Annotated in this window: 52 protein-coding genes and 1 tRNA gene (2 of these 53 cut by a window edge); 23 read left to right on the top strand and 30 right to left on the bottom strand. The window is 68.2% G+C overall.

What is annotated here, in order from left to right; translation table 11 throughout:
- On the bottom strand, positions 1-823 hold the 5' portion of the coding sequence (locus tag OG984_RS26080; protein WP_328529012.1) for a sensor histidine kinase. Its footprint begins 170 nt before the window's first position; 823 of the gene's 993 nt are visible here — the first part of the coding sequence; the start codon lies at positions 821-823; its stop codon lies beyond the left edge, outside the window.
- A 369-nt stretch (positions 824-1192) separates the two neighbouring features.
- On the opposite strand from OG984_RS26080, the gene OG984_RS26075 reads away from it, so the two are divergent.
- Entirely contained in the window at positions 1193-1852 is a 660-nt protein-coding gene (locus OG984_RS26075; RefSeq protein ID WP_328529011.1) for a helix-turn-helix transcriptional regulator, read from the top strand.
- Positions 1853-1854: 2 nt separating this feature from the next.
- Here the strand turns inward: OG984_RS26075 and pth are convergent, their stop codons facing one another.
- On the bottom strand, positions 1855-2451 hold the full coding sequence (gene pth / locus OG984_RS26070; protein ID WP_328529010.1) for an aminoacyl-tRNA hydrolase: 597 nt from the start codon (positions 2449-2451) through the stop codon (positions 1855-1857).
- A gap of 11 nt (positions 2452-2462) precedes the next feature.
- The gene (locus tag OG984_RS26065; RefSeq protein WP_328529009.1) at positions 2463-3086 is read right to left on the bottom strand and encodes a 50S ribosomal protein L25/general stress protein Ctc; all 624 of its coding nucleotides are present in this window, start codon (positions 3084-3086) and stop codon (positions 2463-2465) included.
- A gap of 223 nt (positions 3087-3309) precedes the next feature.
- Here OG984_RS26065 and pepN point away from each other — a divergent pair, with 223 nt between their 5' ends.
- The 3 genes from pepN to OG984_RS26050 all read left to right on the top strand — a co-directional run bounded on the left by pepN (position 3310) and on the right by OG984_RS26050 (position 7497).
- Positions 3310-5730 (top strand): aminopeptidase N, encoded by a 2421-nt coding sequence (gene pepN / locus OG984_RS26060; RefSeq protein ID WP_328529008.1) that lies wholly within the window; start codon positions 3310-3312, stop codon positions 5728-5730.
- Positions 5731-5778: 48 nt separating this feature from the next.
- A complete protein-coding gene (locus OG984_RS26055) occupies positions 5779-6792 on the top strand; it encodes an LCP family protein (protein WP_328529007.1) in 1014 nt (337 codons plus the stop codon).
- Between the two features lie 234 nt (positions 6793-7026).
- The gene (locus OG984_RS26050; RefSeq protein ID WP_328529006.1) at positions 7027-7497 is read left to right on the top strand and encodes an NUDIX hydrolase; all 471 of its coding nucleotides are present in this window, start codon (positions 7027-7029) and stop codon (positions 7495-7497) included.
- 10 nt (positions 7498-7507) lie between these two features.
- Here OG984_RS26050 and OG984_RS26045 read toward each other — a convergent pair whose 3' ends face one another.
- The 3 genes from OG984_RS26045 to glmU form a co-directional block, all read right to left on the bottom strand.
- Positions 7508-8038 (bottom strand): putative immunity protein, encoded by a 531-nt coding sequence (locus OG984_RS26045; protein ID WP_328529005.1) that lies wholly within the window; start codon positions 8036-8038, stop codon positions 7508-7510.
- Positions 8039-8051: 13 nt separating this feature from the next.
- Positions 8052-9026 (bottom strand): ribose-phosphate diphosphokinase, encoded by a 975-nt coding sequence (locus OG984_RS26040; protein WP_328529004.1) that lies wholly within the window; start codon positions 9024-9026, stop codon positions 8052-8054.
- Between the two features lie 74 nt (positions 9027-9100).
- Complete coding sequence (gene glmU, locus OG984_RS26035; RefSeq protein WP_328529003.1) at positions 9101-10555, bottom strand: bifunctional UDP-N-acetylglucosamine diphosphorylase/glucosamine-1-phosphate N-acetyltransferase GlmU; 1455 nt, start codon at positions 10553-10555, stop codon at positions 9101-9103.
- A gap of 108 nt (positions 10556-10663) precedes the next feature.
- Between glmU and OG984_RS26030 the strand changes: the two genes are divergently transcribed.
- The gene (locus OG984_RS26030; protein ID WP_328529002.1) at positions 10664-11506 is read left to right on the top strand and encodes a helix-turn-helix transcriptional regulator; all 843 of its coding nucleotides are present in this window, start codon (positions 10664-10666) and stop codon (positions 11504-11506) included.
- Here the strand turns inward: OG984_RS26030 and OG984_RS26025 are convergent.
- Complete coding sequence (locus OG984_RS26025) at positions 11503-13632, bottom strand: SpoIIE family protein phosphatase (RefSeq protein ID WP_328529001.1); 2130 nt, start codon at positions 13630-13632, stop codon at positions 11503-11505. The two genes, OG984_RS26030 and OG984_RS26025, sit on opposite strands and share 4 nt — an antisense overlap.
- Before the next feature lie 177 nt (positions 13633-13809).
- On the opposite strand from OG984_RS26025, the gene OG984_RS26020 reads away from it, so the two are divergent.
- Together OG984_RS26020 and OG984_RS26015 are read left to right on the top strand one after the other, a co-directional pair.
- Complete coding sequence (locus OG984_RS26020) at positions 13810-19173, top strand: HAMP domain-containing protein (protein WP_328529000.1); 5364 nt, start codon at positions 13810-13812, stop codon at positions 19171-19173.
- A complete protein-coding gene (locus tag OG984_RS26015; RefSeq protein ID WP_328528999.1) occupies positions 19170-19829 on the top strand; it encodes a response regulator in 660 nt (219 codons plus the stop codon). The genes OG984_RS26020 and OG984_RS26015 overlap by 4 nt, the downstream gene beginning before the upstream one ends.
- 10 nt (positions 19830-19839) lie before the next feature.
- Here OG984_RS26015 and OG984_RS26010 read toward each other — a convergent pair whose 3' ends face one another.
- From OG984_RS26010 to OG984_RS26000, 3 genes are read right to left on the bottom strand one after another with little or no spacing between them, the layout of a single operon-like run.
- Entirely contained in the window at positions 19840-20076 is a 237-nt protein-coding gene (locus OG984_RS26010; protein ID WP_328528998.1) for a DUF6752 domain-containing protein, read from the bottom strand.
- Between the two features lies 1 nt (position 20077).
- Positions 20078-21673, bottom strand: coding sequence for a class I SAM-dependent methyltransferase (locus OG984_RS26005; protein ID WP_328528997.1), 1596 nt, complete (start codon positions 21671-21673; stop codon positions 20078-20080).
- A complete protein-coding gene (locus tag OG984_RS26000) occupies positions 21670-22101 on the bottom strand; it encodes an adenylyltransferase/cytidyltransferase family protein (protein ID WP_045550834.1) in 432 nt (143 codons plus the stop codon). The genes OG984_RS26005 and OG984_RS26000 overlap by 4 nt, the downstream gene beginning before the upstream one ends.
- A 234-nt stretch (positions 22102-22335) precedes the next feature.
- Here OG984_RS26000 and OG984_RS25995 point away from each other — a divergent pair, with 234 nt between their 5' ends.
- Entirely contained in the window at positions 22336-23118 is a 783-nt protein-coding gene (locus OG984_RS25995; RefSeq protein ID WP_328528996.1) for an alpha/beta fold hydrolase, read from the top strand.
- Between the two features lie 148 nt (positions 23119-23266).
- On the opposite strand, the gene OG984_RS25990 is transcribed toward OG984_RS25995, so the two are convergent.
- Positions 23267-23647 carry a nuclear transport factor 2 family protein gene (locus OG984_RS25990; protein WP_328528995.1) on the bottom strand — a complete coding sequence of 127 codons (381 nt, stop codon included), beginning with the start codon at positions 23645-23647 and terminating at the stop codon, positions 23267-23269.
- 178 nt (positions 23648-23825) lie between these two features.
- A tRNA-Gln gene (locus tag OG984_RS25985) sits at positions 23826-23904 on the bottom strand.
- A 178-nt stretch (positions 23905-24082) separates the two neighbouring features.
- Between OG984_RS25985 and OG984_RS25980 the strand changes: the two genes are divergently transcribed.
- On the top strand, positions 24083-24670 hold the full coding sequence (locus OG984_RS25980) for a GNAT family N-acetyltransferase (RefSeq protein ID WP_328528994.1): 588 nt from the start codon (positions 24083-24085) through the stop codon (positions 24668-24670).
- A 175-nt stretch (positions 24671-24845) separates the two neighbouring features.
- A complete protein-coding gene (locus OG984_RS25975; protein ID WP_328528993.1) occupies positions 24846-26456 on the top strand; it encodes a recombinase family protein in 1611 nt (536 codons plus the stop codon).
- Positions 26457-26872: 416 nt separating this feature from the next.
- Here OG984_RS25975 and OG984_RS25970 read toward each other — a convergent pair whose 3' ends face one another.
- Positions 26873-27502 carry a class I SAM-dependent methyltransferase gene (locus OG984_RS25970; RefSeq protein WP_141779359.1) on the bottom strand — a complete coding sequence of 210 codons (630 nt, stop codon included), beginning with the start codon at positions 27500-27502 and terminating at the stop codon, positions 26873-26875.
- A 50-nt stretch (positions 27503-27552) separates the two neighbouring features.
- On the opposite strand from OG984_RS25970, the gene OG984_RS25965 reads away from it, so the two are divergent.
- The 3 genes from OG984_RS25965 to lspA are packed head-to-tail and all read left to right on the top strand — an operon-like array spanning position 27553 to position 29143.
- Positions 27553-27942, top strand: a complete 390-nt coding sequence (locus OG984_RS25965) for an ArsR/SmtB family transcription factor (protein WP_141779358.1) — start codon at positions 27553-27555, stop codon at positions 27940-27942.
- Positions 27939-28649 (top strand): cation diffusion facilitator family transporter, encoded by a 711-nt coding sequence (locus tag OG984_RS25960; protein ID WP_141779357.1) that lies wholly within the window; start codon positions 27939-27941, stop codon positions 28647-28649. The genes OG984_RS25965 and OG984_RS25960 overlap by 4 nt, the downstream gene beginning before the upstream one ends.
- A complete protein-coding gene (gene lspA, locus OG984_RS25955) occupies positions 28628-29143 on the top strand; it encodes a signal peptidase II (protein WP_211352327.1) in 516 nt (171 codons plus the stop codon). The genes OG984_RS25960 and lspA overlap by 22 nt, the downstream gene beginning before the upstream one ends.
- Positions 29144-29337: 194 nt before the next feature.
- Here the strand turns inward: lspA and OG984_RS25950 are convergent, their stop codons facing one another.
- From OG984_RS25950 to OG984_RS25935, 4 genes are all read right to left on the bottom strand, one after another.
- A complete protein-coding gene (locus tag OG984_RS25950; protein ID WP_141779356.1) occupies positions 29338-30186 on the bottom strand; it encodes a F510_1955 family glycosylhydrolase in 849 nt (282 codons plus the stop codon).
- A 23-nt stretch (positions 30187-30209) separates the two neighbouring features.
- Positions 30210-30563 (bottom strand): DUF2752 domain-containing protein, encoded by a 354-nt coding sequence (locus tag OG984_RS25945; RefSeq protein ID WP_170225060.1) that lies wholly within the window; start codon positions 30561-30563, stop codon positions 30210-30212.
- Between the two features lie 246 nt (positions 30564-30809).
- Positions 30810-31082 carry a heavy-metal-associated domain-containing protein gene (locus OG984_RS25940; RefSeq protein ID WP_328528992.1) on the bottom strand — a complete coding sequence of 91 codons (273 nt, stop codon included), beginning with the start codon at positions 31080-31082 and terminating at the stop codon, positions 30810-30812.
- A 6-nt stretch (positions 31083-31088) separates the two neighbouring features.
- Positions 31089-32147: an urease accessory protein UreH domain-containing protein gene (locus OG984_RS25935; RefSeq protein ID WP_141779353.1), complete on the bottom strand. Its 1059-nt coding sequence runs from the start codon at positions 32145-32147 to the stop codon at positions 31089-31091.
- A 62-nt stretch (positions 32148-32209) separates the two neighbouring features.
- Here OG984_RS25935 and OG984_RS25930 point away from each other — a divergent pair, with 62 nt between their 5' ends.
- Together OG984_RS25930 and OG984_RS25925 are read left to right on the top strand one after the other, a co-directional pair.
- Positions 32210-34474, top strand: coding sequence for a heavy metal translocating P-type ATPase (locus OG984_RS25930; protein ID WP_141779352.1), 2265 nt, complete (start codon positions 32210-32212; stop codon positions 34472-34474).
- Positions 34471-36372: a copper resistance CopC/CopD family protein gene (locus OG984_RS25925; protein WP_328528991.1), complete on the top strand. Its 1902-nt coding sequence runs from the start codon at positions 34471-34473 to the stop codon at positions 36370-36372. The genes OG984_RS25930 and OG984_RS25925 overlap by 4 nt, the downstream gene beginning before the upstream one ends.
- A gap of 26 nt (positions 36373-36398) precedes the next feature.
- On the opposite strand, the gene OG984_RS25920 is transcribed toward OG984_RS25925, so the two are convergent.
- The 7 genes from OG984_RS25920 to OG984_RS25890 form a co-directional block, all read right to left on the bottom strand.
- Positions 36399-37340, bottom strand: a complete 942-nt coding sequence (locus OG984_RS25920) for a M56 family metallopeptidase (protein WP_141779350.1) — start codon at positions 37338-37340, stop codon at positions 36399-36401.
- Positions 37337-37690 carry a BlaI/MecI/CopY family transcriptional regulator gene (locus OG984_RS25915; RefSeq protein WP_141779349.1) on the bottom strand — a complete coding sequence of 118 codons (354 nt, stop codon included), beginning with the start codon at positions 37688-37690 and terminating at the stop codon, positions 37337-37339. Before OG984_RS25915 ends, OG984_RS25920 begins: the two co-directional genes overlap by 4 nt.
- 125 nt (positions 37691-37815) lie before the next feature.
- A complete protein-coding gene (locus OG984_RS25910; RefSeq protein ID WP_141779348.1) occupies positions 37816-38466 on the bottom strand; it encodes a vitamin K epoxide reductase family protein in 651 nt (216 codons plus the stop codon).
- Entirely contained in the window at positions 38466-39134 is a 669-nt protein-coding gene (locus OG984_RS25905) for a DsbA family protein (RefSeq protein WP_246087974.1), read from the bottom strand. Before OG984_RS25905 ends, OG984_RS25910 begins: the two co-directional genes overlap by 1 nt.
- Positions 39135-39297: 163 nt before the next feature.
- Positions 39298-40200, bottom strand: coding sequence for a c-type cytochrome biogenesis protein CcsB (ccsB, locus tag OG984_RS25900; protein ID WP_141779347.1), 903 nt, complete (start codon positions 40198-40200; stop codon positions 39298-39300).
- A complete protein-coding gene (gene resB / locus OG984_RS25895; RefSeq protein ID WP_246087973.1) occupies positions 40197-41681 on the bottom strand; it encodes a cytochrome c biogenesis protein ResB in 1485 nt (494 codons plus the stop codon). The genes ccsB and resB overlap by 4 nt, the downstream gene beginning before the upstream one ends.
- Positions 41682-41785: 104 nt before the next feature.
- Entirely contained in the window at positions 41786-42409 is a 624-nt protein-coding gene (locus OG984_RS25890) for a TlpA family protein disulfide reductase (protein WP_141779345.1), read from the bottom strand.
- 561 nt (positions 42410-42970) lie between these two features.
- Between OG984_RS25890 and OG984_RS25885 the strand changes: the two genes are divergently transcribed.
- Positions 42971-43504 carry a M15 family metallopeptidase gene (locus OG984_RS25885; RefSeq protein WP_328528990.1) on the top strand — a complete coding sequence of 178 codons (534 nt, stop codon included), beginning with the start codon at positions 42971-42973 and terminating at the stop codon, positions 43502-43504.
- 107 nt (positions 43505-43611) lie between these two features.
- Here the strand turns inward: OG984_RS25885 and OG984_RS25880 are convergent, their stop codons facing one another.
- The 3 genes from OG984_RS25880 to OG984_RS25870 form a co-directional block, all read right to left on the bottom strand.
- The gene (locus OG984_RS25880; RefSeq protein ID WP_378899904.1) at positions 43612-44466 is read right to left on the bottom strand and encodes a cation diffusion facilitator family transporter; all 855 of its coding nucleotides are present in this window, start codon (positions 44464-44466) and stop codon (positions 43612-43614) included.
- Between the two features lie 65 nt (positions 44467-44531).
- Complete coding sequence (locus tag OG984_RS25875; protein ID WP_141779342.1) at positions 44532-45245, bottom strand: cation diffusion facilitator family transporter; 714 nt, start codon at positions 45243-45245, stop codon at positions 44532-44534.
- Positions 45242-45619, bottom strand: a complete 378-nt coding sequence (locus OG984_RS25870) for an ArsR/SmtB family transcription factor (RefSeq protein WP_141779341.1) — start codon at positions 45617-45619, stop codon at positions 45242-45244. Before OG984_RS25870 ends, OG984_RS25875 begins: the two co-directional genes overlap by 4 nt.
- 197 nt (positions 45620-45816) lie before the next feature.
- Here OG984_RS25870 and OG984_RS25865 point away from each other — a divergent pair, with 197 nt between their 5' ends.
- Entirely contained in the window at positions 45817-46452 is a 636-nt protein-coding gene (locus tag OG984_RS25865) for a copper resistance CopC family protein (protein ID WP_141779340.1), read from the top strand.
- A complete protein-coding gene (locus OG984_RS25860) occupies positions 46449-48443 on the top strand; it encodes a bifunctional copper resistance protein CopD/cytochrome c oxidase assembly protein (protein WP_211352326.1) in 1995 nt (664 codons plus the stop codon). The genes OG984_RS25865 and OG984_RS25860 overlap by 4 nt, the downstream gene beginning before the upstream one ends.
- Here OG984_RS25860 and OG984_RS25855 read toward each other — a convergent pair.
- Together OG984_RS25855 and OG984_RS25850 are read right to left on the bottom strand one after the other, a co-directional pair.
- Complete coding sequence (locus OG984_RS25855) at positions 48423-49409, bottom strand: M56 family metallopeptidase (protein WP_141779339.1); 987 nt, start codon at positions 49407-49409, stop codon at positions 48423-48425. The two genes, OG984_RS25860 and OG984_RS25855, sit on opposite strands and share 21 nt — an antisense overlap.
- The gene (locus OG984_RS25850; protein WP_141779338.1) at positions 49406-49798 is read right to left on the bottom strand and encodes a BlaI/MecI/CopY family transcriptional regulator; all 393 of its coding nucleotides are present in this window, start codon (positions 49796-49798) and stop codon (positions 49406-49408) included. Before OG984_RS25850 ends, OG984_RS25855 begins: the two co-directional genes overlap by 4 nt.
- Positions 49799-50147: 349 nt before the next feature.
- Between OG984_RS25850 and OG984_RS25845 the strand changes: the two genes are divergently transcribed.
- The 3 genes from OG984_RS25845 (at position 50148) to mobF (ending at position 55701) form a co-directional block, all read left to right on the top strand.
- The gene (locus OG984_RS25845) at positions 50148-50591 is read left to right on the top strand and encodes a hypothetical protein (protein WP_141779337.1); all 444 of its coding nucleotides are present in this window, start codon (positions 50148-50150) and stop codon (positions 50589-50591) included.
- Positions 50592-50596: 5 nt separating this feature from the next.
- Complete coding sequence (locus OG984_RS25840; RefSeq protein ID WP_141779336.1) at positions 50597-51919, top strand: hypothetical protein; 1323 nt, start codon at positions 50597-50599, stop codon at positions 51917-51919.
- A gap of 278 nt (positions 51920-52197) precedes the next feature.
- Positions 52198-55701: a MobF family relaxase gene (mobF, locus tag OG984_RS25835; protein WP_328528989.1), complete on the top strand. Its 3504-nt coding sequence runs from the start codon at positions 52198-52200 to the stop codon at positions 55699-55701.
- Between the two features lie 9 nt (positions 55702-55710).
- Here the strand turns inward: mobF and OG984_RS25830 are convergent, their stop codons facing one another.
- The gene (locus OG984_RS25830) at positions 55711-56556 is read right to left on the bottom strand and encodes a hypothetical protein (protein ID WP_328528988.1); all 846 of its coding nucleotides are present in this window, start codon (positions 56554-56556) and stop codon (positions 55711-55713) included.
- Between the two features lie 89 nt (positions 56557-56645).
- On the opposite strand from OG984_RS25830, the gene OG984_RS25825 reads away from it, so the two are divergent.
- Both OG984_RS25825 and OG984_RS25820 read left to right on the top strand, forming a co-directional pair.
- Complete coding sequence (locus OG984_RS25825) at positions 56646-57320, top strand: helix-turn-helix domain-containing protein (protein ID WP_141779333.1); 675 nt, start codon at positions 56646-56648, stop codon at positions 57318-57320.
- Positions 57321-57456: 136 nt separating this feature from the next.
- On the top strand, positions 57457-57671 hold the 5' end (the start) of the coding sequence (locus OG984_RS25820) for an ATP-dependent DNA ligase (protein WP_328528987.1). It continues 901 nt past the right edge of the window; the window shows 215 of its 1116 coding nt (coding positions 1-215); the start codon lies at positions 57457-57459; its stop codon lies off the right edge, out of view.

The following is a 57671-nucleotide window of genomic DNA, read 5'->3' as shown; positions in this document are numbered from 1 at the left end:
CCTGGCCGGCCGAGTCCGGACCACGGACGCCCCACTCGAAGATCCGGTCGCGAACCTCGGGGGCGACTCCGGGGCCGTCGTCGGAGACCTCGACGACGACCATCTGGCCGGACTCGCCCGGCTCGTGCCGGACCACGACCTCGACAGCGCCGGAGCCGTGCTTGGCCGCGTTGTCGAGAAGAATGTTGACGATCTCCGCCGCCGCGTCCGAGCTGCCGGTGGCGAGCGCGTTGCTGGGATGGTGGACGACCGTGGTGCCGCTGGCCTCGTGGGCCAGGGCGAGGTTGTGGATCACCGCGTCGACATCGATCACGCCGTTGTCGACCGGCATCGTGTCGGCGCCGCCGCGGTGGGCCCGGACGAGGCGCTCCAGGCGCCTGAGCTCGCTGCCCATCATGGTCAGCATCGCCACCCGGCGCTCCGGGTCGAGCGTCTCGGAGTTGCACAGCAGCTCGCTGGCCGAGCGGACGCCGGCGAGGGTCGAGGTCACCTCGTGCATCCGGGCCCGCTGGAGACGCTGCGTCTCCCGCGCGCTGAGCAGGTCGAGGTAGATCTCGTCGGCCGCCTTCGCCTCCGCCGCGCACACGCGCCGGTAGATGCGTACGGCACCGTGCACGAGACCCGCGGACGCCGCCAGCGACGTGGCGACGACGATGGTGGTGAGAAGGACCCAGAGGAGTGCTCCGTGGGTGTGGAAGGAGACCCAGGGACCTTGAAGGACGGCGATGAGAAAACTCTGGACGCCGATGAAGACGGCGGTCGTGGTTGCGTACGCGGTGGTTAACCAACCCGAGTTGATCCGCTTGAAAATGGACGTAGACATACTGCTCCCCAGGACGGGTCGGCCAGTGAGGTATGAGTCCCCGGATCGGACCTTGTGCAGGCCCTGCTCCCCCAGCCCGAGTTTGTCGGGCCGTCCCAATATGAATGTTGTGACCGAATCCTTCGCTGAAGGAAACGTAATCAGCACGTTATCGTCGCGCGACCGCATTTCGGGCCAATACCGAGAATTGAGGAGTCATAGATTTTCGGGGGCGTCCGCAATCTACAGTGCGGGAAGCGTTGTCCCAGGTCATCCCCAAACTTGGGGGATCGTAGAACAGGTTCCCGATACGGGCCTCCCGACCACCAGAATGGGTATACCCCCAGGGATATCTGGCAGGGCCCGAGACGACCGAACGGCGCACCGGACATGGCAGGCACGACCGTACGACTCAGGGTGGCTGTCTCCGCGGACGAGACGATGACCCTTGACGCGGTGAGGGTCACGCTCGACGAGCGCGGCATCATCGTGACGGCGACCGCTGCCACCGACGCGGACCCGGCCTCCCTCCTCCTGGGCGACCCCGCGGTCTGGTTGGTCGTCACCGACATCGAGGACTGGGCGCAGCTCGACCGGGTGTGCGCGCTGGTGCGTGGCGTACGTCTGCCGGGGGTCGCGCTCACCACCGCTCCGCGCGGTGGGCTGTGGGGTGCGCTGATCGAGGCCGGGGCGGTCGAGGTGCTGCCTGCCGACGCCGACTCGGACACGATCGAGGGATCGCTGCGCGACGCCGCGGAGGGTCGCGCGGGACACTCCCCCGCAGAGGTCGAGGGTCTGGTCGCGCAGTGGCACCTGATGCGGGACGGGCTGGAGAGGATGCGCCGGCTCGTCAGCTCACTGACCGTGCGCGAGCGCGAGGTGCTCGAGCTGCTGTACGACGGGGCGCCCGTCGCCCAGATCGCGGAACGCTTCGGGGTGGCGCAGACGACGGTGCGGACCCAGGTGAAGTCGATCCTGCGGAAGTTCGGGGTCGGGTCCCAGCTGGCCGCGGTCGCGGCGTACGACCGGTATCTGCGGCCTCGGGGTTGACCCTAGGAGTTGAACTTCTGCTGGGTCTTCTCCAGGCCCTCGGTGATCAGCGTCTCGATGGCGTCGGCGGCCGTGTCGACCACGAACGGCAGCACCTTGCGCTCGGTGGTGGAGAAGTTGGAGAGCACGAAGTCGTGCACCTCCTGGCGACCGGGCGGGCGGCCGATGCCGACGCGCACCCGGTGGAAGTCGCCGGTCCCGAGAGAGGACCGCATCGACTTGAGGCCGTTGTGGCCGTTGTCGCCGCCACCCAGCTTGACCCGCATCGTGTCGAAGGCGATGTCGAGCTCGTCGTGGATGGCGATCACGTGGTCGGGCTGGACCTTGTAGAAGGTCGCGAGCGCCTTGACCGGTCCGCCGGACTCGTTCATGTAGGTCCTCGCACGTGCGAGGACGACGCGTGGGCCGGGCACCCCCGGGGTCGTACCCCGGAGGCGCCCTTCCACGACGTCAGCACGGCCGGACTTGTGGGCACGCCACTTGCTGCCCAGCCGGTTGGCCAGCTCGTCGGTGACGAGGTAGCCGATGTTGTGACGGTGTCCGGCGTACGTCGGCCCGGGGTTGCCCAGGCCGACGACCAGCCAGACGCCGTCGGTCATCGAGTCCGAGGTCACTCGGCGTCGGCGGCCTCAGCCTCGGCGGCCTCAGCGGCCTCGCCCTCGGCGGCCTCGTCGGCGACGGGCTCCTCGATGGTGCGGGCCTCGGTGATGTTGACGACCAGGGTCTCCGGGTCGGTGACCAGGGTGGTGCCCTTCGGGAGGGTGACCGAACCGGCGAGGATCTGGGTGCCGGCCTCGAGGCCCTCGATGTCGATCTCGAGGCTCTCCGGCACGTGGGTGGCCTCGGCCTCGACGGTCAGGGTGTTGGCGTCGGTGACGACCATGGTGCCGGAGGCGGCGTCGCCCACGACGTTGATGACGATGTCGACGGTGACCTTCTCGCCCGCGCGGACGGCGACGAAGTCGACGTGCTCGATGACGCGGCGGACGTCGTCGACCTGGACCTGCTTGGTCAGGGCGAGCTGCGTCTTGCCGTCGATGTCCAGCTCCAGCAGCGCGTTGGCACCGTGGTGCTTGAGCGCCATCATGGTGGCGTGGCCCGGCAGGGTCAGGTGGATCGGGTCGGCGCCGTGGCCGTAGACGACCGCCGGGATCTTGTTCTCACGGCGGATGCGGCGAGCGGCACCCTTGCCGAACTCGGTGCGCTTCTCGGCGACGATCTTCTCGCTGGACATGCGTTGAACTCCTCGATGAGTGGTGCTGACGTCAGTGGCGCCCGGCAGGTCCGACGAAGGCCGTGCGACGAAGGCACGGCGTCCCTTTGAGGAGACGTCCACCTTGTCGATCACGGAGCGCGAGGCGCTCCCTCGCCGAGGCAACTGCCACAGACTATCCCCGGATCACACTCACAGCGAAATGCGCGCGCGTGCTGACCTGCGAGGACGTACGTTGGAGGTCGTGTCCCTCACACTCGACGAGGCCCGCGCACGGGCCGGCGTGATCAGCTCTCTCTCCTATGACCTCGATCTCGACCTCACCGGCCCCGAGACCTTCCGGAGCCACGCTCGCGTCCGGTTCGCGTCCACTGCCGCCGAGACGTTCCTGGATCTGAAGGGCGCGCACTCGGTGTCGCTGGTCGTCAACGGGGAGGCGGTCGAGGCTGCGTACGACGGTGCGCGGGTGAGCCTGACCGCGCTGTCCGAGGAGGCGGTGAACGAGGTGGAGGTGACCGCGACGCTGCCGTACACGACCGACGGCGACGGGATGCACACGTTCACCGACCCGGTCGACGGGTCGCGCTACGTGTCGGCCTACCTGGGCATGGACAACGCCTCGAAGGTCTTCGCCTGCTTCGACCAGAACGATCTCAAGGCGTCGTTCTCGGTCGCGGTCACCGCCGACCCGGCCGACACCGTTCTCGCCAACGGGGCCGTCGTCTCGCAGGAGGCCGGGCAGTGGGGCTTCGCGACCACTCCCCCGATCCCACCGGCGCTGCTGGTGGTCGCGGCCGGTCCGTGGCACTCGGTGCGCTGGTCGGCAGTGCTCGATTCCGGGGAGGGGCTGGACTTCGGCTGGCACGCCCGGCGGTCGCTGGCGACCGAGCTCGACCGGGACGCGGAGGAGCTGCGGCGTACGACCGAGGCGTGCTACGCCCACTACGCCGACCTCATCGACGAGCCCTACCCCTTCGACTCCTACGACCAGGTCTTCGTGCCCGGGCTCAACTGGGGTGCGCAGGAGATGCCCGGGTGCGTGACCTACCGTGACGAGCTGCTGCCGCGCGGCGCGATCACCGATGCCCAGCGCGCGATCCGCGCGGTGATCATCGCCCACGAGATGTCCCACATGTGGTTCGGCGACTCGATGACGATGACCTGGTGGGAGGACACCTGGCTGCAGGAGTCCTTCGCCGACTACATGGGCTATCGGGTCGCGGAGGCGGGTGCCGGGTTCTCGGATCTGCGGGTCGAGGTGGAGATCCGGAGCAAGCCGTGGGGCTACCGCTCCGACGCGCGCCGCTCGACCCATCCGGTGGCCCCGCTGGCCGTCGACGTACCCGATGTGGACACCGCTGCCACCATCTTCGACGGGATCTCCTACGCCAAGGGCGGAGCCTGCCTCGTGCAGCTCGCCTTCTGGCTCGGCGACGAGGAGTTCATGGCCGGGGTCAACCGTCATCTGACCCGCTTCCGCTTCGCCAACGCCACCCTGGCCGACTTCGTCGAGTCGCTCGCGGAGACCTCGTCGAAGGACGTACGCGGCTGGGTGGACGCCTGGCTGCGGCAGCCCGGCTTCGACATCCTGACGGTGCGGCGCGAGGGCGACGTACCGGTCCTGGTGCGCGAGGGGAGCAGGCCGCACGCGTTCACGGTCGCGGCCTACGACTCCTCGCTCCGGCTCGTCGGGCGCAAGCGGGTCGAGCTCGAGGCCGAGCCGGTGCCGCTGCCCGAGTTCGCGGGTCTCGTGGTCGTGCCCAACGCCGGCGGCGAGACCTTCGCCGCCCTCCGGCTCGACCAGGAGTCCCAGAAGGCGCTCTCCGACGGACTGTCCCGGATCGAGGACCCGCTCGTACGCGCCGTGCTCTGGTCCTCCGCCGCTCTCCAGGTGCGCTCGCGCGACCTCTCGGCCGACGACTTCCTCGACCTGGTCGAGACCCATCTGCCTGCGGAGCCCCGCGCGGACATCATCGAGGGCGTGCTCACGGAGGCCAGGTCCGTGGTGATCCCGCAGCGGGTGCCTGCTTCGCGCGCGGCCGGTGCGGTGGCGCGGGTCGCCGCCGCGGCCGCGGCGGGGCTGGCGGCGTCCGGTGACGACGAGCAGCGCGCCCTGGCCTGGGCAGCCGCCCTGGCCGCGACCAGCGCCGACGCCGGGATGCTGCGCGGCTGGCTCGACGCCGACAAGGTCGCCACCGGGATCACGCTGCTGCCGACCACGCGCTGGGAGGCGGTCGCGCGCCTCGCCTCGCTGGGTGAGGCCGACGCGCGCTTCATCGCCGCCGAGCGTGACCGTGACGGCACCGTCGAGGGAGACCTCGGGGCGCTACGCGCTCTCGCCGCGCGCCCGTCGACCGCCGCGAAGGACGCCGCGTGGGAGGCGATGCTCGCCCCCGGCGTCGACAACCGCCGCTTCGATGCGCTGGCGTCGGGGATGTGGATCGCCGAGCAGGCCCACCTGCTCCGCCCCTACGTCGCCGCCTATCTCGCCGAGGCGCCGAAGCTGGCCACCCGTGGTCAGGCGTTCGCCATCGAGGTCGGCCGTGCGTTCCCGAGGATCGCTCTCGACGCCGACCAGATCGATGCGCTGCAGGCCGCCCTGGCCAACGGCGTACCGACCATCCTGCGGCGTTCCTGGGAGGACCACTTCGATGACCGGGAGTAGCGACCACTAGCCTCTAGGCGCCCTCGACCCCCACCTCTGAGGACGGCCATGAAGAAGTCGCGCATCTGGCTCGGCGTCGGGATCGCGTTCGTCGTTCTCGTCGGCGCCGTCACCGGCACCGGCTGGTACCTCGCCCACCGCCTCGACGACCAGGTCCGGACCGTCGACGTCTTCGACGGGCTCGAGGAGCGTCCGGAGCCGGCGAGCGAGGCCGCGGGAGCGATGAACATCCTGCTGCTCGGCACCGACGGGCGCACCGGCGGCGAGGCGACGACCGGCAGCGAGGCCACCGCGTCGTGGACACCCGGTGAGCAGCGGGCCGACACGATGATGCTCCTCCATCTCAGCGCGGACCGCCGCTCGGCCTCGGTCGTCTCCATCCCACGAGACGCGTGGGTGCGGATCCCCGGCCACGGCAAGGCCAAGGTCAACGCCGCCTTCTCCCAGGGCGGTCCGCGACTCAGCGTGCAGACGGTCGAGAAGCTCACCGGCGTACGCATCGACCACGTGGCCTGGGTCGACTGGGCCGGGTTCGAGGAGATCGGCGACCTCCTCGGCGGCGTCGAGGTCTATGTCCCCGAGACCGTCCACGACTCCGCGCGCGACCGCACCTGGACCAAGGGCAAGCACCTGCTCAGCGGGGAGGAGGCCTTGCTCTACGTACGCCAGCGCTACGGCCTCCCCGGCGGCGACCTCGACCGGGTGAAGCGCCAGCAGTACGTCCTGCGCTCCATCCTGCGCGGCCTGCGGCAGAGCGTCGACCCGAAGGACCCCAAGAAGGCCTACGACCTCCTCGACATCATCACCCGCCATCTCACCGTCGACTCCGGCTTCTCCGGCGGCGACCTCCGGGGCCTCGCCCTCGATCTCGCCCGGATGCCTTCTGAGGACCTGACCTTCTTCACCGCCCCGGTCGCCGGGTTGGGACGGGAAGGAAAGCAGAGCGTGGTCCACCTCGATGTCCGCAAGGGGCGCCAACTGTGGACCGCGATGCGCGAGGACGAGATGGAGGCGTGGCTCGATCGGAACCCAGAGGTTCTGACGGGGCGGACGGTCAGCTGAGAGCTGGTGGCCGCGGATCCGTTACGGAGGGTGTTCTCGACGAGTCCCGGAGTCAAAGCGATGTATCGAGCCTGTCGAGATGACAGTCTTCGGCGATCCCTGGCGCCGGGCTCCGCCACCATTGGGACACTTCCCCGCCCAAGAGGTAGGTCCCCCGCTCCGGCGCGTGGGGTCCGACACCGGCGTGGGGAAGACGCCACGCCAGCTCGACCACCATGCAAATACAGTGGCCCCATGCCGATCCCAGACTTCATCGTCGCCCTCCGCCGCAAGATCGGCACGGAGCTGCTCTGGCTCCCCGGCGTGACGGCAGTGGTGCGCAGAGCCGACGAGATCCTCCTGGTGCGGCGAGCCGACAACGGCAGCTGGACGCCGATCACCGGAATCGTCGATCCCGGCGAGCAGCCGGCGACGGCAGCCGCACGAGAGGCGAAGGAGGAGACGGGGGTGGACATCTCGGTCGACCGGCTCGCGTCAGCAGGCGCAACGACTCCGATGGTCTATCCCAACGGCGACCGAGCGGTCTACATGGACCTCACGTTCAGCTGCACGTGGCGCTCCGGTGAGGCGTATGTCGCCGATGACGAGTCCAGCGACGTCGGCTGGTTCCACGTGGACGAACTGCCCGAGATGCACCCCGAGCTCCGGGCGAGGATCGATGCGGCCCTCTCGGGAGAGGTCGCAGCCCGGTTCGCCACCCCCTGAGCGCAAACGGTCAGCGAGACGCCCGAAGACGACGGTCGAGGGAGCTCATCAGCTCGGCGACACGGTTCCTGCCCACCGGCACGGCCGGGTAGCGCGAGAGCACATCGATCAGCACGCGATCAGCCCGCTCGACGGCACGGTCGAGGGACGCCACGGCGGACTCGGGATCACCCGACGCCTCGATCTCCGCGATCCGCGCGACGCTCGCGGCGGCACGCAGGATGTGACCGACCTGAGCGGCATCGGCGAGCGGATGCAGGTAGGCGGCCGCGGCGGCGTCCCCGGCGCTCCGTGCCGCCAGTCGGGCTTCCTCGGACGGCGCCTCGGCCGCGGCGCGGTGCGCGTCCAGGGAGGTGACCCGCTGCAGCTTCGTACGTCTCGCCCCACCGACGAACTCCCAGGCCGCATCGAGCGCGAGACGCGGGCGGGGGTCGCCGGGCACCGCCGCCTCGAAGAGCGGCAGGACCTCGGCGGCGGTCTCCGCGACGTAGCGGGCGACGACCCGGAGCTCGTCGGTCGTCAGCTCGAAGTCGCCGGCCACGGACGAAGCGGGCTCAGGCGTGGCCGTCGAACATCGAGGTCACCGAGCCGTCCTCGAAGACCTCACGGATCGCACGCGCGACCATCGGGGCGATGGAGAGCGTGGTGAGCTTGTCGAACTGCTTCTCCTCCGGCACCGGGAGGGTGTTGGTGATGACGACCTCGATGGCGGTGGAGTTCTTCAGCCGGTCGACGGCCGGGTCGGAGAGGATCGCGTGGGTCGCGCAGATGATCACGCCGGCCGCACCGTCGGCCATCAGCGCGTCGGCGGCCTTCACGATCGTGCCACCGGTGTCGATCATGTCGTCGGTCAGGATGCAGATGCGGTCCTTGACCTCACCGACGACACGGTTGGCGACGGTCTCGTTGGGCCGGTTGATGTCGCGGGTCTTGTGGATGAACGCCAGCGGCGCCCCACCGAGCCGCGCGGCCCATCGCTCGGCGACCTTGATCCGGCCGGCGTCGGGAGAGACGACCGCGAGCGGCTGGTTGCCGTACTTGTCCTTGATGTAGTCGGTCAGCAGCGGCAGCGCCATCAGGTGGTCGACCGGGCCGTCGAAGTAGCCCTGGAGCTGGTCGGCGTGGAGGTCGACGGAGATGATCCGGTCCGCACCCGCGGTCTTGAACATGTCGGCGACCAGACGGGCCGAGATCGGCTCGCGACCGCGGTGCTTCTTGTCCTGGCGGGAGTAGCCCCAGAACGGCATCACGACGGTGATCCGCTTGGCCGAGGCCCGCTTCAGCGCGTCGACCATGATCAGGTGCTCCATGAGCCACTGGTTGATCGGCGCGGTGTGCGACTGGATCACGAACGCGTCCGAGCCGCGCACCGACTCCTCGTAGCGTACGTAGATCTCGGAGTTGGCGAAGTCGTAGGCCGAGGTCGGCGTCAGCTTCGTTCCCAGAAGGTCGGCGACCTCCTCGGCGAGGACCGGGTGAGCCCGGCCGCTGAAGAGCATCAACTGCTTCTCGGTGGTGCGCTTGGTCATGTGCTGGCTCCTACCCCCGGGGTCACTGCACTTGGATTCTCCATCAACTTCGCCGCCGGACCCAACCCCGGGGGTTACTCGCCGGTCGCCGGGGGTTCACCGAGGATGGGTACGCCCGCATCGAGCGCCTCCTCGGCCGCCGCCGCCTGCGGCGTGCCTGCCCTCTTCACCAGTGCCCAGCCCTCGATGTTGCGCTGCTGACCTGCGGAGACGGCCAGCGCACCGGGCGGGACGTCCTCCCGGATCAGGGCCTCGCCACCGGTCGTAGCACCGTCTCCGACGACCACCGGGGCGACAAAGGTCACACCCGATCCCGACTTCACGTGGCGTCCGATCTTGGTCTTGTGCTTGTTGACCCCGTCGTAGTTGGCGAAGATCGTGCCGGCCCCGATGTTGGTGCCCTCACCGATCGTCGCGTCGCCGACGTAGGACAGGTGCGGCACCTTCGCACCCGCGTCGATGCGAGAGTTCTTGACCTCGACGAACCCGCCGATCTTGCCTTCCTCACCGAGGACCGTGCCCGGGCGCAGGTAGGAGAACGGCCCCACGTTGGCACCGGGTCCGACGACGGCGAGCTCTGCCTGCGTACGCACCACCCGGGCGCCGTGGCCGACCTCGGTGTCCTTCAGCGTGCAGTCGGGACCGACCACCGCGTCCTCGTCGATCCGGGTGGCACCGATGAGCTGGGTGCCGGGCAGGATGGTGACGTCGGGGGCGAGCTCGACGTCGGCGTCGATCCAGGTCGTGGCCGGGTCCATCACCGTGACCCCGTCCTTCATCCACCGGGTGACGATCCGCTCGTTGAGGATCTTCCCGAGCGCGGCGAGCTGAGCCCGGTCGTTGGCGCCCTCGGCCTCGGTGACGTCGTCCAGGACGAACGCGTCGACCCCGAGCCCGTCGGAGACCGCCAGCGCGATCGCGTCGGTGAGGTAGAACTCCTTCTTGGCGTTGTCGTTGCCGATCCGGGGCAGTACGCCGGCGAGGAACGCCCCGTCGAAGGCGATGATCCCCGAGTTGATCTCGGTGATCGCCCGCTCCTCGTCGGTCGCGTCCTTCTCCTCGACGATGCCGCTGACCCCGGCGTCACCCCGCAGGATCCGGCCGTAGCCGAAGGGCTCCGGCACGATGCCGCTCAGGATCGTGGCGGCCCGGCCGGCGGCCTCGTGGTCGGCCACCAGTGCGCGCAGGGACTCACCGCGCAGCAGCGGCGTGTCGCCATAGGTGACGAGCACCGTCCCACCGGAGACCGCGCCGGCCTCGACCGCCACCCGCACGGCATGGGCAGTGCCGAGCTGCTCGGTCTGGACCGCGATCACGGCCTCGGGGAGGATCTCGGCGATGTGGGGCTCGACCAGCTCGCGCTGGTGGCCCACCACCGCGACGACGCGGGAGGCCCCGGCCTCCGAGACGGCGGCCAGCACATGGCCCACGAGACTCCGGCCCGCGATCTGGTGGAGCATCTTGGGAGTCTTGGACTTCATCCGGGTGCCGCCACCGGCGGCCAGCACGATCACGGTGAGCTCACTCATGTCGGCCCAGTCTAGGGCGCGTGTTCCCGGAGCCGAGCCGGGGTCAACGAGCTGCCAGGGATCGGCGATCCCTGGCTGAGCAGGAGCGCGCGCCGCATCATGGTTGCCATGGACCGCGCCTCGCTCGCCGACTTCCTCCGCCGCCGCCGTGAGGCCCTTCGCCCGCAGGACGTCGGCCTGGTGACGGGGCCCCGCCGGCGTACGCCAGGCCTGCGCCGCGAGGAGGTCGCCGCGCTGACCGGGATGTCGACCGACTACTACATCCGTCTCGAGCAGCAGCGCGGCCCGCAGCCCTCCGACCAGATGCTGTCGGCGCTCGCCCGGGCGCTGCGCCTGAGCATCGACGAGCGCGACCACCTCTACCGGCTGGCCGGCCACAACGCCCCGCGGCGTACGTTCGACGACGGCCACGTCGCCCCGGCGCTGCTACGTGTGCTGGACCGGCTCGAGGACACCCCGGCGATGATCATGTCCGCGCTCGGCGAGACGCTGGTCGCGAACCGGCTCGCCGTCTCGATCTTCGGCGACCGCCCGGCGCTGACCGGCTGGGACCGGTTCGAGTCCTACCGCTGGTTCACCGACCCTTCGACGCGGGAGGTCTACCCGCCCGAGATCCACGACCGGCACGGCCGCGGTCTGGTGGCGACCCTGCGGGTCGCCTACGGAGCCATGGGCGAGCGATCCCGGGCCGGCGACCTCGTACGCCTCCTGGAGACCCGCTCGGAGGAGTTCCGGGAGCTGTGGGAGCGGCACGAGGTCACCCACCGCATCGAGGACCACAAGACGCTGCTGCATCCGCAGGTCGGCCGCATCGACGTCGACTGCCAGGTGCTGACCACCCAGGACATGGGCCAGGCGCTGCTGGTGCTGACGCCGGTGCCGGGCAGCGAGGCGGAGGAGAAGATCCGGCTGCTCGCCGTGCTCGGCCACGAGGAGTTCAGCGGGACCTAGGGGTGGGAGACGGCGCCCTTGCCCAGGTCGAGGACCAGGACGGCCATGTCGTCCGACGGCGGTGCCGCGGAGAAGTCGGCGACCGCGCGCAGCAGGCGGTCGGCGACGGCCTGAGCCCCGGCGCCGATGCCCGCGGCGAGGACGGCCTCGACCCCGGCCTCCTCGAACATCGGCTCCCCCGCGCGCCGCTCCAGGACGCCGTCGGTGACGACGACGAGCCGGTCGCCGCGCGTCACCGTCAGCTCCTCCTCGATGTAGTCGACGGCGTCGATCACTCCGAGGAGAGCCTGAGGACGGCCCACCCGGCGCGCCGGGACGCCGGGACGGGAGCGGGTGACCAGGAACGGCGGCGGGTGGCCGGCGCAGACGAGCCGCAGCCTGAAGCGGGAGGCGGCAGTGACCTCGATCGTGCCGCAGACCATCGTGATGAACCGGCCTCGCGGGCCCTCGTCGCAGATCGCGGCGTTGAGCCGCTCCAGGGTCGGCGCGATCGGGATGCCGGCCCGCATCAGCGCCCGCACCGTGTGGCGCGACATGCCGGCGACCGTGGCCGCCTCCGGCCCGACCCCGCACACGTCACCGACCATGAAGCCCCAGCGCCCGGAACCGAGCGCGAAGATGTCGTAGAAGTCGCCGCCGGCGTCGTTGAACTCCCCCGTCGGCTCGTAGCCGACCCCGATGTCCACGCCCGGGATCTCCGGCAGCACCGCCGGCAGCAGGCTGCGCTGCAGCGACTGACCGATGTCCTGGAGCTCGGTGTGAGCGCGGGCGTTATCGATGGCCAGCGCCGCCCGCCGGGCCACCGACTCCGCCACCAGCAGTCGCTCGCGGCGCAACGGCTCGCCGACGGGCCGCCCGAGGGTGAGCCAGCCGATGATCCGGTTGCGCGCCTCCAACGGGAGGATCGCGACCTCACCGGGGAAGTCGGGCTCGGCCGGGGCCTCCCGGCCGTCCGGAGCCGCGTCCTCCAGGGCCTTCTGCAGTGAGTCGAGCTGGTGCTCGTCGGCATGCCAGGCGAACTGGAGCCGGGGCTGCTCGCGAGCGTCGTTGAGGTAGATGCCGCACCAGGTCGCCAGCCGCGGCACGACGATCTGCCCGGTCATCGCCGTGGTCGCCTCCAGGTCCAGCGACCCGGCCAGCATCACGCTCGACTCCCCCAGGAACGCCAGCCAGGCCCGCCGCTCGCCGTCCGCCGCCCGGGTGGAGGCACGGTCGACGCTGGGCGCGGCCCAGTCGGCGATCCGCTGCAGCTGCGCGCCGTCATCGGTGGTGAAACCGGCCGGCTCGGCCAACGCGACCGCCAGTGTGCCGATCACGCGTCCGTCGAAGGCCACCGGCGCGGTCGCCAGCGAGCGCAGCTCGAGCCCGCGCAGCAGCTCGACCGGGGTCGCCCGCAGGTCCCCGATCGACAGCGGCCGGAACGATGCCTTGAGGGTCGGCGCACCGGCCTCACCACGCCGCACGCCCCGCCCCTGGATCGGTGCGGCGGACCCGCTCGTGGCGGCCACCACGAACCGGTCCTCCATCTCGTCCTCCAGCAGCAGGTACGCCGCATCCGCACCGAAGCGGTCACGGGTCTGCTCCACCACCAGCTCGAGCATGTCCGCCAGCGGCAGCTGGTTGAGCGCCAGCCCGCTCAGTCCCAGCGGATCCTGGCCTGGCGCGGTGGCGCGGCGGCGTACGCGCTGGTCCTCCGGACCGCCACCGGCGGGTGCCTCGGCGCCGAGGGTCTCCTCGACCAGCGCGAACGCTGCCCAGACCCGCTTGTGGTCCTTGCGGTACTCCACTCCCCAGGCCGTCGACAGCGCCGAGGTGATGAGCAGCCCGCGACCGTGCTCGCCGGTCCCGGGGTAGGCGTTGGCGCCGACCGGGAGCACGCGGGTCGGGTGCTGGTCGAACACGTCGATGCGGAGCCGGTCCTCCTCGCGTACGACCGCGACGGTCATCGGTGTGCCGGCGTGGGTCACGGCGTTGGTGACCAGCTCGCTGGTCAACAGCACGGCGTCGTCGAGAAGGTCGTCGAGACCCCAGTCGGCCAGCACCCTCCGCGCGAAACGGCGCGCCTCGGAGACCGACGTCGGTGCCGGCTCGAACGTGCGCGAGATCGTCTTGACTCCGGTGCTCATAGCCACCGCTGATTGTGCACCCCTTTGCCCCCGCAAGGCACTGATCAGGCCAAGGAAACCGGCAGGTAGGTCAAGGAATGACCAGAATCGATGGGGAACCACCGTTTTTGTCGGTCGAGACCAACCGATGAGTGGGACACTTCAGCAGACGCGCAGTTCAGCGCGAGAGGAGGCGAGATGCCCTCATCGCCGGGCACATCGGCGGACGCAGCGACTGGCACCAGGCTCCCCGAGCAGGTGCCGGTCGATCCGATCGCGTTGCGCCAGCTCAAGGACGCGATGACCGCGATGCGCGACGGCATCTTCACCGGACGTCTCGAGCCCATCGACGGCCCGCTCGGCGACCTCGCCTCCGTCCACAACGAGATCGCCGAACGGCTGAGCCAGCTGAGCGGCGAGCTCGCGCGCGTGCGTCGCGAAGCGGGCCGCGACGGCCACCACGACGAACGGCTGCGGCCGAGCATCGGCGGTGGCGCCTGGGCCGGTGCCGTCGAGGACGCCAACGACCTGGTCGCCGACCTGGCCCGCCCGACCGCCGAGGTCGCCCGGGTCGTCGCCGCCGTCTCGGCGGGCGACCTCACCCAGACGATGGCCGTACGCCACGGCAGTCGCGCCCTCAAGGGTGACCCGCTGCTCGTCGCCAAGAGCGTGAACGGCCTGGTCGCCCAGCTCGCCACGATCACCGAGGAGATCGCCCGGGTCACCCGCGAGGTCGGCACCGAGGGCAAGCTCGGCGGTCGCGCGCGGGTGCGGAACGCCTCCGGCACCTGGCGCGACCTCATCGACGCGGTCAACACCATGTCCTCGCGCCTGACCGCCCAGGTGCGCGACATCGCCGAGGTCACCACCGCCGTCGCCAACGGCGACCTGTCCCGCACGGTCACCATCGAGGTCTCCGGCGAGATGGCGCAGCTCAAGGACACCGTCGACCGGATGGTCGGCCAGCTGTCCTCGTTCGCCGCCGAGGTCACCCGCGTCGCCCGCGAGGTCGGCACCGAGGGGCGGCTCGGCGGCCAGGCTGACGTACGCGGCGTCTCCGGCACCTGGCGCGACCTCACCGACTCCGTCAACACGATGGCCTCCAACCTGACCTCCCAGGTGCGCGGGATCTCCTCGGTCGCCAAGGCCGTCGCCCGTGGCGACCTGTCGCAGCAGATCACGGTCACCGCGCGTGGTGAGGTCGCCGAGCTCGCCGAGACGCTCAACTCGATGACCGCGACCCTGCAGACGTTCGCCGACGAGGTCACCCGCGTCGCCCGCGAGGTCGGCACCGAGGGCATCCTCGGCGGCCAGGCCGAGGTGCCCGGTGTGGCCGGCCGGTGGAAGGACCTCACCGACTCCGTCAACTCGATGGCCTCCAACCTGACCAACCAGGTCCGCGACATCGCCCAGGTCACCACCGCCGTCGCGGGCGGCGACCTGTCGCAGAAGATCACCGTCGACGTACGCGGCGAGCTCGCCGAGCTCAAGACCACCGTCAACACCATGGTCGACCAGCTCTCCGCGTTCGCCGACGAGGTGACGCGTGTGGCCCGCGAGGTCGGCACCGAGGGCATGCTGGGCGGCCAGGCCGAGGTGCCCGGCGTCGGCGGCCGGTGGAAGGACCTCACCGACTCCGTCAACTCGATGGCGACCAACCTGACCAACCAGGTCCGCAACATCGCCCAGGTCACCACCGCCGTGGCCGGCGGCGACCTCTCCCAGAAGATCACCGTCGACGTACGCGGCGAGCTCGCCGAGCTCAAGACCACCGTCAACACCATGGTCGACCAGCTCTCCTCCTTCGCGGACGAGGTCACCCGCGTCGCCCGTGAGGTCGGCGGCGAGGGTCAGCTCGGCGGCCAGGCGGCCGTGCCCGGCGTCTCCGGCACCTGGCGCGACCTCACCGACTCGGTGAACTTCATGGCCGGCACGCTGACCGCCCAGGTCCGCAACATCGCCCAGGTCACCACCGCGGTCGCCCGCGGCGACCTGAGCCGGCAGATCACCGTCGACGCGCGCGGCGAGATCCTCGAGCTCAAGTCGACCATCAACACCATGGTCGACCAGCTCTCCTCCTTCGCCGACGAGGTCACCCGCGTCGCTCGCGAGGTCGGCACCGAGGGCCGCCTCGGTGGCCAGGCCGACGTCCACGACGTCTCGGGCACCTGGAAGGACCTCACCGACTCGGTCAACTCGATGGCCTCCAACCTGACCTCCCAGGTCCGCAACATCGCCCAGGTCACCACCGCCGTCGCCCGCGGCGACCTCACCCAGAAGATCACCGTCGACGCCCGCGGCGAGATCCTCGAGCTCAAGTCGACCATCAACACCATGGTCGACCAGCTCGGCTCCTTCGCCGACGAGGTCACCCGCGTCGCCCGCGAGGTCGGCACCGAGGGCGCTCTCGGTGGCCAGGCCCAGGTGCCCGGCGTCGCCGGCACCTGGCGCGACCTGACGGTCTCGGTGAACTCGATGGCCTCCAACCTGACCAACCAGGTCCGCAGCATCGCCCAGGTCGCGAAGGCGGTCTCCCAGGGTGACCTGTCGCAGAAGATCTCCATCGAGGCCCGCGGCGAGGTCGCCGCCCTGGCCGGCACCCTCAACGCGATGGTCGACACGCTGCGTACGTTCGCCGACGAGGTCACCCGTGTCGCCCGTGAGGTCGGCACCGAGGGATCGCTGGGCGGTCAGGCCCACGTACGCGGCGTGGCCGGCACCTGGAAGGACCTCACCGACTCGGTCAACTCGATGGCCTCCAACCTGACCTCCCAGGTCCGCAACATCGCCCAGGTCACCACCGCCGTCGCCCGCGGCGACCTCACCCAGAAGATCACCGTCGACGCCCGCGGCGAGATCCTCGAGCTGAAGTCCACGGTCAACACGATGGTCGACCAGCTCTCCTCCTTCGCCGACGAGGTCACCCGCGTCGCCCGCGAGGTCGGCACCGAGGGCAAGCTCGGCGGCCAGGCCGAGGTGGCCGACGTCTCCGGCACCTGGCGCGGACTCACGGAGAACGTGAACCAGCTGGCGAGCACGCTGACCACCCAGCTCCGCGCGATCGCCGAGGTCTCCGCCGCGGTGACCCAGGGCGACCTCAGCCGGCAGATCACCGTCGGGGCCGAGGGCGAGGTCGCCGAGCTGAAGGACAACCTCAACGAGATGATCGACTCGCTGCGGGAGACGACCAGGGCCAACGAGGACCAGGACTGGCTCAAGACCAACCTGGCCCGGTTCACCGGCCACATGCAGGGTGGTCGTGACCTGCTCGAGGTCGCCCGGCTGATCGTCTCCGAGCTCACCCCGCTGGTCGGTGCCCAGCACGGCTCGATCTTCCTCACCGACCAGACCCCTGAGCAGAGCGGTCCCAAGGTGCTGCGCCGGATCGCCTCCTACGGCTACCAGCCGAGCCCCGACGTCCCCGACGTCTTCGCCGTCGGCGAAGGACTGGTCGGCCAGGCCGCCTACGACCGCCAGCCGATCATCGTGCGTGACGTTCCGGCCGGCTTCCTGCGGATCTCCTCCGGCCACGGGTCGGCGGCGCCGACCTCGATCGTGGTGCTTCCGGTGGTCTTCGAGGAGAAGGTGATCGGCGTCGTCGAGCTCGCCTCCTTCCGGCCGTTCAGCACCGTCCACATGCAGTTCCTCGAACAGCTTGCCGAGTCGATCGGGGTCTCGCTCAACGCGATCATGGCCAGCTCCCGCACCGAGGAGCTGCTGGTCGAGTCGCAGCGCCTCGCCGCCGAGCTGCAGGACAAGCAGGACGAGGGCGAACGCCAGCAGGTCGAGCTGCAGCAGACCAACGCCGCGCTCGAGGAGAAGGCCCGCCAGCTCGCCGACCAGAACCAGGCGATCGAGATCAAGAACCTCGAGATCGAGGAGGCCCGGCGCGGCCTGGAGGAGCGTGCCGAGCAGCTCGCCCTCTCATCGCGCTACAAGTCCGAGTTCCTGGCCAACATGTCGCACGAGCTGCGTACGCCGCTCAACTCGCTGCTCATCCTGGCCCGGCTGCTCTCCGACAACGTCGACGGCAACCTCAACGCGCGCCAGGTCGAATACTCGCGCACCATCCACGGCGCCGGCACCGACCTCCTCCAGCTGATCAACGACATCCTCGACCTGTCCAAGGTCGAGGCCGGCAAGATGGACGTCCACGTCACGGACGTCGACGTGACCTCGGTCGTCGAGTACGTCGAGGCGACCTTCCGGCCGCTGACCGCCGAGAAGGACCTCGACTTCATCGTCGGCGTCGACCCCGACGTGCCCCGCCTGCTGCGCTCGGACCAGCACCGTCTGCAGCAGGTGCTGCGCAACCTGCTCTCCAACGCGGTGAAGTTCACCGACGGCGGCGGGGTCCGGCTGCTGATCCGCAACGCCTCCGGCGAGCGCTTCTCGACACCCAGCCTGCAGCAGGCGGACGCGGTGCTGGCCTTCTCGGTGATCGACACCGGCATCGGCATCCCACCGGAGAAGCTGAGGGTCATCTTCGAGGCGTTCCAGCAGGCCGACGGCACCATCAGCCGCAAGTTCGGCGGCACCGGTCTCGGCCTCTCCATCAGCCGCGAGGTCGCGCACCTCATCGGCGGCGAGATCCAGGTCAAGAGCGAGCCCGGCCACGGCAGCTCGTTCACGCTGTACGTCCCGAGGATCAGCTCCGACTCGATCGACGCCCAGCCCGCGACCGCACTCGGTGGCGTGCAGGACTCATCGCTTCGGACTCCGCTTCACCAGGAGACTCCTGGGCGCCGGGCCGACCAGCTGCTGCTGGTCCTCAGCGGTGGCAGCGACGAGTCCGGCCCCGGCACCAGCGCCGTCGTCGAGGCCCTGTTCGGGTCGGTCGACGAGGTCGAGACGGTCTTCGGGTCCTCCGCCGAGGAGGCCCAGGCGGTCCTGGCCGACCGCGACGTCGACTGTGTGGTGCTGGACCTTCCCCTGGCCGACGGTGGCTTCGAGGTGCTCCGTTGGATGCGCACCCACAAGCGCACCAAGGACACCCCCGTGGTGCTGAGTAGGGTCGGCGAGGTGACCAAGGCTCAGCAGAACCGGCTGGACAGATACGCCGAGGCGATGACTCTGAAGACCCCGGCGACCACGGAGGAGGCCATCGATGACGTGAGCGTGCTGCTGGGCCGCACCGGGATGCAGCTTCCCCGGACGTACATCGCCGAGCCGACCGACGCGACCGGCCAGTTCGCGGGTCGGCGGATCCTGATCGTCGACGACGACGTACGCAACGTCTTCGCGCTCACCAGCGCGCTCGAGCAGCACGGCATCGACGTCCTCTACGCCGAGTCCGGCGAAGCCGGGATCGAGGCGCTGCAGCGCGAGCCGGGCGTCGACCTCGTCCTGATGGACATCATGATGCCGGGCATGGACGGTCTGACCGCGATGCGGCTGATCCGCGACATCCCGCAGTTCAAGAGCCTGCCGATGATCGCGCTCACCGCCAAGGCGATGACCGGTGACCGCGAGGACAGCCTCGCCGCCGGCGCCTCGGAGTACATCACCAAGCCGGTCGACGTCGCCGACCTGCTCTCGCTGTTCCGGGTGTGGCTGTCATGAACGACACCGCTCTCGCGTCGGTGGGCGCCGCCACCAGCGCCCGGGCCAAGATCCTGCTGGTCGACGACCGGGCGGCCAACCTGGTCGCGCTCGAGGCCATCCTCGGCTCGCTCAACCAGACCCTGGTCCGTGCCGGCTCGGGCGAGGACGCGCTCCGCGCACTGCTCCACGACGACTTCGCGCTGATCCTGCTCGATGCGCAGATGCCCGGGATGGACGGCTTCGAGACCGCCACCCGCATCAAGGCCCGGGAGCGCACCAAGGACGTCCCGATCATCTTCCTGACCGCCAACGACTTCGACACCCATCTCGCCTATCGCGGCTACGCGACCGGTGCCGCCGACTTCCTCGCCAAGCCGTTCGACCCGTGGCTCCTGCGGGCGAAGGTGCAGGTCTTCGTCGACCTGTGGCATGCCAGTCGCAAGCTCAGCACCCAGGCCGACCTGCTGCGCCGGTCCCTGGACGAGCGCCGCTCCTCGGTGCCCGGCCGGGTCGACGTCGATGTCGTCGCCGATCTTCGGTCGCGCCTCGCCGGCGTGGAGGAGGCGGTCGCCGACCTGGACATCGGCGCCGGCATGGGCCCCGGCGGCGACGCCCGTCGTCGGCTCGGCCAGCGGATCGACGACCTCAGGCAGGCCCTCGAAGCGCTGGGATGATCAGCTCGGGTCAGATCTTCGCGCGGTACTCGGCGAGGATCTTCTCCGCCTTCTCCGTGTCGGCGTCCTGCAGCGGGATGAGCAGCTCGGCGATCACGTCGGTGAGCTCGGCGACGCGGCGGTTGAGCTGACGCTGCTCCTGCACCTCGGCCTCGAGCGCCTCGATGCGGCGCACCAGCGACGCACGCGTACGGGCCGCGTCGCGGGCGCCGCGGGCGATGTTCTTGATGCCGGATTCGTCGGACATGTCAGTTTCCTTCTGCAGACTTGAGAGAGGGCCAGGAGGCACGCAGCCGAGCGACCCGCGGCAGCGGGTCGTCGAGCATGTCCCGGCCGTCGACGATCTCGAGGTGCTCGACCACACCGCCGGCGGCCTCGATCTCGGCCTGGACCAGGGCTGGATCGACGCGGCGTACGAGCCCTTCGGGCTTCGGGTCGGGGAGGTTCTCACCGGTGGCCGCGAACTCGAGGAAGAGCTTGCCGCCGCCGGGACGCAGCGCCATCTTCGACAGGATCCAGAGCTGGTGGCGCGCCGCCTTGTCGAGGCAGCCGATCAGGTCGCGGGCGTAGAGGTGGTGCGGGTCGCGGGCCAGTCGCGCACCCAGCGTCAGCGTCGAGCGGAGCTCACCGAGGATGAGCTGGTCGGAGATCAGCGGGAGCTTGTGGCGCTCGGCCCGGCGGCGTACGGCGGCAACCGCTGCGCGGGAGAAGTCCACCGAGCGCACCTGGTGCCCCTTACGGGCGAAGAAGCGACCGTCACGCCCGACCGAGCCGGAGCCGATGTCGACCACCTTGGCGTCCTCGGGCAGCTGCTTGATGACCCACGTCGCGAAGTAGGACTGCTTGGTCTCCAGCTCGCTGCCGTGGGTGTTGTGGAACTCGGTCCAGAACCCCATGTCGGTGCGGAACCCACGCAGCCAGCCGTCCAGGCGACGTACGCCCGCGGGCGGGTCCGCGTACTTGAACGACGGGTCCGGGGTGCGCCACTTCGGGCCGTAGATGAAGGCCAGCATCTCCTCGGGCTCGGCGGGAGCCGGGAAGTCGTAGCCGTGCAGGTTGATCGTCGAGACCGGCACGATCGCCTCGCGGCGCAGCCGTCCGGAGCGGTTGCCGAGCTGGTAGAAGACCGGCTCGCCGTCCTTGTCGGGCACGTAGAAGGCCACGAAGATGTCGATGTGCACCTTGCGGCCGTCGGAGACCTGGTGCAGCACCTTGATGTCGCCGCCGGACATCCGCAGGACGCTCCAGCCGCGCTCGCGCATGGTGCGCTCGATGGCGTACGACTCGGTGATGATGTCGGCCGGAAGGGTGTGCTTGGAGAGGTAGCAGACGTCGGTGTCGGAGTCGTGTCCGAGCATCCGGCCCTCCCGGATCGCGCCGAGGAGCGCGCCGTAGTTGAGGTAGGCCTCCACGCCGATCACGTCGCGGAGGTCGGCGAGGACACGCTGGGTGCCGTCGAGGATCTCTGCGCGAATGCCCTCGTCGGTGGCCTCGAAGGAGCGGGTCAGATGGCCGACCTTGTCGACGCTGAGCGGGTTGCCGCTGCCGTCGACGATCGAGATCGCGCCCTCGCCGGTGCCGAGAGAGATCTTCTCCTCGAAGAGCACCTCACCGTCGTAGTCGGCGATGGTGACCGTCGCCGAGCCGTCGAGGAACCGGGTGAGCACGTTCGGCCACGGCACCAGGACGCCGCCGTCGACCCGGTGGCCGTCGCGGCTGGGCGTCAGCGACCAGACGTACTGGCCGTCGACGGAGAGGATCAGGACCGACGTCGAGGAGCCCCGGACGAGGACTCCCTCGTCGGAGACCTCGAATCCGCCAGGCGTGAGGGCGCTGACGGTCACGAGACCTGGGCACCTTCTCGCGCGATCGCCTTCCGCAGGGCGGTGCTGCTGGTCTGGAGCGTGTAGGGGAAGTAGACGACCTCGACACCGACCGACGCCATCTTCTTCTCGAGCGCGTCGCCCTTCTCGGTGCCCTTCCAGTCATCGCCCTTGAAGAGGTGGGTGAACCCGACCTCGCGCCAGGAGTCGACCTTGTCGGTGGTGCGCTCGGCGTAGACCGCGTCCACGATCCCGATCGCCTCGACGATCTCCAGCCTCTCGACGAGCGGGACGGTGGGGATGATCCCCTTGGTCGTCTCGCAGACCTCGTCGGAGACCACCCCTGCGATCAACGTGTCACAGCGCTCTCGCGCCTGACGCAGCATGTTGAGGTGACCGATGTGGAAGAGATCGAACACGCCAGGTACGTAACCGATGACCGGTCCCATGCCCACGCTTCCTCCAAGTGTTTGTCGATTAGTTTGGGCGACTTTACACCCTGCTCCCCCACGACCCCGATATGAGGCCAGTATCCATACCACCCTGCGCATCTCCGCAATCACCAACGCGACACGCGGGCATGCACAGGAAGCCCGGCGACCTTACACGAAGATGAACAGCGCGTGGCCATTGTTGCCCGATGTGTCAAGCCGAATCGCGGCTGCTGAGCTAGCGTCGGAGTCATGGATGTCGTCGAGATCGACGGGTTGCGCGTCGCCTTCCGACAGGCCGGGACAGGCCCTGCGGTCGTGTTCGTCCACGGCGGCGCCGAGGACGGCCGCACCTGGACACCCCAGCTCGACGCCCTCGCTGACGAGTTCACCGTCATCGCCTGGGACGAGCCCGGCGCCGGCGGCTCCTCCGACGTGCCCGCGGGGTTCCGGCTGAGCGACTACGGCGACTGTCTGGCCGGGCTGATCCGCGCCCTAGACGTCTCCCCGTGCACCGTCGTCGGGCTCTCCTGGGGCGTGACCGTCATCCTCGAGCTCTATCGGCGCCACCCCGGCGTCGTCCACAGCCTCGTCCTCGCGGACGGCTACGCCGGCTGGCGCGGCTCGCTCGGTGCCGAGGAGGCCGACGCCCGTCTCGCCGGCCTGCGCGACCAGCCGGAGGGCTCCTTCGACCCCACCCTCCCCGGCCTCTTCGCCGGCTCACCGCCTGCCGATTTCTTACCCCTGATCAAGGCGATGTCAGCCGACGTACGCCGCCACAGCATGCTCACCGCCCTGACCGCGATGGCCCAGGCCGATCTGACCGACGTGCTCGAGACGATCCGGGTGCCCACCCAGCTCATCTGGGGCGCCCTCGACGCCCGCTCGCCGCTGTCGGTCGCGCACGAATTCAAACGCCTCATCCCGGCCGCGGACCTCGCCGTCATCCCCGGCTGCGGTCACGTCAGCAACCTCGAGGCCCCCGAGGCGTTCAACGACATCCTCCGCTTCTTCCTCCGCCGCCACGGCGCGTGAGCCGCATCGGCGCGGGCGCGGGGCATTTTCCCGCCATGGCGGGATTCCGCGCGCGTGTCGCCGCAGATCGCCGGCCGTTTCCCCGCCATGGCGGGGTTCTGCGGTCAAGACCTCAGCCAGATAGGCCGGTCTGGTGGTCAAGAGCGCGTCATTGCTGATCGCGCCACGTACCGGTCCAGTCATAGAGCGGGGCGGTGGTGGCGTACTCGCGGAGGTAGGCGATGCGATCGCCGTGGATCCTCGCGATGGAGCAACCCTCAAACCTGCCGACCTGGCCTCGCCAAGTGCATTCAAAGCTCCATTCGGCCATCAGGAACTCATCGGCCGCGGCATATGTCGTGATGTCCCACGCGTCGACGCGGCCGCCGGCCGCAAACCACGCGTTCATCCACTGCTCCACGTGGGGCCGGCCACGGTAGACCGGGCCATAGGACTCGATCACCACGCAGTCCTCCGTCAGCGTGGCCAGGACCGCGCCGACGTCGTGGCGCCGCCATGCATCTATGTAGCGATGCAATTGAGTCACCATGCGGCGACCCTAGCGGGTGCAACGCGCCCCTCCCTGGCCTCCGGCCGCGCACCAGCGAGGACGCCGAGCAACTGGGATCGGGGCCGATTCTGGCTCCTTGTGTGCCATCCTGGTGTGCCATCTGGAAGGACGAAGCCCGCCTCCATCTGCCAAAGCGCAGGTCAGGGCGGGCCCTCTGCTCCCCGGGTAGGAGTCGAACCTACGTCGCTAGTCCTGATTCAAAGTCAGGCGGGCCCTGCCGGCAGACCAACCGGGGAACGTACGCCGAAACGCACGGGACAACTGTAGACGGCCGAGGCTGCGCTCACCGCACTGACTCAGGATGATCCCTCACCGGACTGGGCGGAGCGCGCTATCGTCGAGTCACTTCCTGTGTCGCACCCGCCTCCTCGACGCGATCGGGCGGATGCGACACACCCTTTCGAGGAGCTCACGTTGGCTGATGAAGTCACGATCGATGGTTCGACCATCCGTACGGCGCGGGTGCGGCTTCGGCCCTGGCACGAGGACGACGCTCCCGCGGCACTCGAGATCTACGGCAGCACCGAGGTCTCCCGCTGGCTGGCGCCCGCCATGGAACAGGTCACCGACGTCGACTCCATGCGGGCGACGATCAGCAGCTGGCTCGCCACGCCTTCCGGACCCGCCGGCCGGGCGAGCGGCCGATGGGCGGTCGAGGAGATCGAGAGCGGACGTCTCGCGGGATCGGCACAGATCCTGCCGCTTCCTCCGGAGGGAGAGGACCTGGAGGTGGGCTACCAGCTCGCCCCCTGGGCGTGGGGACGAGGACTGGGTTCAGAAGCCGGACACGCCCTCGCCCACTACGCGTTCGCCAACGGCGAGGAGGAGATCTTCGCCGTCGTGCGACCCCAGAACGAGCACGGCATCCACGCCGCACGCCGCATCGGCATGGACTGGGTCGGGGAGACGGAGAAGTACTACGGCCTGAGGCTCCAGGTCTATCGCCTCCGCAACAGCGACCTGGACGTGTCCCTGCTCAACCCGAGTCCTCTCGAACGCTGACCCGATCGGCGCGCCGATCGCCTACGGTGAGCATGTGGACCTTCCTGTGATGCCGCCGATCCTGCCGATGCTCGCGAAGCCCGCGAAGGGCGTGCCGACCGACGGCGGGTATGCGTTCGAGCCGAAGTGGGACGACATCCGTTCTAGTTGTACGTAATCGCGGTACGATGCATCCGTGAACGCACGGCGCCACAACTCCGGGCCGCAGGTGCGGCACGGAGTTGGTTACACGCGCTACTCGACCGACGAGCAGGGTTCGACGGCTGAGCAGCGCGCGATCAACGACGCCGTTGCCGCCGAACACGACATCGTCTTGACGCACTCGTTCGCCGACGAAGGTGTCTCTCGCAGTCTCGCCGACCGCCCGGGCCTCCAAGAGCTCTTCGACTACCTGGAAGCCAACCGCGATGTGCACTACCTGGTAGTCAACGAGCTCGAGCGACTCACCGCAGGTATCGGCCAGCGCCAGCAGATCACCACCCTGTGCAAACGACTCGGCATCACGCTCGTGACAGAGGACATCGGCCTGATCGATCCGCACGACGAGGACGCGATGTACGACGCCGACCTACGCGCCGTGAACGCGAAGGGCGAGGTGCTCAAGGTCAGGCGCCGCACTCGCCGCAATCTTCGCGCCAAGGTTGCGGCCGGCTCCACGATCGCCATGCGCCCCGCGTACGGCGTACGTATGAAGCCGCTCGTGGTCGATGGCGTCGAGCTTCCCAGCGGGATGCCGGCCTTCGTCGGAGGCCGCAAGGTGCGTTCAGGCGAACTCGAACTGCACCCGGACGAATACCCCTGGCTCAAGCAGATCTTCGCATGGGCCGATGAAGGCGTGCCCTCCGACGAAATCGCCCGACGGCTGAATACGGAAGCGGTACCAACCAAGACACGACGGTCCGGGTGGGGCGGAAACACGATCAACGGAATCCTCGACAACCCTCTCTACAAGGGTGAACTGGTGTGGGGCCGGCGGCAGGTTCTTCGCGACGAGAACGGCAGGGCCTACCTGGAAGCCCGCGACGAGGACGACCCTGGACGTGTCGTGAAGGCTTCCCCGCTCGGTCCGCTCGTGGATCCCGACCTCTGGGACCGCGTGCACACTCAGCGCATGGCTCGACGCGGCGAACGCCGCATGAAGAAGCGCGTCGTTCCCGAGCACGTCCTGGATCGGTTCGTCTACTGCGCCCGCTGCGGACACCGCATGTACGCCCGAGTCGATAATCCGGGCAAACCGAACATGAAGATCCGCATCAGGTTCTACTGCCCCGGCACTCGACCCGGAATGGTGGCCAAGGAAGGCTATCCAGGCACCTGCACGCGCGTGAACAGCATGCTGGCCGACCGCATCATCAAGGGTGTCGGTTCGCAGCCGATACGTGGTGGCGCCACGGTCCAGGTCACGGTCAGCCGCGGCGTCTCCAAAGACGAACACGCCCGAAGGCGGACCGCCCTAGAGGCCCGCATCGCGGAGTCTGAAGCCGAGTGGAAGAACGCCAAACGACTGGCGATCAAGGGCCTTCTCGATGACGACGACCTCGTGTCGACGAAGCGCCGCACTGATGAGGCGGTCAGTGCGGCGCGGGCCGACCTGGCTGACCTTGGTGACAGCGCGCAGATCGAGATTCTCCCGTTCGCCGGAGAGATTGCCGAGCGGTTCGCCGAGCTGGCCCAAGCCTTGGAAGACGAATCAGCACCCGTCGCTCTACGGCAGAGACTGCTACGCGACTTCGGCGTTCACCGCATCTACGTCGACAACCCAGACATCCGCGTCGAGCTGCTCTAACGGCACCCCCGCCAAGAACGCATCCCGCTTCGCCTTGAACACGGCCAGCGCTCGCACCGCCCGTGCGTCCTGCTCCGGCGTGAGGATCTTGGCTCGCTCACCGTCACAGAGCCTGTCCTGGTGCACTCGTCCGCTCGAAGCCACCTCGAGAGAACTCGATCGCGCAGGGGGTATCAACGCGTCTGGAGTCGCTTCCCGCCTGGACGCCGCCCTCATGACCGTTGCACCCCCTGATGCAGTCAGCGCGGCATGCCGCGCTCCTACTACCCAGGGTCGAAACCACTCCGCCAGTGGCCACCCTCGCCCTCGAACACCCGCTCACCGTGACATGGCGATTTTCAAGCCGCCACCTGACGTGCGGTGCGGCACGCCCTCTGACCTGCCGAAATCACGTCCCTCGGTGATGGGCATCGTGCTCATTCGCTGCCGAAGTCGAGCTTGCGGGCGGCGCCGAGCAGATAGTCGCCCTGGATGCGGGTGAATGCACCGGTCACAGCCAGGCCGTGATGGGGTAGCTCGGCGAGGAAATCCTGCGCGGTGAATCGGTCGTGCTCGGGGTGGTCGAACAGTCGCCGGTAGGTCGGTCGGGCCAGGGCATGGGCGGTGACTTCGTCGAAGATGAACATTCCGCCGGGTTTCAGCACACGTGCGATCTCAGCGACGCTCGCGCGCCAATCGGGGATGTGATGGATGATCGCGAAGTCGAAGGCCGCGTCATAGGTGGCGTCCGCGGCATCAAACGCCGCCTTCAGGTCGGTGGCGTCCGCTACCTGGAGGCGCACCCGGTCCGGACGGTCCGCTAGGCGGTGCTGGGCCTTGGCCACCATGTCGGGATCGAGGTCAAGTGCATCGACCTGTGCGGCCTGGAAGCGGTCGAGGATCATCCGTGTGCCGTACCCGGAGCCGCAGCCGATCTCCACGGCGCGGCCGCCCTCTGGTAGCGGCCCGCCGGCCAGCCGCAACAGCGCGGGGACCTCGTAGAAGCGTTGCAGGGCCCGGCGGGCGGGACTGTTGACCGCTGCTTTCTCGATTCGGTTCATCAACATGACACGACCCCTTCTAGATAAACATCGACTACGACAGTTATCATCGTTCCATGACGATTGATAGCACGGAGAGCGCACTGTCGGCTACCACCTCATGTGGGGCGCCGACCGCGGCCGTTGCCCTGTTCCGTTCCCTGGGAGACCCGGCACGCCTGGCGATTCTGCGGCGACTTGCAGAGGGCGAGGCCCGCGTCACGGACCTAGTCAGCTGCGTGGGGCTGGCGCAGTCCACAGTCTCCGCGCACCTCGCCTGCCTGCGCGACTGTGGCCTGATCACCTCCCGGCCACAAGGCCGCGCCACCCTGCACTCGCTCGCTAGGCCGGAGCTGCTCGACCTGCTCGCCTCCGCAGAGCAGTTGCTCGCCGCTACCGGCGACGCCGTCGACCTGTGCCCCACCTACGGATCCAACTCCATCGGCCCTGAGGAGTCCACCCGATGAGCAGCACACCGACCACGGCCACCACGCCGGACGTGACCGGCAAGGCTGCCCGCCGCGCTGTCAGGTACGCCCAGTTCACGATCGGCTACAACGTCGTCGAGGGCATCATCGCGATCGCGGCCGGCACGGTCGCCGGGGCGGTCTCGCTGATCGGCTTTGGGGTCGACTCCAGCATCGAGGTCGCTGCCGCGACGGTGGTCCTGGTGCGGCTGCTCGCGGAGATGAAGGGCGGCGAACCAGACGAGGCCAAGGAACGCAGGGCCCTGAAGTTCATCGCCGTCACGTTCTTCGCCCTCGCCGCCTACGTCACCATCGAAGGCATCCGCGACCTCGTCAGCGGCGAGAAACCCGACACCTCCCTGGTCGGCATCGTCTTGACCGGCGTCTCCATCGTCATCATGCCCTGGCTGGCCCACGCCAAGCGCAAGGCCGGTCTGGAGATGAACTCCCGCCTCGTCGTCGCCGACGCCGCCGAAACGAAGCTGTGCGCGTGGCTGTCCGTATCGACCTTCGCGGGACTGGTGGCCTTCGCGCTGTTGGGCTGGACCTGGATCGACCCCGTAGCCGGCTTTGTCATCGCCGCCTTCGCCATCATGGAGGGCAAGGAAGCCTGGGAAGGCGAACTCGTCTGCGACGATGGCTGCGAAGACGACGACAACGAGCCCGGCTCCGGCCAGGCGTCCTCGTGCTCGCAGGACTGCCAGTGACAGCCCCTAGCACCACCGTCGCAGCTCGGTCCCGCGTCCTCAAACGCCGGATCGGGCTGCTCGTCCTGGCCGCCGTCCTTGCCGGAGCCGACCTCGGAATCAAGGCATGGGCCGAACGCGCCCTACCTGCTGCTCCGATCGAAGGCGGCCTTCTCGATCTCCGGCTCACCTTCAACCCCGGCGTCGCATTCTCCTTCGCAGCCGACGCTCCGTCCTGGATCGTCGTCGGGATAACCGCCCTTCTCACGGCAGGGGTAGCAGTGCTGCTATGGCGCACCACGCCAGAAGCAAGCCAGCCCTGGGGCCTCGCGCTCGCCGTCATTCTCGGCGGCGCGCTCGCCAACCTCATCGATCGCACGCCGGACGGGCACGTCACCGATTACCTGCACACCGGCTGGTGGCCCACCTTCAACCTCGCGGACGTTTTCATCGTGACCGGCGGACTCCTGCTCGTTGCGCTGTCTTGGAAGGACCAACCAGCAACTGAGACCTAGGAGGCACGCAAAATTCGCCGACGCGCGTCCGTCGGCGTCACAGCACCAAGGCCGTTTCGGCGCCACCTTTGGGTAACGTCGATCCTGGAGTCCATGTTGGAACATCGGATCGATCCAGCTCGTACTGGAGAAACTGCCGGACAGGACCCGTTCGCGGTGACGCCGCTGTCGGATCAACCGGGGCACTTACGCAGTTACTGTCCGATTTCGACGATCTTGGACCACGTCGCCCCCTGATCCTCGGATGCGTAGATTCCGGTATCGGTTGCGACGTGCCAGACGGTGTCCGTGGCGTCGAGGGCTTCGGGTTGCCCAGTGACCGATCCTGGGTTGATCCAGTCGCCGGTTGCAGAGTCGGCCGTGTAGACCTTGCCGTCAGGTCCGGTGCCGACGAGCACGCCGCGCGGGGTGGCGTCGATCCACACGAGCCGGGGTGCGTCGGCGACTTTCGTGGTCTGGCCGCCGAGGTCCACCCGGACGAGTTCACCCGCTCCGGTGGTGGCGAGGACCTGATCAGTCTTGCCCGACGATGAGGCGAGGTCGATGAACTCGCCCTCCGTCACGCTCTTCCACGTCGTACGGTCGGTGGTGGCGAGGATCTGGCTGCTGTTGGAGTCGTAGCCGAACACCCGGTTGCCGACGACCTCGAGTGCGTGGAAGTCGGCCTCGCCCTGGAGTGACAGGGGTTTCCAGGTCTTGGCTGCATCGGTGGATTCGATCAGACCGAGATGGGGCGGCAGGTCCTCGTTCAGGTCCGGGTGGCCGCTGCCCAGGAAGGTGTGCGGACCGGTGACGGTGAACGCCATGGTGTCTTGCCAGCGGTTGGCGATGCGGGTTGGTGTGCCGTTCTCGATCTTGAAGACCCCGAGGTGTCCTGCTGCATACAGGGCGCCGTCGGCGGGATCGATGCCGAGCCCGTGGATGTGGCCGATCTGTTGATCGTCGCCCGTGGCGGCTGAGCGTTCCGGTTGGTCCGACGCGCAGCCGCCCAGAAGCAGGATCACGGAGGAGGAGATCGCTACAAGAACAGGCAGGCGGTGCATGGTTCGATCCTCAGGGTCAGGGTTCAACGAACAGGGTGGTCGATGAAGGTGAAGGTGCCCTGCATCAGCAGGTCGGCCCGACCCTGTTGCCGGATCTCGAGAAGGATCAGCAAGATCACGGCCGCAGCGATGGCGATCCTGCGTGCGCGGCGGGTCCAGGTGATGTGCGCGGTGAGCCAACGGCCGGTCATGATGCCGGTGGCGCCACGTAGGAGCAGCAGGCTTACGACCAGCACGGTGGCGATGCCGAGTGGGTTGTAGCGCCATGCCTCACCCCACCGACCCATCGCGGTGTAGCGGGCGGCACGAGTGCCGCCGCACAGCGGGTCCATGATCCCGTACCAGTGCAACGGCCCGTGGAGATCGATCGGGGGCAAGCCGAACACCGCCATGCCTCCAGCGATCACTGCCAGGCCCGCCGCCCCGAGACTGATCCACCGGTATCGGTCGCGCCCCTCGAGAGTCACCCGCATCGCCAGATGGGTGTGCGATGGCGCGTTCACAGGCACGTCCGCACCCCGAGCACGGTGAGCGTGAAGCCGATGACGATGAACGCCCCGAACGCATACACGGGCCACAGACTCTTCTGCGCCCATCTCTTTGAGCGGTTGCCCATCAGGACCTCACGACCGTGCCCGGCGAAACCATGCGCGCCGTACGGGTGCAGCCTGAGCGCTCACGGATACAGGGTTGACGTCGTAGCCGGCGATGCGGATCGCCTCGGCGACGTGGGCAGGTTCGCATCGGGTGGGGTCGAGCGTGACAGTAGTGAGCTTCTTCTTGAGCGAAGTGGTCGAAGAAGTCACGCCATCGAGTTCTTCGACGGCCTCGTCGATGAGGATGCTGCAGCTGTTGCAGTGCATGCCGGTCACGGCCCAGGTATAGGTGGTCTGCATGGTGTCCTAGCTGATCGTGATGGTGCCGGAGTACATGCCCATCGAGCACGAGTAGTCGATGCGCCCGGCCTTGGTGATGCCGAGGTCGAACGGGGTGTCGCCGTTCTCGGGCAGAACTGTTTGAGTGTTGAGGGCGGGGACGACGAGCGCTCGTACGCATCCGTAGGCGCCCTGGGAACGGAAGATCACCTTGGTCGGGACGCCTGCCTTGAGTGCGAGGTTTGCTGGCGAGAACCGGCCCGAGGTGACTGTGATGACCGCAGTCTGTGTGCCGTCGGCCATCGTCACCGTAGAGGCGTCCGCGATCGCTGGTTGGTCGATACCGAAGGTCTGTTTGAGATTCTGCGCGGCCAGCGGCGAACCGGCCAGGGTGAGGCCGCCGTTCAGCGTGTAGAACCCGGCGAGAAGCACAACGATGCCGGTGGCGAGCGCGAGCCGGCCCTTCCAGGCAGCCGCCGCCTTGTGAGCGACATATCCGATGAGGGTGAACAACGGCGCGGTGCCGAGAACGAACACAGCCATGGTGAGCGCGCCCCGTACAGGGGATCCTGAGGTGATGGCCAGCGCCATCATCGACAGCGTCACGCCACACGGCAGCAGGATCGAGGCGAACCCGAGGATCGCTGGAGCCAGGGCGCTTGTCGAGTGTGCACGACCACGCACGAGCTTCACCCAGGAGGCGGGCAGAGTGATCGCGAAACTCCTGAAGCCCGGTACGCCGAGCTGAGCCAGACCGAAGGCGATGATCAGAAGGCCCGCCACGATCTGCACGGTCGAGCGGAGATTCGGAGAGAGCTGGACGGCCGAGCCGACTGCGCCGAGCAGCGCGCCGAACAGAGCGTGCGAGGTGATCTTCCCGGCGAGAAAGCCGCCCACCGGAGCCAGGTCACCTCCGAGCTGTGCCTGCCACGTCTGCTTCATCGCCGGCTGTCGCTTCCCGCCCTCAATCCCGGTCGTGCGACCCTTCTGGCGCGCCACCAGACCGGCCAGAAGGCCACCTTGGACGGCGGCACATGAGACGCCGCCAGCCAGTAGGCCGGCAAGGAGGATGGCGCCAAGGTTCATGGGGATGGTCTCCGTTCGTTCGCGACAGTGCTACTACTATGTCAGATAGTAGAAAGGACGCCATGACCGACACCTCGCTGTCCGCAGGGCCCGCCACAGGCGGCACCGTGGACCTCACGATCACCGGGATGACCTGCGCATCCTGCGCGACCCGAATCGAGCGGAAGCTCAACAAGATGCCCGGCGTCCTCGCGACGGTCAACTTCGCCACGGCCTCCGCGCACGTCACGTTCCCAGGCAGCGTGTTGCCCGACGAGCTGGTTGCGACCGTCGCGACCGCCGGATACGGCGCCGCACTCCCGAGACCAGAGCACGGATCTGGTGAGGCGTCGGCAGAGGCGGCCGAGGCGCGGCGCATCCGTTCCCTGCGGGATCGGCTGATCCTGTCTGCCGTGCTGTCCCTACCGGTGGTGGTGCTGTCGATGGTGCCGCCGGCGCAGTTCCAGTTCTGGCAGTGGCTCGCGTTTGCGCTCGCCTCACCGGTCGCCCTGTGGGGTGCATGGCCCTTCCACCGTGCTGCCGCCGTCAACGCTCGGCACGGTGCGGCCACGATGGACACGTTGGTCTCGATCGGTGTGCTGGCCGCTTGGGGGTGGAGTGTCTACGCGCTGTTCTTCGGAGGTGCCGGCGAGTCGGGCATGCACATGGAGTTCTCCCTGATGCCGCGGTCCGGCGAGCTCGGCCGCACTCCGGAGATCTACCTCGAGGTCGCTGCCGCCCTGACGGCGTTCATCCTCGCCGGCCGCTACTTCGAGGCGCGAGCGAGACGCCGCGCCGGCGAGGCGATCCGTGCCCTGCTGGACCTCGGGGCGAAGGACGTCGCAGTCTTGCGAGACGGCGTCGAGGTGCGTATCCCCGTCGACCATCTCACGATCGGCACGGAGTTCGTCGTACGCCCCGGCGAGAAGATCGCCACCGACGGCGAGGTCGTCGACGGCGCCTCCGCGGTGGACGAGTCACTGCTCACCGGCGAGGCGGTCCCAGTCGAAGTCGCCCCGGGCGACACCGTCACAGGAGCTACCGTCAACGCAGGGGGTCGACTCGTCGTACGAGCAACTCGGGTCGGCAGCGACACCAAGTTGGCTCAGATCGCCCGCCTCGTCGAGCAGGCGCAGACCGGCAAGGCCCATGCCCAACGGCTCGCTGACCGGGTGTCAGCAGTCTTCGTACCCGCCGTCCTGGTCATCGCGGCCGGCACCTTCGGGCTCTGGATCGGTCTCGGTCACACTGCCACCGCAGCGATCACGGCGGCTGTCGCCGTCCTCATCATCGCCTGCCCCTGTGCACTGGGCCTGGCCACCCCGACTGCGCTGATGGTCGGCACCGGCCGTGGTGCCCACCTCGGTCTACTGATCCGTGGACCCGAGGTGCTGGAGTCCACCCGACGTGTGGACACCATCGTCCTGGACAAGACCGGTACTGTCACCGAGGGCCGGATGCGGCTTCTCGAGGTCATCACCGACGAGGGGACGGACCGGGAAGAGGCCCTGCAGTTGGCAGGTGCGATCGAGCATGCGAGCGAACATCCCATTGCCCGCGCCATTGCCGAAACACTCAGCGACCCTCGACCTGTCTCGGACTTCCACAACCATGCGGGTCGGGGCGTCAGCGGCGTCGTGGACGGCAACGAGGTGTTCGCCGGTCGGGCAACATGGCTTGCCACGTTGGGTCTGGCGATCCCTGACGCTCTGGTTTCTGCACAGCGCAATGCCGAGGCGGCCGGTCACACGGTCGTGCTCGCTGCCTGGAGCGGACAGGCGCGGGCGGCGCTGGTGGTCGCGGACGCGCTCCGGCCCACCAGCGCGGGCGCCGTCGTCGACTTGAAGAGGCTCGGCCTGACGCCGATCCTCCTCACCGGCGACAACGAGGCGGCCGCACAGCACATCGCTGCCCAGGTCGACATCGCGCATGTCATCGCCGAAGTCCACCCCGAGGACAAGGTCGACGTCATCAAGAAACTCCAAGCCGACGGTAAGGTCGTCGCCATGGTCGGCGATGGCGTCAACGACGCGGCCGCGCTCGCGCAGGCCGACCTCGGCCTCGCCATGGGCACCGGCACCGACGCCGCCATCGCCGCTGCCGACCTGACCCTGGTCAAGGGTGATCTGCGGGGCGCCGTCGACGCCATCAGGCTGGCCCGCAAGACCTTGGGCACCATCAAGGGCAACCTGTTCTGGGCGTTCTTCTACAACGTGGCCGCCCTACCCCTAGCTGCATTCGGTCTGCTCAACCCACTCATCGCCGGCGCCGCCATGGCGAGCTCCTCGGTGTTCGTGGTCAGCAACAGCCTCCGGCTTCGCCGCTTCAAACCCCTCCACGCACGGTGATCCGATCGCTGGTGGTACTGGCCGCCGTCTGCATCGTGCTGCTGAGCCTCCCCTCACCAGCGCAGGCGCACGCGACCCTCCTCTTCACCACACCCACCGCCAACGGTGCAGTCCCCACCTCGCCGCGGCAGATCCAGCTGGTCTTCGATCAGGCCGTCGCCCCCGCAGGCAGCGCGCTCACCATCACAGGCCCGGACGGGGCAGCCCCGGTAGGAGCGGTGAGGCTCAGCCGCGGCGACCGAGTCCTGTCGGTGCCGTTGCTGTCGCGCCTCGAGCCAGGCGAGTACGAGGTGGCCTGGGCAGTCACCGCGCGTGATGGCGACTCGATGGCCGCCGAGTTCCGGTTCGCGGTCGGCTCCAGCGCCGGGCTCACTCTGGGTCCACAGACGCCACAAACACCAGGTGCCACTCCCACAGGGGTGCTCCGATGGCTGCTGTTCGCCGGCCTCGCCCTGCTGCTGGGCGGATTGGTCGGAGAGCACCTGGCGCGGCGTACGAGCGAGCCCGACGACCCCCGCCCGCTGCTCCGCACCGGCGGGGGTCTCGCCCTCCTAGGAGCCGTCGGCCTGGCGCTCGTCCAAGCCGGCGGCGGATCGCTTTCGAGCGGGGTCACCCGGGTCGGCGTGCTGGTCGACTCCGCCCCGGGACGGCTCGCCGCAGGCGAGGTGGCCCTGGCCCTCGTCGTGCTGGCCTCCCGTCGCCGCACGGTGCTGATCGCAGGGACGGTCGGTATCGCGATCCTCGAAGGCCTGCGAGCTCATCCCCAGGCGGAGCTCCCGGGCTGGGGTGCGGTGTTCCTCAGCCTTCACCTACTTGCCGCAGCGGTGTGGCTCGGAGCGCTGGTCCACACCGTCCGGGTTGCTCTACGCCGGGGCGGGCCGGGTGCTCGCGATGCCTTCGTCACCTATGCCCGACCTGCGCTCTGGGTCGTCGTAGCCGTGCTGGTCGCGGGCACGCTCGCGGCCGCGCCGCTCGTCCCTCTGGGCGACATCGTCCCCATGCTCACCGATACCTCGTACGGCCGCTGGCTCGCCGCCAAGCTCGGACTCGTTCTCGTGGCCGTCGCGCTCGCACTCGCAGCCCGCTGGTTCCTACGCCGAGGTGCCCGGCAGCCTTCGGTGGCTGCCCACCTTGAGATCGGGGCCCTCGCGGGCGTGCTCGTGGCCTCCTCAGCACTCACCGCGCTTGCTCCACCGACTCCGGAGGACGCGCCGCTACCGTTTCCTCCCCCACCCTCAGGTGAGGTCGTGGCACTGGGCACCCGGGCCGGCTGGATCGGAATCGGAGCCACAGCAAGCCAAGGCCAACTCGTGATCCGGCTCGTCACGCCGGATACGGCAGCCACTTCCGCGGACACGGGGAGCAATCGCTACACGCTGTCGGGCAACGTCACACCACCACGGCAGGCGCCAGTGAAACTGCGCTTTCGCGAGTGCGGTGAAGGATGCTTCGTCACACCGATCGACTGGAGCCCGGGATCCAGCACCGTCACCCTCTATGTCGACGACGAGGAGTTCGACGGCGGTACCGCCGCGCTCCTCGTCCCCTGGCCGGCTCGACCTGCTCCCGACCTGCTCAAGAAGGCTGTGGCTGCGACGGAGCGCGAACCCCGTGTGGTGGTCCACGAGCAGGTCACCAGCGACACGAGCATCGGCGCTGCCGGGCGATCCGCGATTCCGTTGACCGGTCGGGAGTACCTCGGCACAGGGCCGTTCGGTTCAGGGGTCGCTCCGGTGGTCATCCGCCTCGACGACAACACGCTCGCCCTCGGATATCCGGCAGAAGCAACCTACGTGCAACTCACGCTCGATCACCACGACCGCATCGTGCAGGAAGTGCTCGCCGCACCCAATCACCTCGTCACCCGGACTCTGATCTATCCCGAGCACGGCGACTAACCCAGCGCCAAGACCGTTGGCGCTTGTCAGGGCATCGCGAAGGGGCATGCAGCAGCCGGAGCAAGCGTCCCCACCGCGATCGGGCCGAGCAGTACGGCCAGCGCCACGGCCGTCACGAGAACAACCCGGAACCCTCCCGACCTGGGGTCTGGATCGACCAGGCGACGCACCCGGCGGATGACCGTGCTGCCACCCGCACCGAATGCCGTTGCCGGGGTAGCTGCCTCTGCCAGACACAGCAGGGCGCCCGCCACGACGTGTCGGTCCGTATGGCGAACCGCGGCATCGTCCGCTGCCATCTCAACCAGGCCCGGAACAGCGTTCGCCGCCGCACGGAACAGAGGCACGAACGGAAACGCCGTCCCTAGCACCGTCGCAGCAGAGACCACCAGCGCATGCCGCCCGCGCAGGTGAGCGCGCTCATGCTCGAGCACCGCCGCCAATTCGGCACGCGACAAGACCTCGAGCGCTGCATTGGTGACGTACACGTCACCACGAGCCCAGTGAGGAAGGCAGAACACCGTCGCTGGGCCCTGGTCGATCACTCGGACGTCAGGTTCAGACTCGTGCGGGACCGCCAGCATCGCCAGCCTCAGTCGCTGCGCACGGCGGTCGCGGCCGATCCTCCGAGCGTGCCGGAAGCCGCACCAGAGCACTCGCATCGCGCCAACGAGAAGAACCGTGATCCCCAACAGCCCAGCGAGAGTGACCGGCTCCGCCGTGCGTGCATGGGTCAGCAGCTCCGCGCAACGACCGAGGAGCTCCAGGCCTGATGCACTCGTCCAGATATGGCGGCATAACAGCGCTGCACCCATTCCGAACGACAGCAGCACCGCTGCCGAGGTCGTCTGCCAGGCAAGCACGCCCGACATCGGAGCAGACTCCGGTCGCATGACTCGGTCGATCAGTCGCGGCCCCAGCCCGCCGAGTGCCAAGGCGAGACTGAGCAAGATGATGCTGGCTGTCACGGCTTGTCCGCCAGGAGTGCCCTCAGCTGCGCCAGCTCGTCAGGCGTGATCTTCTCGACGAAATGCAACAACGTCGCGCTCCTGTCAGCACTTCCGGCCAGCACCTCCTCCATCAGCTCCGCCTCGTGCTCCTCTCGTGGTCGCGCAGCCTGGTAGACGTAGGCCCGACCTGCACGCCCGCGCGTCAAGAAGCCCTTCGAATGGAGATTGTCCATCACGGTCATCACCGTCGTATACGCAATCTCGCGGCTCTGCTGCAGTCTCTCCACCACCGCGCGCACCGTGACAGGCTCTCTGACCTCCCACATCACGCCCATGACGGTGGCCTCAAGTTGCCCTAGTCCACGCATGTCCGTCCTCGATCCGCGAGCGTCTCCCATGAAATCCTATCGCTCATAGTAGATGCGTCGTCCGGCGATGATCCGGCGGTGGCGAACCAGGGCTTACGACGCCGTCTGCAATGTGACCGGCGGGCTTACGCCAAGGTCGACCAGTAGTACCAGAACCGATGTGCGATCAACGTCAGCACCAGCACGGCCGCCGTGGTCACCACCACGAGATGCCAGCGTGCAGACCATCGCACCACGGCACTACGGCCGACCCTGGCGCCGAACATCCCCGCGCCGGCGTTTCGGAGAGTGACATACCAGAACACGGCCCCCATCACGGCCCACACCACCATGCAGTACGGGCACAACGCGCCGATCCGGTAGAGACTCTGGAAGATGAGCCATCCCACGAAGGCCATGCCGAACGTTGCGCCGACTTGAAGGCCGATCCAATACCAACGCTTGAGTTCGGCACCAGCAAGGAGCGCAGCGCCTGTCATTGCGACGACAGGGAAGGCGGCCACCCCGATGAGTGGGTTGGGGAACCCGAACGCCTCGGCCTGATCGGCAGACATCACCGATCCGCAGCTGAGCACCGGGTTGATGCTGCAGGTGGGCAGGTAGTCCGGGTTGCGTAGCAGCGTGAACTTCTCTACCGCCAGCACGAATGCTGCAGCTAGGCCGACCAGGCCGGCGATGAGCAGCAGCCACGCAAGGGCCTTGTCAGAGATCGGCAGCGAAGTGACAGGAACGCCATCACGGGCCCTATCGCTGCCGGACGCTCGCGTGGTGGCCATCACTTGCCCAGTGCAGCGTCGAGAGCCGTGTTGAAGTCCTCCGCAGCGGCTGGCTCGAACAGCTCGCCGTCAAGGTAGAACGTCGGGGTTCCCTGGACCCCGAGCTCGGTGCCGTCGTCGACATCGCGTTGAACGCGATCAGCGACATCCTTGGACGAGTAGTCGGCGTCGAACCGCTTCATGTCCAGCCCGAGCTCCGCAGCGTACTTGCGAAACAGCGCATCCATCGGTTTCTGCTGCTCACCCCACGCAGACTGGGTCTCGAACATCCGCTGGTACATCTGCTCGTACTTGCCCTGTCTCGCTGCCGACTCCACGGCCCGCGCGGCGCGGGTGGAGTTGAAGTGCCCAGGTAGCGGGTAGTACCGGGTCACGAAGGTCACCTCGCCGGCGTACTCCTCGCGAAGCTCCTCGACGATCGGATAGGCGGCACGACAGGCCTCGCACTCGAAGTCCAAGAACTCGACCAGCACCACGTCACTGGTTCCCCGTTCCCCGAGAACGTGGCTGTCGGGACGTACGAGGCGTGGATCAGGCGCACCGTTCGCGGTCTTCGATGAGTCGCCCGTTGCAGGTTCGTCGTCACGGCCTGTCGAGAACAGGAGGCCTCCGATGCCGATCACGAAGGCTGCGGCGATCAGCATCGCGACTTTCAACTGGATGGTCACAGGCACAACTCTCGTCTCAGTGGAATCTACGATGATGGATCGTAGTAAATGGCCGGTAGTCGATTCGCCCTCGGGCTGGACGCGACCGCGGACAGCACCCAGTTCACGGCGTCTCGACCAGGGGCACCATCAGATCGTCAGACGTTGCCAGCGCCGCGAACCTCTACACGCCTGCGTAGGAATGGAGACCGGTGATCCACAGGTTCACGCCGAACAGGTTGAACAGGAGCGCCAGGTAGCCGGCGATCGCGAACCAGGAGGCTCGGGCTCCGCGCCAGCCGACGGTTGACTGGGCGTGCAGGTAGGCAGCGTAGAGCACCCAGGTGATGAATGCCCAGGTCTCCTTCGGGTCCCATCCCCAGTAGCGTCCCCAGGAGTTCTCCGCCCAGATCGCGCCCGCAATCACCGCGAACGTCCAGATCGGGAATGCGAACATCGCTGCCCCGTGGGCGACTCGCTCGAGGATCTCCGCGGCCGGAAGGGTGGCGGCGTACCGCCGAGATGGAGCGGCATCGACACCTTGGCGTTTGTCGGAGCGGATTCGCACCAAGAAGAGTGCTGCCGCGACGAACCCCACCGTGAAGATTCCGCTGGCCGTGATCGCGGCCGCTACGTGAATGACGAGCCAGTACGAGTTGAGCACCGGAACCAGCGAGCCGGCGGGTGTGTACAGCACGGTGACGGCGAGCCCCAATGCCAGCAGCAGGACCGCGACGACCCACACCCCGAGCGTCCGGACCGGCTGCCGACGCAGAAAAATCAGATAGGCGCCGCCGGAGGCAAGGGCGGCCACGATGACGAACTCGTACATGTTGCCCCATGGCGCGCGTTGAGTCGCCAGAGCCCTCGTGGCGACGCCCCCGACATTGAGCAGGAAAGCCAGCACAGTTAGCGAGGTCCCCACAGCTCCGATCAGGACCAGACGGTTGCTCTGCCGGACTCTGGGCCCGCTGGTCGCGACACGTCCTGCGCTCTCAGCGGCATAGGCAAGCAGCGCAAGCCCATAGATGGCGATGGCCGAGTAGATCATCGAGTCGGAGAGTTCGGCAAAGGTCTGTGTGTTCATGTGCCATCGTCCTCGGGGGATTTGGTGGTGGGTCCGTCCAGGGCGGCGATCAGGTCTCTTGACTCGGATACCGGTGCCTCGCGCCTTGCCAGAGGGAGTGAGGCGAGCTCGATGTGATTCCCGTCATCCGTGTTCGTGACGCGGACCCACAGGCGTCGCCTTGGGATCGCCAGCGACATGGTGAGTCCGACCAGCAGGAGGACGGCAGCAACGAGAGAAACCTCCTTGCCGGGGTCGTAGGCGATCTGGAAGTTGGCGAACTGCGCGAGACCGTCGAAGGTGAGGCTGCCGTTGCCATCGGGGAGGCTCATCGTCTCGCCGGGCGAGAGTGCTTGGCTGAAGGGTTTGTCGTCCGTTTGGACCTGGCTCAGACCCGACTTGTCCAAGGTGAACACTGATTGCGGGGTGCCGTCGCCGAGACCGAGGTCACCGGTGAATGCGGTCAGGAAGAGCTGGGGGTCGATGGCTTTCGGGAAGGCCGAGTACGGCCCTGACTCGTCGATCGCAGCGGTGGGCAGGAAGGTTCCCTGGAACGCGATCTGTACGGGGCGCGCGTCGGGAGCCTTCACGACTCCGTCGGAGGCGAGTGCGGAGTCCTTGGGCAGGAAGATCACCGGACCTGTGAAGACCACCGCACCGGTTCCGTCGCGGACCGTGACCTTGGGCGCGTAGCCGTGACCGGTCAGAAACACCTTCGTGCCGCGAACAACGAGGGGTTGATTCGGCGAGACTGTCGTTTGACGCTCGGGACTGCTGTCGGATGTGCGGTAGGAGATGTTCGCCTTGAAGTCCCTGGGTTCTCCGGCCTTTGGTCCCGTCAATTCGTACGTTGCCATGAAGTCCTCGAGCCGGAGCGTGAACGGTTCGAGGTCGTCAACGTCGGTCCAAGGTGAGCGAGCGAAGCCGTCGTAGAGGGCACGGACGTTGGTGAACGATGATCCTTCGATGACCGCGACCCGGCCCTCATACCCAAGCAATTTGCCTGCGGCGACGCCAAAGAGGAGGACGAGCAGTGAAAGATGGAACATCAAGTTCCCCACTTCCCGAAGGTAGCCCTTCTCGGCTCGCACTTGATCGGCGTCCATGACCACTCGAAAGCCCCGACGGCGCAGGTGCCGTGCTGCGGTGTCGAGCAACTCCTCGGCGTCGAGGCGGCTGGACCAGCTTCGGTGCCCGTGCAGGCGGGCCAGGTTGCGCGGAGCCGCGGGTGGGCTACTTCGTGCGGATCGCCACAACTGGCGGGTGCGAGGTAGGACACAGCCCGTCATCGAGACCAGCAGCAGGATGTATATCGCCGCGAACCATGGCGACGCATAGACCTCGAACATGCCGAACCTGTCGAGCCAAGGCGCCAAGTCGGGGTGGTCTCGCTGGTACTGAGTCACCGCGAAGGGGTCGCTGGCTACACCGCGCTGAGGCAACAACGAGCCGGGGATCGCCGCTAGGGCGAGCAGCGCGAGCAGAATGACTGCGGTACGCATCGCAGTCAGCTTCCTCCAAGCCCAGCGACCCCACCCCCAAGAGATGCGCGCTTCCTCAGGCCGGGATGACTGCACCCTCCCCGGGCCGAACTCAGGTGAGCGCATCACGACGTGGGCCCCGATGCCTCCAGCGTTCGCGTGACCAATGCCTTGAGAGTCGAGTACTTGGCCGGGCCCAGGATCCGAGCAGCGAGCCTGCCCTCTGCGTCGACGACGAATGTGCTCGGAACGGCGCGTGGTGGAAACGCGCTACCGAACGCGAGGAGGGCATCGGGCGCCGATGCGGTGGTGATACTCGGGTAAGCGATGTCATAGGTGCGTTCGAAAGCGCGGGCCGCCTGATCATTGTCACGAACATTGATGCCGATGAACCTGACACCCGATGTCGCAAACTCCGTCGAGAGCCGACGTAGTACCGGCGCCTCGGTACGACACGGCGCGCACCATGAGCCCCACACGTTGTATACGACGACTCCGCTCACCTCGGCGCTGGAGAAAGTGCCACCGTCGAGAAGCCCACCTCGGATACTCCCGACCGGTCTGCGGTCGCCGGCTCTGTACTCCTCGACAGAGTCACCACCCGGGGAAGCGGCCGAGCTCTGGCCGGGGCCATCTCGGAGGAACATGGCCGCTCCGATGACTGCGCCGAACGCAACGACCAAGGCCACCGCCACCACGGCGAGGAGCCGGCCTCGACTTGTCGAGCCCTTGTCATTCTGCTCAAGCATGGATCCCCTTCGCACGGTCCTGTCCCCTCGTTCTTGAGGTCGCCAGGACTGTTCGTACTAGCCTACTTAGTAGGATAGTAGGTGTCTGGTCTCGTGCATCCGTGGGGGAGGGCAACACCGGCACTGGTCAAGAGATCCCGTCCGGGAGCGTTACGTTCTCTATGAGAGTTCCCTGTGGTCTTTATGAGAGTTTCCGTGGTCTGCCACTCGGGTTCGACGGTCTCCGATGTCGAATAGTAGATTGTGGGGCCGCCCCGAGAGCTGGCCAATCGCTCGCGTTCATGCGGGAGACAGGGAGCCATGGGGTGCCGCAAAGACAACCACGTGAGGAACATGAGTCGACGACCCCAGGGACGACACCGTGCCGAAAGGCTGTCGCGACGACGATGGAGCGGCGAGCGGCGATCGCCGGGCTCGCTCGGGCCCTCTGGGCTTGCGGCCGGAGCGGTGGTAGCCACCGCGGCTGCCTTCACCGTGGCGTCTGCGGTCACTCAGGACGAACGCGCTGCAGTCACCGATTCCGGAGCACAGGCTCCGGCAAGCGCCCGACCGACCGAAGCCGTGGAGGCATCCCCGAACGCAGCGACAGATCGTCGCAAGCCGGTCACGCGAGGCGCCCCGAGCACGAGGACCAAGCCCAAGCGGGATGGTGATCCGGCATGGCTCCGGTCCTGCACTGCCTCGGACCAGGCCACCTCTCATCCCAACGGAAGCCTGCCGGCGGGAGAGCTGTGCGAGCTCCCGGTCGGCAGCTCCCACGCTCTTCACCCCGATGCCGCCGAGGCCTGGTCGCGGCTCGACGACCGCTACCGTTCTGAGTTCGGCGAAGGCATCTGCGTGACCGACTCCTACCGGAGTATCGAAGCGCAGGAGCAGGTGTTCGAAGCCAAGCCGGACCTGGCAGCAGACCCCGGCACGAGCCGCCACGGCTGGGGGATCGCGCTGGACCTCTGCGGCGGTGCCGAGTCCTACTCGTCAGCTACTCACGCGTGGCTGCGGCGCAACGGTCCCGACCTGGGCTGGGACAACCCCCAGTGGGCACGCAGCGACGGGTCGAAACCGGAACCATGGCATTGGGAGTTCTCGGCGAGATAGCGTCCCCGTGCCTGCACCTTGGTGATCATGGAAACCCATCTCGCAACGGCTCTCGCGTGCACGATGACCGGCAAGGCTGTACCGACCCGCCTGGCCGGCACGAGTCCCTACCAGTTGACCTCGTGACACTGCGCCGTCGGCGCCTGCTCGACCTGCAACGTCGCGTGCTCGATCCGGTGCTCCGTGGCGAGCAGCGCTTGGGCCCGAGTCAGCACGTCATCGGGCGACACGCCTGCGCTGGTGACCAAATGGGCAGTGGCCACATTCATGCCGGAGGTGAGGGTCCAGATGTGCAGATCGTGGACCTCGCTCACGCCGTCGATGGCCTCCAGACCGGTGACGACCTCGTCCAGACTGACGCCGTCGGGCACGTGCTGGCCGAGAACGGCGAGGACCTCGCGGCCGAGCACGACAGCACGTACGGCCACGAAGATGCCGATCGCCAGAGCCACGGCGGTGTCCCACAGGCCGTTTCCGGTTGCCGCGACCAGGATCGCGGCCAGGATGACCCCAACGCTGCCGGCAGCATCGGCAACGACTTCGTAGTAGGCGCCCTTGACGTTGAGCGACTCGGTCGAACCGGAGCGGAGCAGGAGCATCGAGACGACGTTCACCGCCAGGCCGATGACACCAACGACCAGCATCGTGCCCGATGCCGGCTCCGGCGACTCCCCGATCCGGGCGACCGACTCGGCGACGACGTAGGCGGACACGCCGAGCATGATCAAGACGGTGAGGCCGGAGGCGAACACCTCAGCGCGGTAGGAGCCGTACGTCCTGCGGCCGGTCGTGTCTGGCCTGGTGGCGATCCTGGTGGCGACGAGCGCAGCCCCCAGAGCGACCACATCCGCGGCCATGTGGCCGGCATCGGAGACGAGGGCGAGAGACCCGGAGAGCAATCCCGCGACCAGCTCGACCAGGAAGAATGCGGCGACCAGGCCAAACGCCGCCGTCAACCTCACGCGGTAGCGGGAACCGGCATGCCCGGCGGCGGGCGCATGTCCGTGTCCGTGTCCGTGGCCGCCCATCAGAGCCTCCCCTCGTCGTTGCAGCATCCGTCAGCGCAGCCGCCGGAGGCGGTGTCGAGGTCGGCCGGCAGATCAGGTCCGCACGCGCATCCCTCTCCACGCCACGCCTCGAGTCCTTCCCGCACCGCGACGGCGGCGATGACGAGACCCGCGATCGGGTCGGCCCACGCCCATCCGAGCGCAGCATTGAGAAGCAGGCCCGCAAGGAGGACCGCCGACAGGTAGGTGCACAGCAAGGTCTGCGTGGAGTCCGCGACAACGGCGTTCGACCCGAGCGCTCGCCCCGTGCGCCGCTGCGCCCAGGACAGGAACGGCATGATCACAAGCGAGGCCACAGCCAGAGCGATCCCGACCGGCGAGCTTTCCGGTGCATCACCACTCAGCAGCGCGCGGACGGACTCGAACGTCACGTAGCCGGCGAGTGCGAAGAAGGACAACGCCATCAGGCGCAACGCCTGCCGCTCGCGAGACTCCGGAAGCGGATGCCGGAACTGCCACAAGATGATCAGGCCACTGCTGACCTCCACGATCGAGTCCAGGCCGAATCCGACCAGCGCGACAGACCCGGCGATCAGCCCGGCACTGATCGCGATGACTGCCTCGATCACGTTGTAGCTCACGGACGCGGCGGCCAACAGTTGAGCACGGCGGCCCAGCCGCTTGCGCCTTGCTTGGTCTCCAGTGAAGACCGGGGCGGGAAGATCGGTGGTCACTGTGCCGCCTCCTCACCGTTGACCGGACACAACACGACGGCGTCTCCAGTGGCAGCCAGAAGCTCTTCTGCGGCCGCGAACACCTTGAGCACCGCGTCGCGATGCGTCAGCGAGTACACCGACGACCGTCCGACCGACCGGGACTCGACCAGCCCGCAGTCGCGAAGGCAGGCCAGGTGCTTCGAGACCGTGGACTGGGCCAATCCGAGGTGTTGGGTCAGATCCGCCACGCGGTGCTCCCCCAGGAGCAGGTGCCGCAGGATCGCTACGCGCGAGGGATCACTCATCCCGCGGAACAAGCAGGCTGCGGCAACGCCAGCGGAACGCTCGTCGATCGGCGGAGCGCCAACCCCTTCGACATTAATGATCGCCATTCGGCGATGTTATCGCCAGTCGCGCACGCCATGTCAAGTCTCGCCAGCCGGCGATTCTCGGATGCCGGCGCAGCTCTCAGGAACTTCCCAGTCGCCACTACTACTTTGCATCGTACGCGCCTGGGTCGCGCCGACCGTGGCGGCCGAACCCAGCGAGAGCATTAGACGAACGAGCGCACCAGTCGAAGGAGACTCCGATGCCCCATCCCACGCGTCCGCGACACCTCGCAACGCTCGTTGCGGCCGCCATGGTCGGGGCGGTCGCCCTCCTCGGCTCGGTTGCTCCCGCCGAGGCGCACACCGCGGTGGTCGCGTCGAACCCGGCGGCCGGCGCGCAACTGTCGGCCATGCCGACCCAGGTGCGGCTCACCTTCAACGAGGCCATCAGCGCGGAGTACGCAACGCTGACCCTCTCCGCCCCGGAGACGCCCGCCACCTCGCTGTCCTCCCCCACAGCCGAAGGAACCCAGCTGGTCGCGGCCGTGCCTGCGACAGCCACGTCGGGCGCCGGTGGCGACGCGGTCCCGTGGACACTCAGCTTTCGCGTCGTCTCAACCGATGGTCATCCGGTCACCGGAACCGTCAAGTTCACCGTCGCGGCTCGCCCAGCGACGAACCCGGGAGACGCCTCGCCCAGTGCCTCGCCGACTGCGTCAGCTTCGATGACGGACGAACCGCGGCCATCGAGCGGTAATCGGTCCTCGGGCACCGACGCCGCCAAGGAGGCACCAGGAACCACCGCCGGCCGTATCGTGTTCCTCGCCGTCCTGCTCGTGCCCTTGATCGCGATGCCGGTCGTCCTGCTGCGTCGTCGCAAGGACGGTCAGGAGTGACCAGGAGAGCTCTCCTCATCGGTCTGCTGACCACTCCTGTCCTGGTGACCGTCGCCCTGTTGTCGCTCACCGGCGCGGTCGCGTCTCCGACATCAGGCCTCCCCGACCCCGGCGCCCTCACTCGGTGGGGTCTGCCCGTCGCTCGCGTCGTGCGCGATGTCGCCGCAACGGTGACGATCGGCAGCCTGGTGTTGGCGGCGGTGCTGCTGCCAGGAGCGGGCCGGCGCCTCCTTGGGGCTGCACAGCGCAGGAGCCAGGTCGTAGCCGCTGCCGCCGGCTCCACCTGGGTCGTTGCGGGAGCCATCGAGATCATCTTCGTACAGGCTGATGTCTCAGGGGTCTCACCGTGGTCCGGAGGGTGGGCGCCAGTGTGGTTCTTCATCACCCAGATCGACTACGGCAAGGCACTTGCGGCCAGCCTCGTCCTCGCTGCGGCCGCGACGACCACCGCGGCCCTGGTGCGCAGCGTGACCGGCATCGGATTCAGCACGTTGCTGGCCCTGGCTGCCCTGTGGCCACTCGCCCTGACCGGGCACGCCGCAGGAGACTCCGACCACGATCTCGGAGTGAACCTGCAGTTTCTGCACCTGGTCCCGGTCACGATCTGGGTCGGCACCCTGGCCGCTCTCCTGGTTGCCGGCGCCGCTGCCCGCACGACGTCCGTGATCTCGGGATTCTCTCGCCTCGCCGGCTGGTGTGCAGCGCTGGTAGGCCTGTCGGGAGTGCTCGCTGCCGGCATCCGGGTGCCTGCCGTCGCCGACCTCCTCAGCACGTATGGAGCCTTGCTCGCCATCAAGGCAGCGGTGCTAGGTGCATGCCTGGGGATCGGCTGGTGGCATCGACGGCGCCTGCTGGCCTCGACCCCGGCATCCTTCACCGGGGGCCGTTTCGCACGCCTCGCCGTTGGAGAGCTTGCCCTGATGGGCGTCGCGATCGGTACCGGGGTCGCTTTGGGCCGCTCCGCGCCTCCATCGGGCTCCGGCACAGAACCCGCGGCGACTCCGGCCGAGGCGATCCTCGGGCAGCCCATGCCGCCCGAGCTGACGGCCCAACGATGGATCACCGAATGGCGCCTGGACACGTTCTGGGGCCCTGTCGCCGTGCTCGCGGCCGTGCTCTATCTGCTCGGTGTGCGCCGACTCCATCAGCGCGGCGTCGTCTGGTCACGAGGCCGCACGGTGCTATGGCTCCTCGGTTGCCTGGTTCTGCTGTGGGCGACCAGTGGGCCCCCAGGAACCTACGGCGAGGTGTTGTTCAGCATGCACATGGTTCAACACATGACCATCGCCACGCTGGTTCCGATCCTCTTGGTGCTCGGCAGCCCGGTGACCCTGGCGCTGCGTGTACTTCGACGACGTACGGACGGCTCCCGCGGCGCCCGGGAGTGGCTCCTCGTCATCGTGCACTCGTGGCCCGTCGGCCTGCTCGGGCATCCACTGGTGGCGGCCGGCCTCTTCATCATCAGTCTGCCCACCTTCTACTACTCCGGGCTCTTCGAGCTTGCCCTGAGTACACACACCGGACATCTGCTGATGACCGCGCACTTCCTGCTCAGCGGCTACCTGCTCGCCAACGTCGTGTGCGGCGAGGATCCGGGGCCCCGCCGACCGCCCTATCCGCTGCGGGTCCTGCTGGTGATGGCGACCTTCGCGTTCCACGCCTTCTTCTCGATCTCGTTGATGTCCAGCCGCAAGATCTTGGCTCAAGAGTGGTACGGCGGGCTGGGGCGCACCTGGGGCGACACCCTCGCGCAGGACCAATATCTGGGCGCGTCCCTGGGCTGGGCCATGGGTGACCTCCCACTCGCACTTCTGGCAGCAGCGCTCGTTGCCGCCTGGGTCCGCGCCGACGGCCGTGAGGCCCGTCGTCTCGACAGGCGAGCTGAACGGGACGGAGATGCAGCGCGGGCCGCGTACAACGCTCGACTGCAAGCGCTGGCGGACCGGTCCCCCGACGGATCCGACACAGGATCAGGGCAGCGCGACGTCTGAACGTCCCGGCACGTCACAAGCATGCTCATACGGTGCGCAGTGCTCCCGCAGGGTCGACTCGATCGCCGGGAGCAGCCCGATCAGCACCGGACCGAGCAGCAGCGCGGCCGCGAGCCCGGTCAGCGCCACCCGCGCGCCGGCGCCCAGCCGCTCGGGCCGACCAAGCAGCCTCCGAACGCGGGTCACTGCGTCTGCACCGTGGGCGGCAAGCGTCGCGGTGGGCGCCGGGCCCGAGGCCATCCTGACCAGCGCCTCAGCCAGACTCTGACGACCGCTAGCTCGTGCGGCCGCGTCATCGGCATGCATCTCGACCAGCAACTCCACCTCTCGGGCGCCGTGCGCGAACGCGGGAACGAACCCGAAGGCACGGTTCAGCCCCGATGCCCACAACACCGCCCAGTGGTGCCTCGCCCGAAGATGCGCCCGTTCATGGGTCAGCACCGCGATCCTCTGCTCAGGACGCAAGAGTCGCTCGGCACCCGTGGTGAGGACGACCACCGGTCGGCGGCCAGGTACGCAGTAAGCCGCTGGACGATCGTCCTCGAGGAGCAGCACGCCATCAGATCTCGGGGCCGCAAGCAGGGCGAGCCGCCCGCGCGTGACCCGACGCGCAACGCCCGCTGCGCGGGCCTCCAACATCGTGCAACCCACCGCTCGAGCCAGGACGACACACCCGATCACCGCGCCCGTCACGCGCCCGATCCAGCCGAACGGCGCAGCATAGTGCCCCTCGAGCAGGCCCAGACAGGTCCCGAGCCAGCCAGATGCCGCCGAGAATACGGGCGGCGGCAACGCAACCAGCGCGGCCGCCAGGAGCACCGAGGCCAGGATGGTCACCGACACCGACTGCCACACGACCAACCCGATGACCGGCGCTCGCCTCACCCACCCGGCGCGCGAGAGCATCGTGGCGCCCAGGGTTCCGGCGGTGGCGGCAACCACGATCAGCACGACGACGGCGATCACGACCGTCCCTCCCCGGTCGATCGGTCCACAGGATCGACGGCGACGGCGTCTAGTGCCTCGCGCAGCTCCTGGGCCTCCTCGGCGCTGAGCTGACCGACGAAGTGAAGCAATGTCGACCGCGGCGTACCACTCGTGCTGAGCAGTTCCTCCATGGCCGTGGCAGTGTGCTCCGCACGCGACGCCACCGGACGATAGCGATAGGCCTTGCCGTCAAGCTCTCGCTCGAGGACGCCCTTGCGGAAGAGCTTGTCCATCACCGTCATCACCGTCGTGTACGCCCGCTGCCGATCGGTAGGCAGAAGCGCATGAACCTCGCGAACCGTCAGCGGCCGATCCGCCGACCACAACCGGTCCATCACCTTGGCTTCTAGATGCCCGAACTGACGCATACCGGTGATTCTCCCTCACTCTTACGCCGCAACACTCATCGGTTCTGCGCCCCGATCCTGGACAGCACATGCTGGCGCACGGCCTGTCGCTCGTGGATGCTGAGCTCGTGCTTACCGACCACGTCGGCCAGCTCAACCACGCTGTCTGCCACAAGTGTCACCTGGCAGTCGGGACAGGTCAGCTCCACGGGTGTCAACGGCACACCTCCTACTACTCATGATAGGAGACGCTCCGTCGCCGTGCGCTGCGGGTGCCGCATGTTTGGAGAACTCTCAGCACCCACCTTTACCCTCCTACTACTTGTTGTAGGAGACGGGGTGATGGCCCCGCTGACGAAAGGGATCTGCTGTGAAGAAGGCACTGGCGGTAGCTGGCGCGGGAGCGGTCGTGATGCTGCTCGCAGGATGCGGCGGTGGCGGCACAGCCCCGGCCACGACACCCACGCCTGCACAGTCCTCGTCCCCGTCCACGGGTGATCAGGCCGCCTCGCCAGCGCGTTCCTCCTCCAGCCCGGTGCAGCAGGAACCCGAAGGGCCAGTCGTCGAGGTGTCCATCTCCGGAAAGTCTGTGACTCCTAAGGGCACCCGGATTCAGGCCAAGGTCGGCGAACCGGTGACCTTTGTCGTCACCTCCGATCGGGCCGGCGGCCTCCACGTCCACTCCAGTCCGGAGCAGACCCCCGAGTTCTCCGAGGGCACGACCACGATCCAGGTCACCATCGACAAGCCGGGCGTGGTCGAAGTGGAGGAGCACGAGTCCGATGCGTTGATCGTGCAAATCGAAGCGCGCTGACACCGATGTACACCCTCTTTCCCGCTCACGGCATCGGGGGCGCACAGGACCTTCCTATCCCGGCCAGCTATGCCATCACCGGGTCCGGGATCGCGCTGGCGGCTTCGTTCGTGATCCTCATTCTTGCTTGGCGCCGCCCGCGCCTTGACGCAAGCAAGGGCCGTCGGCTGCCGACGTGGCTCGCGATCGCCCTCGATTCCCGTTGGGCCGAGGGAGCAGCACGCACTCTCGGCATGATCGCCTTCGGCTACTTCGTCTGGGCGCTCGTCGCCGGACCGGACCTTGCTTCCAACCCGGTCTTCGGGATCGTCTACGTGTTCGTCTGGGTCGGACTTGTGCCGGTATCACTCCTGTTCGGACCCGCCTGGAAGGCGATCAGCCCGCTGCGCACGGTCTATGCAGGCATCACGGCCCTGGGCGGCCCGGCCCTTCGTGGCGGACTGATCCCGCTCCCTCGTTTCGCCGGTTACTGGCCTGCCACGATCGGGCTGTTCGCCTTCGCCTGGCTCGAGTTGGCCGCACCCAACTCCACCTACATCACGCCCATTCGCGGATGGTTCACGGTCTACGTGGTCACCCTCGTCCTCGGCGCCGTCATCTTCGGGGAGCGTTGGTTCGAGCGCGCGGATCCGTTCGAGGCCTACTCGACCCTCATCGGCCAACTGTCACCGTTGGGGCGAGACGCCGACGGCAACCGCATCTGGCAATGGCCGCTCAACCACCTGGACGGCCTCGACGCCAGCCCGAGCCGCGTCGCCGTCGTGGCGGTGCTGCTCGGGTCGACCGCGTATGACAGCTTCAGCCGCTCTCCGACGTGGGCACGCATCACCCAGACCACGGTCATTGACGCCACCGTCCTCGGCACCTTGGTACTGCTGGCCTTCTGCGTCTTCGTGGGCGTCACCTTCACCGCCGGGACCATTGCCACCGCCGTCGGTCCAGGTCTAAGGCGAGCTCAGCTGCCAGCGCTCTTTGCCCACTCCGTCGCGCCTATCATCGTCGGCTACGTCGTCGCGCACTACATGACGCTCCTGCTCGAGTACGGCCAACAGGTTCTGATCCAGCTGAGCGACCCGATGCTCAACGGCTCGAACCTGCTCGGCACAGCCGATTGGACCCCGGTCTACTTCCTCTCCAGCCAACCTACGACGATCGCCGTCATCAAGGTCCTCGCCGTGGTGACCGGCCATGTCCTCGGTGTCATCGCCGCCCACGATCGCGCCGTCAAGCTTCTTCCGAGAACCCACCAGGTCACCGGACAGCTCGGCCTGCTGGTCGTGATGATCACCTACACAGTCGGCGGCTTGTACCTGTTGTTCAGTGGCTGAGCCGACAGGTCCTGGGGTCGCGCGGCACCGGGATGTGATCAGACCCGGGGGTGGCGCGCTCGGCGTCGAGTAGGAGAGGTCGAGCTCGGTCATGCCGGTCAGGGTCATTTGGTGGAAGAGCGCAATGCGGATCGCGATCGGGGTCGCGCCCGGTACCTCCTCCTCCCCGCCAGGGCGGCATGCGAGCCACGGACTACCCCGCAGAACGCACAGACCTCTTTCATTCCCGCTCCCCCTCGGCCACTCGCGGTCCTCCCCTGCCCCTGGGGTACGTGACCATGACGATCCACAAGCTGACCGCAGGCTCGGGGTACGAGTACCTGACCCGCCAGGTAGCGGCGGGTGACTCCACCGAGCTCGGCGCCACAGCGCTGGCGGACTACTACGAGGCCAAGGGCGAGGCGCCCGGTCGGTGGGCGGGATCTGGGCTCGACGCCTTCGCTGGCCCGGACGGGATCAACGCGGGCGATGTGGTGACAGCCGAACAGATGGGCCACCTGTTCGGCGTCGGCGAGCATCCCGTCACCGGGAGACCGTTGGGTCGGCGGACGCGGTCGGACGGGGTGGCAGGGTTCGATCTGACCTTCAGCCCGGTGAAGTCGGTCTCGACGCTTTGGGCGGTCGCGCCACCCGAGATCGCGCGTGCGATCGAGCAGGCCCACGATGCCGCGGTCAACGACGCGATGGCGTATGTCGAGCGCGAGGTGCTGTTCACCCGCGAAGGGACCGACGGGGCGCGGCAGGTCAAGACCCGCGGCTTGATCGCGGCCGCGTTCCGCCACCGGGACTCCCGTGCCGGCGACCCGGACCTTCATACCCATGTCGCCGTCGCGAACAAGGTGCAGGCGAAACTTTCGGGCAAGTGGCTGACCGTCTATGGCCGGCTGTTATTTCAGCACACGGTGGCGATCTCGGAGACCTATAACACCGCACTCGAGTACCGGCTCGGCGAGGCGCTCGGTGTCACGTTCGCCGAACGGGCGAACCCTCGGGAGCGGCGCGCTGTCCGCGAGATCGTGGGTGTCTCAGCCGGGCTGTGTCGAGTGTGGTCGCGGCGGGCCCGGGACATCGACCGCCGTGAGGACGACCTCGTGAGCGCGTTCATCGCGGAGCACGGTCGGCCGCCGACAGAGTCGGAACGGCTCGGGCTGGTACAGCAGGCCAATCTAGAGACGCGCGCCCCTAAGCATGAGCCGCGCGCCGAGGCCGACCAGCGACGAATCTGGCGCCGCCAGGCATCGGAGTTCCTCGGGAGCGAGTCGACCCTCGCCGCGATGATCCACGAAGCATTGGATGTGTCGCCGCCGGTGCGCCGATCGACCTCTACCGACGTCGTCGACACACACGTGATCCACGCAATGGCAGTCGCCGTCATCACCGAGCTCGAGACCCGTCGGGCGACCTGGCAAAGCTGGCATCTGCGGGCAGAGGCGGAGCGTCAGGTGCGGGCCATGGCACCTGGTCAGATCAGGGCAGGTGACCTTCCCGCGATGGCCGATGCGGTCGTCGCGGCGGCCGTCGGGATGTCGGTGTCGCTCACGCCGGACGACGATCCCATCGACCAAAGGACCGATCTTCGCCAACCCAGTGGCCTTCGTCGCTCGGGCGGAACCAGCGTGTATCGACATACCGGCGCCGATCACTACACCAGTCAGCGGATCCTTCAAGCCGAACAGCGACTGGTCGACGCGGCCGGTCTGGGCAGCGACTTCGCGTTCTCTGCGGAAGAAGTGGACATCGTCCTGGCCGCCAGCGCGGTCGCCGGGGTACGGCTCAATGACGGACAACACGCGCTCGTGCATGCGCTGGCCGGTGGTGGTCACCGGGTCCGCCTCGCATTGGCGCCGGCGGGGTCGGGGAAGACGACCGCGGTCGAGGTGCTGGCTGCGGTCTGGACGATGAATGGTTATGACGCGATCGGGCTGGCACCGTCGGCCGCCGCGGCGAAGGTACTTCAGGAGGCGACCGGCCTGCCCTGCGAGACCCTCGCGAAGATCGACGACGAGGTCGCCACCCAGCCCACCAACACTGGGGGTGACCGTCGCAGTGGGCTGAGCACCCGGATCGGACCAGAGACCCTGGTGGTGATCGACGAGGCGGGAATGGCCGACACGTTGACGCTCGACCGGGTAGTCGCGTTCTGCATCTCGCGCGGTGCCACGATCCGGCTCCTGGGCGATGACCAGCAGCTCTCCGCCGTCGGCGCCGGTGGCGTGCTGCGCGACATCACCCATCGGCACGGAGCCGACCGGCTCGAGGAAGTCGTACGCTTCATCGACCCCGGCGAGGCCGCAGCCTCCTTAGACCTTCGCGACGGTGATCAGACCGCGATCGGGTTCTACCTCGACCACGACCGCATCCACACCGCCGACGAAGACACCACGATCGCCGAGGTCCTCGCCGCCTGGCAACACGACCGAGACGACGGGCTGGACACACTCATGCTGGCCCCCACCCGAAACATGGCCGCCACCCTCAACCACCAGGCACGCACCCGGCGTCTCGCCGGCATCGCGCCGCGGACCGAGGTCGAACTGGCCGACGGCAACCAGGCATCAGTCGGGGACACGATCATCACCCGTCACAACCAGCGCCGCCTGGCCGTCTCCGGCACCGACTGGGTCAAGAACGGTGACCGGTGGACCATCACCCGCATCCGCGGCGCCGCATTGACCGTACGCCACGCCACAACCGGCTTGAAGGCGTCGCTGCCTGCCGAATACGTGCACGACCACGTCGAGCTCGGCTACGCCTCAACCGTTCACACCGCACAAGGCCTCACCGCCGACGTCGTCCACGGGATCGTCGACGGCCGCGAGGATCGGCAGATGCTGTACACGATGCTGACCCGCGGCCGCCGCGAGAACCACGTCCATCTGGTGCTCGAACCGATCGACCCCGTCGAGGCCGATCGGCGGCAGTGCATGCTGCCTGGACTGCAGGAACAACTGACCGCGATCCAGATCCTCGACGACGTGGTCGGTCGTGACGGTGCTGCGGTCTCGGCCACCACCACGCTCCGCCGCGGCCGCAGCTGGTCCACCCAGCTCCACGACGCCTCCCTACGCTACGCCGACGCGGTCGCCACCGGAGCAATGCGAGTGCTTGGCAGCGGTTGGGAAGACGCCCTCGACGCGGCCGGCGAAGGCCCACTCCCCTGGCTACCCGCGATACCTGCCGACCTGGCGCGGGATGAGTCCTGGGGTCCATATCTCACCGCTCGTTCCCAACATGTCGAGGTGACAAGACAGGGCTTCCTCGACCACCTGGTCGGCGCCGACATACCGACGGCGATCGAAAGCCAGAAGCGTCCGGCCTGGATGACGCGGTACGCCGATGTCCTCGGAGACCTCCACGACACCGTCGCGCTGTGGCGAGCCGCCCGCGGCGTACCCGAGGACGATCCGCGCCCGACCGGGCCAGCCGTCACCGAACCGCGCGCCGGCCGCTTCCAACGCCATCTCCTGCGGCAGCTCACTGGTCGCTACAGCGACTCGGTCCAGCGCTGGCACGAGCTGATCCTCCGCCGGACAGGAATCCAGGCCCAGGACGACCACACCCGAGGCGAAGCCATCGAGCTCGCTCGACTGCTCGACACGCTCCATCGCCGCGGCCACGACTCCCGCGGACTGCTAGACCGTGCCCTGAGCAGCGGCGCATTGCCCGAGGGGCATGCCATCGCCGCCCTGACCTACCGCGTCCGCAGGCTCACCCCGCGCGACCCGCTTCAGTCACGATCCGAGTCCGCCGGGCATGCTGGCCCATCGGCGATCGGTATGTGACCCCGGGGGTCACGCTGCGCCGACCTCGTCGCCGCCCTGGTGGTCGGCACGCCAGCGGTCCAGGCTGATGTCGTCGGTGCACGCGGCGGCGTAGGTCTTCAGGCGGTCCAGTGCATGGGCGGCGCGTCGCCGCAGCGTACGCGCGGCCTCCGGGTGGTCGTGGGCGACCAGTTCGACGGCCGCAGGGGTAGTCAGGCCCAATCGACCGCGATGCAGCGGTGCGCCGACGGTCTCGGCTGACGCCGCGAGCTCGCAGAGCAGGCGCACTTCATCCTCTGCTATCGCGTGGTCGCGGACTGCCTCGTCGAAGAACTCGCCCAGCTCCACCTCCGGCGCGACCTCCGCCTCCGGCGACTCACGATCGCCGGCACCGCTCGCGAGCGTGGTGAGGTCGTCGGCGAGCAGCACGCGCGCCCAGTGACGGTCGGCACGACTGCCGACCCCGAGTGAGGCCGCGACCTCGCGTCGGGTCGCGTTCAACAGCGCCCGGGCCAGCCACGGCGTTCGTAGCCGATGCGCCTGGGCGGCCTGCAGCCACAGCTCCGAGGCGACCAGCGCATCGATGTCGGGCGACAGATCGCTCAACGCCTCCGCAACCCGGCACCCTCCGGGGATCAGAAGCCACACCAGGGCAGCGACTGCTGACCGGTCGGTCGCGGTCAGCGTCGCCAGGGTCCGCAGCACCGCCGCCTTGTTCGCGACGTCAGCCTGGCGGGTCCATTCCCTGAGGTCAGCCAGGTCATCGACCACGGCCAGGCACGGGTCGACAGCGCACCATCGCTCCCACCCTTCTCGCGCTTCAGCGAGCAGCGGTGACGCTGGATCGTCGAGTCCGAACTGGTCTGCAACACTCATCGAGGCCCCCATTCCTGGCTGTCACCAGGTAGGTGCGCAAGACAAATGCAGATCTTGAGCGTGCCAGATCTGAAGAGTTATATTTTGGTATGGCCGTCGGCCACGAGGGCTCACTGTTGGAGGCCGCTCGCGCTGCTCGCGGGTTGACCCAAGAGGCGCTCGCGCGCCGATGCGGGACATCACAGCCATCGCTGTCGGCTTACGAACGTGGAGCGAAGTCGCCCACCCTCGCCGTCCTCGAGCGCATCTTGCGATGCCTTGACTTCGAGCTCGCCCTCAACGAGCGGATCACCTTCCACCAGATCACGGTTGCCGGGCCTGGACGGTCCACGGCGCTGGTGCCGAACCGGCTGTGGCGGTTGTCGCCTGAGCAATGCTTCGCGCCGCTGTGGGTGTGGCACGGTCGTGACCACAGGGTGTTCGCGCTGAGTGATCGCGACAAACGCGCCGCCGGTTATGCCTGGCTGCTGCGCTATGGCGACGAGACCCAGCTCTTCGAGCACGTCGACGCTGCGCTGCTGGTCGACCTGTGGCCCGATCTGGTCGACGGCCTGCCCCCGGAGATCCGCGACGCGTGGTGGCCACTGGTCGGATGGACCCGGGATCAGTCCGTCGAGGAACTGATCCTCGCCGACGCTCGAGCCTGGGGGCAGGACTACAGACGCCGGACCGCTACCCGCGCAAAGAGGCTGCGGGTGTTCCGACGGCTGGCCGACTACGGGCTCGATCCCGATCAGATCCGAGCACTGATGCGGCACTGGTGAGGTCATCACCGCGAGCCCGACGAGGTCGATGACGAGTATCGCGAACCTTGCGACCGGGAACCCCGACAGCCTCACCTGGACCACCGACACACCGAATGAGGCAACGATCACCCACGGGCTCACCTATCGTGACAGCGTGGACCTTCCTGTGATGCCGCCGATCCTGCCGATGCTGGCCAAGCCGGCGTCGCTTGAGAAGGTGCTCTCCATGGCACCCAACGTCCAACTAGAACCAAAATGGGACGGCTTCCGGTGCATCGTGTTCAAGGACGGCGACGAGGTGGAGCTGGCCTCGCGCAACACCAAGCCGCTGACGCGCTACTTCCCCGAGGTGGTCGAGGCGATGCGGAA

The sequence above is a fragment of the Nocardioides sp. NBC_00368 genome (genome assembly GCF_036090055.1).
In the GTDB taxonomy this organism is placed as follows: domain Bacteria; phylum Actinomycetota; class Actinomycetes; order Propionibacteriales; family Nocardioidaceae; genus Nocardioides.
Note: the sequence above shows the minus strand (reverse complement) of the source record. Positions and strands in the feature narration are given on the sequence as shown.

What these genes read in the sequence shown, in the direction of transcription:
- OG984_RS25930 (WP_141779352.1), top strand. Translation starts at nt 32,210, where the DNA reads ATGACCGACACCTCGCTGTCCGCAGGGCCCGCCACAGGCGGCACCGTG.
- OG984_RS25865 (WP_141779340.1), top strand. Translation starts at nt 45,817, where the DNA reads ATGCCCCATCCCACGCGTCCGCGACACCTCGCAACGCTCGTTGCGGCC.
- OG984_RS25915 (WP_141779349.1), bottom strand. Translation starts at nt 37,690, where the DNA reads ATGCGTGGACTAGGGCAACTTGAGGCCACCGTCATGGGCGTGATGTGG.
- OG984_RS26040 (WP_328529004.1), bottom strand. Translation starts at nt 9,026, where the DNA reads ATGACCAAGCGCACCACCGAGAAGCAGTTGATGCTCTTCAGCGGCCGG.
- OG984_RS26030 (WP_328529002.1), top strand. Translation starts at nt 10,664, where the DNA reads ATGGACCGCGCCTCGCTCGCCGACTTCCTCCGCCGCCGCCGTGAGGCC.
- OG984_RS25890 (WP_141779345.1), bottom strand. Translation starts at nt 42,409, where the DNA reads ATGCTTGAGCAGAATGACAAGGGCTCGACAAGTCGAGGCCGGCTCCTC.
- pth (WP_328529010.1), bottom strand. Translation starts at nt 2,451, where the DNA reads ATGACCGACGGCGTCTGGCTGGTCGTCGGCCTGGGCAACCCCGGGCCG.
- OG984_RS25995 (WP_328528996.1), top strand. Translation starts at nt 22,336, where the DNA reads ATGGATGTCGTCGAGATCGACGGGTTGCGCGTCGCCTTCCGACAGGCC.
- mobF (WP_328528989.1), top strand. Translation starts at nt 52,198, where the DNA reads ATGACGATCCACAAGCTGACCGCAGGCTCGGGGTACGAGTACCTGACC.
- OG984_RS25825 (WP_141779333.1), top strand. Translation starts at nt 56,646, where the DNA reads ATGGCCGTCGGCCACGAGGGCTCACTGTTGGAGGCCGCTCGCGCTGCT.
- OG984_RS25830 (WP_328528988.1), bottom strand. Translation starts at nt 56,556, where the DNA reads ATGAGTGTTGCAGACCAGTTCGGACTCGACGATCCAGCGTCACCGCTG.
- OG984_RS25950 (WP_141779356.1), bottom strand. Translation starts at nt 30,186, where the DNA reads ATGCACCGCCTGCCTGTTCTTGTAGCGATCTCCTCCTCCGTGATCCTG.
- resB (WP_246087973.1), bottom strand. Translation starts at nt 41,681, where the DNA reads ATGCGTACCGCAGTCATTCTGCTCGCGCTGCTCGCCCTAGCGGCGATC.
- OG984_RS25960 (WP_141779357.1), top strand. Translation starts at nt 27,939, where the DNA reads ATGAGCAGCACACCGACCACGGCCACCACGCCGGACGTGACCGGCAAG.
- OG984_RS26010 (WP_328528998.1), bottom strand. Translation starts at nt 20,076, where the DNA reads ATGTCCGACGAATCCGGCATCAAGAACATCGCCCGCGGCGCCCGCGAC.
- OG984_RS26025 (WP_328529001.1), bottom strand. Translation starts at nt 13,632, where the DNA reads ATGAGCACCGGAGTCAAGACGATCTCGCGCACGTTCGAGCCGGCACCG.
- OG984_RS26000 (WP_045550834.1), bottom strand. Translation starts at nt 22,101, where the DNA reads ATGGGACCGGTCATCGGTTACGTACCTGGCGTGTTCGATCTCTTCCAC.
- OG984_RS25840 (WP_141779336.1), top strand. Translation starts at nt 50,597, where the DNA reads ATGTACACCCTCTTTCCCGCTCACGGCATCGGGGGCGCACAGGACCTT.
- glmU (WP_328529003.1), bottom strand. Translation starts at nt 10,555, where the DNA reads ATGAGTGAGCTCACCGTGATCGTGCTGGCCGCCGGTGGCGGCACCCGG.
- ccsB (WP_141779347.1), bottom strand. Translation starts at nt 40,200, where the DNA reads ATGAACACACAGACCTTTGCCGAACTCTCCGACTCGATGATCTACTCG.
- OG984_RS26020 (WP_328529000.1), top strand. Translation starts at nt 13,810, where the DNA reads ATGCCCTCATCGCCGGGCACATCGGCGGACGCAGCGACTGGCACCAGG.
- OG984_RS25910 (WP_141779348.1), bottom strand. Translation starts at nt 38,466, where the DNA reads ATGGCCACCACGCGAGCGTCCGGCAGCGATAGGGCCCGTGATGGCGTT.
- OG984_RS26075 (WP_328529011.1), top strand. Translation starts at nt 1,193, where the DNA reads ATGGCAGGCACGACCGTACGACTCAGGGTGGCTGTCTCCGCGGACGAG.
- OG984_RS26065 (WP_328529009.1), bottom strand. Translation starts at nt 3,086, where the DNA reads ATGTCCAGCGAGAAGATCGTCGCCGAGAAGCGCACCGAGTTCGGCAAG.
- OG984_RS25850 (WP_141779338.1), bottom strand. Translation starts at nt 49,798, where the DNA reads ATGCGTCAGTTCGGGCATCTAGAAGCCAAGGTGATGGACCGGTTGTGG.
- OG984_RS26055 (WP_328529007.1), top strand. Translation starts at nt 5,779, where the DNA reads ATGAAGAAGTCGCGCATCTGGCTCGGCGTCGGGATCGCGTTCGTCGTT.
- OG984_RS25965 (WP_141779358.1), top strand. Translation starts at nt 27,553, where the DNA reads ATGACGATTGATAGCACGGAGAGCGCACTGTCGGCTACCACCTCATGT.
- OG984_RS25970 (WP_141779359.1), bottom strand. Translation starts at nt 27,502, where the DNA reads ATGTTGATGAACCGAATCGAGAAAGCAGCGGTCAACAGTCCCGCCCGC.
- OG984_RS25990 (WP_328528995.1), bottom strand. Translation starts at nt 23,647, where the DNA reads ATGGTGACTCAATTGCATCGCTACATAGATGCATGGCGGCGCCACGAC.
- OG984_RS25940 (WP_328528992.1), bottom strand. Translation starts at nt 31,082, where the DNA reads ATGCAGACCACCTATACCTGGGCCGTGACCGGCATGCACTGCAACAGC.
- OG984_RS26050 (WP_328529006.1), top strand. Translation starts at nt 7,027, where the DNA reads ATGCCGATCCCAGACTTCATCGTCGCCCTCCGCCGCAAGATCGGCACG.
- OG984_RS26015 (WP_328528999.1), top strand. Translation starts at nt 19,170, where the DNA reads ATGAACGACACCGCTCTCGCGTCGGTGGGCGCCGCCACCAGCGCCCGG.
- OG984_RS25870 (WP_141779341.1), bottom strand. Translation starts at nt 45,619, where the DNA reads ATGGCGATCATTAATGTCGAAGGGGTTGGCGCTCCGCCGATCGACGAG.
- OG984_RS25935 (WP_141779353.1), bottom strand. Translation starts at nt 32,147, where the DNA reads ATGAACCTTGGCGCCATCCTCCTTGCCGGCCTACTGGCTGGCGGCGTC.